The organism is Scytonema sp. PRP1, from assembly GCF_036697665.2.
GTDB classification, from domain to species: Bacteria; Cyanobacteriota; Cyanobacteriia; order Cyanobacteriales; family Nostocaceae; genus Kalymmatonema; species Kalymmatonema gypsitolerans.
Genome location: NZ_JBAHYJ020000132.1, coordinates 1 through 57,671 on the forward strand (window position 1 = coordinate 1; position 57,671 = coordinate 57,671).

The following is a 57,671-nucleotide window of genomic DNA, read 5'->3' on the forward strand; positions in this document are numbered from 1 at the left end:
GCTAAATTCCCCCCTTTTTAAGGGGGGTTAGGGGGGATCTAGCCTTATCTGAACCGCATTGCCTCTTAAAGAACAATGCAGAATTCCGCAGCTAGGAATAAGACATGCAATTAGTGGGGGATTTAAACCACAGACATAATTCTAGACCACCAAATTTTCAATTTTGGTGTGGTGTTTTCCCGCAGCAGTTACGAGAACTCTACAATTCATGACTTTCCCAAGCTGCTTCCCCATTCTGATTACTGAGTACTGAGTTCTGAGTACTGAGTTCTGAGTACTGAGTTCTGAGTACTTTTTGTTAATATTTTTTGAGAAACTCCAGGATTTGTTTCCCTTTAAAATCTTTAGCAAGTTGACGCAAATGAGCGGCAAACGGTAGCCACCGTTGATCCAACTCCTCTAACAATGTCGCTCGTTGTATAATTCCTCTTAAATCCCCCCTCATCGCGAAATCGATCAAAATCGTAAGTTCTTCTGCTGGTGGAGCCACAAGTAAGTCCTGAGTCCGTAAGGAAAGACCTTGCACCTCTACTTGTTGTCTGCTTTCCTGCTGCTCATAAACCCATTCCAACCCCAAGTAAACCCGTAATTTTTCTAAAAGCTCCGCTTTTTGGATTGGTTTTGGGAGAAAATCATCGCAACCGACTTCTCGACTTTGCTGGCGATCTAAGTCAAAAACGCTAGCTGAGACAGCAATCACGATCACGTCTTTAAAGTCTGGTATCATCCTCAGGCGACGGGTGGCTTCAAAGCCGTCCATCACGCTCATGACTAAGTCCATCAAAATCACATCTGGTTTAAATTCACGCGCTTTGTCAAGAGCGTCTAAACCATTTGTTGCTTCTGTGACTTCAAACCCCAAAGGTTCTAGTAGATTCATTAAAATAGAGCGATTTACCCATTTATCATCTACTACCAAAACTTTCCGCACAGGTCCTATAAAACCAATGATATTGCCTTCATCGATGCTCTTAACGTCACTTTGTTGAAAAACCTCAGGGACATCCAAATCGAACCAAAAAACGCTGCCTTTACCTAAAGTACTTTTCACCTTTAGTTCACCGCCCATCATTTGAACTAATTGACGGCTAATTGCTAATCCCAATCCTGTTCCTTCAGTCTTGCGACTCTCCTCACCCACTTGCTGGAATGGCAAAAATATTTCTTCTAATTGCTCCTGTGCAATGCCAATCCCTGTATCCTCTACTTGAAACCGAAGTTTTTCCTCTTGATAGCCCACTCTGAAAGTTATACTACCTTTTTCTGTAAATTTGACCGCATTACTAAGTAAATTAATCAAGACTTGACGCAACCGTTTTTCATCTGCTCGAATGAGTTTTGGTAGGGGAGAAGACGTTTGATAAATTAACGGAATTCCCTTTTGTTGGGCACGGATGCGGCAAATCTCAGCAATACTCTCAAGAAAGACCGGAAGATGAAATTCTGTTGGATAAAGTTCCATTTTCCGTGCTTCAATTTTGGAGAGATCTAAAATATCATTTATCAGTGTCAGTAGGTGTTCGCCACACTGATGAATGATGTTTATACCATTCTTTTGCTGAACAGTTAAAGTTTTATCTTTCTGAAAAATTTGAGTATAACCCAAAATACCATTGAGCGGTGTACGGAGTTCATGACTCATGTTTGCCAGGAATTCGCTCTTGGCACGGTTAGCTGTTTTGGCTACTTCTTCTGCTCGTTGGCGTTCTTTGATTTCCTGTTGAAGCTGCAAATTTTTATCTTGTAACTCCAGCGTGCGCTCTTCGACTTTAACTGCCAATGTCCGATTATATTCTTCTAAATCATTGTAAAGACGTGCATTCTCAATCGAAATTGCTGCTTGAGAAGATAAAAGTTGTAAAACTTCCAATCGCTCTGGTGTAAATGCTCCAATTGTCAAGTTATTTTCTAAATAAAGAATGCCAATTAGTTTACCTTGATTCACAATTGGCGCACATAAAATAGATTTTGGTCTGTGGTTGATTATATAGGCATCTGTTGCAAACACTGAATCAGAACTAGCATCGTACAGTACAACATGTCCTTGAGTACGATGCACATAATTAATGACAGATATGGGTAGCTGCTGACTTAATTCTACAGGTGTCGATGGTTGCACGATTATCTCATCTTGCCCGATACTTCCTGAAGCTTCTATGAGTAACTGTCCTGCTTTTTCTAAAATGAAAAATCCTGTTTCTGCACCAGCATTTTCAATAACAATTCGCATTAATTTAGCCAGCAACTTGTCCAAAACAATTTCACCAGAAAGAGCAAGAGATGCTTTCATGATTGCGGCGAAATCCAGAGATCGGGGAGTACCTGTAGTCGTAGAGATCATTGTCCGATTCATCTCTAGACCTCTGGTTTGTCGGTTTAGTGTCTGGGAGAAAATGTGAGGATATCTTGCTGCTAAATTTCTAACTTTTGCAGTTGCTCCCCAGCGAATATATCCATAGTAAGCATCAGTTAGATAAGTCTGAGCTACCTTTTCTCTGGCACACTCAAAATAAAATTTTGCTGCGAGTTCATTGAAGAGCGCTTCTTCCTGGATATATCCTTGCTCTTTAGCTCCAGCAATGGCTCGGTCATAATATTCCATTGCTTGCCAATATTGACCTAATACCCGCGCTTTTTCTGCCTCCACAAGCTCATACTTATGCAGAAAATTCATTGGGGCGTGGTCTGCCCATTTTCGCATCTTTTCCTGGTTCTTCGTCACCTTGCTCAAGAGGTGCTCTTGTTGTGATTGTGCCACTGATGGATAAATCGCTAGTTGTGCTAAAGAATCATAAAAATGAAACACTGGCACAATCAAGAATCCTTTTACCCCATCTAAGTACTGTTCGGCTTGAACTCCATTTTCCAATGCTTGATGGTGCTCTCCAAACAAATAACAGAGTATCAGTTTGTTTGAATAGAAGTAGTGAAGCCCAGTTCTGTCATTGGCTTTCTTAAGCAGCGGTAAAGATTTCTCCTCGTTGTATGCTTCACCCAATAAACAGCACGGTTTTTCAAAAGGTTCTAGCAAATTAAGAATTGACTGCTGAAATATTTGATTCCAACTCAAGGCGTTCTCTTGCTTGAGTTGAGCAAGGACATTACTGGTTGCTGCCATTTCTCGTTCAACTTTTGCCAGTTCTTGACCGATGAGATATGAATAGTAGCATTTTTGCATAGCGGCATAGCCACCATATTCAAAATGTCCATTCTCCAATCCACTAGAGTATGAATCCTGCAAAAGTGGCAACGTTTCCTTAGCATGAACCTTTCCATGAAACGCAGATGAACCTGCCACGAAAAAGACACTTGTCTTGAGTTCTACAGCGTTGAATCGTTCTACAAGACTTAAAGCCAACTTGCCAAATTGATAAGCCGCCTCAATGTCCTGAAACAACCCGTTTATCATGATGCTGTAAAGAACATAACTATAAGCTGAGAAAGGTGAATTTCCATGTTTGATTGACAAATTCAGCTGTTCACACGCAATTAACGGCAACAAGGCAGGTCCAGCTTGATAAGTCGGAGAACCTAGGCATGCTAACATCCGTACAGCTGCTAGCTTATCGACCTCCGTCATTAATGGTAGGTTAATCAGGTCTTCGATATTTCTGCCGCTCAAATTTCTTGCTGTTTGAGTCAGTGTTTGCTCAATATCCAAGGCGCTAGGCGACTCTGGGAAGCTTATCCCCAGTAGTTCTAGTGCTTGTAACCCAATCTTGATCGCTTCGAGCTGTTTCACTTGCGCCATGCAGGCCTGGATTTTGACCTCATAGACTTTCATTTTGTCAATAGGGGTTTTTGCCTGCTGCAAGACAACGGTTGCCCATTTCTCCATCTGCTCAAAATCGCCGTTCAGGTATGCTGTTTCTACCCCTGACTCATAAAGTGCTACTGTTAGCTCATACTGATTCTGCCAGCTATTGACTGCTAATAATTCCAAACCCACCTTTAGATAGCGCATAGCAGACTCATACGCCGCAGCTGCTTTCGCTTTCTGACCTGCTATAAGATTAAGTTCAGCCAGCTCATATTTTTCCGACTCTAAGGTGAGTAAGTCGGTACCATAATTCAGTTGGTTGACCAAAGCAAAGATATTTTCTTTTCGTTCTTCCGGCGTAATATTTTGTAGTAACAATTGACCAATTTTGAAATGAGTTTCTTTTTTTTGCGATTCTGGAATAAGAGCATAAGCTGCTTGCTGTACTCGGTCATGTAGAAACTTGTAGGCAATTGTCAGTTGTTCTACCCTGCGGGAAGCCTCTTGCGCATCTAGGTCATTTGTGAGTTGTTCATTTTGCTCAGTACTAATAACTAAAGGAATTTTGTAAGATTGGTCTAAGGGTAAAACTAGACCTGTCTGCAAAGATTCCCACAAATCTGCTGCTGTTTCAGATAAAGATTTTTGATTAACAATACCCAGAACATCTAAGGTAAATTTATCTCCAATACAGGCAGCCAATTTTAAAATATTTTGTGTATCAAGTGATAATTTATGAATCTGATTAATCATCAATTCAACGACATTATCAGTGATATCAATGTCTTTCAGTAGCTGAATATCCCATTGCCAGCAACCTTGATTGAAATTAAAAGACAATAGATTTTCGTTATATAGCGATTTGAGTAACTGAGTTAAGAAGAAAGGATTTCCCTGAGTTTTGTTAAACACTAACTCAGCCAGCGATATTGTCTTTAACGTGTCACTGCGGAAGGTATCACTGATTAATTGATTGACATGAGTGATATCTAAAGGCTGGAGCACAATATTGTTAACAACTGCACCCTTGTGTTGAATTTCTTCTAAAGTCAACATCAATGGATGAGTTGGACTGACTTCATTATCCCGATACGCTCCAATCAGTAGCAAATATTGACTATTTGGCTCACAGGCAAGCAACTGAATCAACTTCAAGGAAGCTAAATCTGCCCACTGTAAGTCATCCAAGAAGACAACCAATGGGTGTTCGGGTTTGGTAAATACATGAATGAATCGTTGAAACAACCGATTAAATCGGTTTTGGGATTCAGTTGGTCCCAATTGAGGAACATCTGGCTGAACACCAACAATTCTTTCAAGTTCAGGAATAACATCAATAATTACTTGACCATTATAACCCAATGCTTCTAAAATTTTTGCTTTCCAATCGGCTATTTTGTCAGTATTTTCTGTTAGTAACTGCCTGATTAATTCCTGAAACGCTTGAATCAACGAAGCATAAGGAATATTCCGCTTAAATTGGTCAAACTTACCAGAAATAAAGTAACCACGCTGGCGAACAATGGGTTTATGAACTTCATTCACTAAGGAAGATTTGCCAATACCTGAGTAACCACTTACTAACATTATCTCTACCCCCTATATCCCCCCTTGCTAAGGGGGGATATAGGGGGTTTGCCACTCGCTCAAAGGCATCCATTAGCGAGGCAACTTCTTTTTCACGACCATAAAGTTTTTGCGGAATAATAAATTGGCTGTATAAATCAAGTTGACCGACAATAAAATCTTCAATTTTTCCTGTTGCTTGTAGTCTTGTTAGGCACTCCTCTAAGTCCGCTTTTAGTCCCAACGCACTTTGATATCGTTCTTCAGCAGTCTTTGCTAATAATTTCATCACAATATCAGAAACTGCTTGAGGAATCTCTGGGTTGATTTCTTTAGGCGATGCTGGTGTTTTAGCAATATGGCAGTGAACTAATTCCAATGGATCAGTCGCTTGAAAGGGCAACTGTCCTGTGAGCATTTCATAGAAAGTGACACCTAAGGAGTAGAAATCAGTTCGGTAATCAATTGAGCGGTTCATCCTCCCTGTTTGCTCCGGTGACATATAGGCTAGAGTGCCTTCAAGCAAATTGGGAGTATTGACTGTCTGATTTTCACTCGATAGACGCGATGAAATGCTAAAATCTATAATTTCAACTTGACCTGTTTTCGTATTGATAAGAATATTTTGAGGTTTGATATCTTTATGAATAATATTATTTTTATGTATTTGAGCAAGCGTTGAAGATAATTGAATAGCAATTTGCAAAAACTGACTTAATTCAAATTTTTGAGCATTGATAAAATTTTTCAGAGGTTCTCCCCCAAAATCTGACAAAATTAGCGCCAGACCATTTTGATAGCTTTCCAAGGCTAACGGTTTAATAATTCCTTTTATCTGTAAAAGTTGGAGTATTTTATATTCATGTCTTAATCGAGTGATCTGTTCTATAGTGGGATACTCAGCTTTAAGGGTTTTAATAATCACCGAATTTTGCTCTGACTCTCTCACAGCATGGTAAACACGGGTAGTGGCACCGTCATAAATGAGCTTAATGAGGTTGTAACCGCCAATGGTGATACTCATTGTTGTCTTTTCACAGGTGTACTTAGTTCACGTATTTCGCAGGGGCAACCTAACGACAAAAGTTGTACCCCGACAGACCTCACTTTCAAAACTGATCGTGCCTCCATGCATCTCGACGCATTGCTTAACAATTGCCAGCCCCAATCCTGTACCTGGAATATTCGCAACGTTACGTGCGCGTTGGAAAGGTTCAAAAAGCTTTGCCTGAGATTCTTTTGGAATTCCAATTCCTTGATCTTGTACTAGGAAACAAATGTTTTTTTCCTCCCAAGACAGGGTTAAGGATATGATGCCACCTTCTAGCGAGTACTTCATGGCATTAGAAAGCAGATTATTCAGCAAATGCCAAAGGAGTTTTTCATCGAGGCAGGCAATACGTTGGTTACCAATAACTGAAAATTGTATCTCATGTTTCTCTCCTGCTGCCAATTGTAAAGTTTCAACTTGTTCTTCACAGAATGTAACAACATCTATTGGTGTAGGATTGTATTGAATTGCGCCGGATTCAGCTTGCCCTAGTGTTAGGATGTCATTCAATAGATCAATTAAACTATCTGTGGCAGATTGAATGCGATCAATGTGCTTTTGTATTTTCTCTTTTGGCAATTGATTGCTGTAGTGTTTGAGTATTTCAGAACCCAACCTAATTGTTGTCAGAGGATTGCGAAATTCATGAGCCGCCATGTAGAGGTATTGAGATTTTAGCTGAGATTGGGACTGGGCAATTTGCTTATCTGCTTGAGCTATAGACAACGCCTTTTGTACCTCAAACTCTGCCTGATAGCGTCCGAGAGCAATTTCAATTGTGGTAGAAAGTATCTTTTCATCAAAAGGCTTTAGAATATAGCCAAAAGGCTGCGTCGCTTTGACTCGTTCTAGAGTTGCTCGGTCAGCATTGGCAGTTAGGTAGACGACAGGTATGTTGAAACGAGATTGAATCTTAAATGAAGCTTCGACTCCGTCCATTTCACCCGCAAGTCTGATATCCATCAATACTAAATCCGGTTGGAGTGCTTCCACCATAACAATAGCGTCTTCTCCCGTTGCGACGAGAGCAGGAACAATATATCCTAGATATTCCAGTGTTTCCCTAAGGTCATCAGCAACGAGCTGTTCGTCTTCAACAACCAAGATTTTTATCGGAACCATAATTCATTTTCTGGTGCAAGGGGTGTTAAGCTTTTAGAGCTTTGGGAAAGGTGATATGGAACGTGGTACCGCGATCGCCCTCAAGGAGTATGTTACCTTTAAGTTGTTTTGTTAAGTTATGTACTATTCTTAAACCCAAAGAGTTGGTATTTTGCCAATCTAGAGTTTCTGGAATGCCAATACCACTATCGCCTACTGTTAGCGTAATGGTCTTATCAGTCTCTGGCATAAGACGAATAATGATTTCGCCACTTTTGTCGTTGGGAAAAGCGTACTTGAGAGAGTTGGAAACCAGTTCGTTGATAAGCAGCCCGCAAGGAATAGCAGTATCGAGACTAAGCTTAATTCCATTGGTTTCAATCTTCAGGGCAATCGTCTTTTGGCTCATCCCATAGCAGCGCAAAAGGTTGTTCGTCAAGCTGTGGATGTATTGACCAAAGTCTATTTGGGAGAGTTCGGGCGACTGATATAAATGTTCATGAATCAGTGCCATAGATTGCACTCTATTTTGAGACTCTTGAAATAAGATCATAGTACCTTGATCTTGAGCACGTCGGGACTGCATTCGTAATAAGCTGGAAATAATTTGCAGGTTATTTTTGACGCGATGGTGAATTTCCTTCAGCAGAGTCTCTTTTTCCTCTAATGAATGCTGAAGTTGTTCCACTGTCTGCTTGCGTTCGCTAATATCGCTTACCCGTACCAGCCTATGAACTTTACCAGCAACACTAATTTGTTTGGAAGCTAAATGACCCCAGAAGAAATTGCCTTTGCGGGTAACGTATTCAATTTCTTGACTCCAAAAGCCTTTGATTTTAATTTCTTCTAGGATTTTCTCTATCTCTTGGGGAGTGAACTGATATCTTTGTAATGTGCTGCTGCGAATATGAATCAGTTCCTCTTTGCTAGATGCTTCAAACAACTCAACAGCACGGCGATTACAATCAACGACCTCAAGAGTGTCAGCATCTACCAGGAAAATGGCGTCCGCCGATTCATTAAAAATAGCTTCTCGCAAATCCCGATTTTGAATAAGCTCTAATTCAGCCTGTTTGCGTTCGCTAATATCTTGAGTAATTCCAATACCACCAATCACTTTTCCTTGGGTATCCCGTACCAAAGCTGTTGAAAGGCTAATATCAACTATCGATCCATCTTTCCTTTGGCGACAAGTTTCCACTTGGCTTAATCCTTCGTCAGATAGAGTCTGACGTTTAATTTCAAGAAAATTTTCCTGTTCTTTTAGGGGAATAATTGGTAAAGGCTTGCCAAGGACTTCCTGAGTATCCCAACCAAAGAGACGCTCGCACATCGGGTTCCAGAGGACAACGTTGCCGTTAGGATCAATTAAATCAATCGCTACTGGCGCAGATTGAATAATTGCTTGGAGCAAAGCGTTAGTTTCTTGGAGTTCAGCTTCTGTTTTTTTGCGCTCAGTAATATCCTCAGCAAGACCGACGACACGTTGAACTTCAAGAGCGTCATCTCGAACATAAAAACTTCTGGTACAAATCCAACGAATCTCTCCATCAGCTCGAATGATGCGATATTCGTGTTTGAAACCTTCAATGTTGATACTTCTGTTGACATCCTGCAAGACATTGTTTTTATCATCAGGATGGACAAGATCAAACCAAGATGCAGGGTTTTGATACAGACTGGAGCTGGAACAACCCCAAATCTCTTCGTAAGCTGGGCTGATATAAATTAGTTCGCTCAAGTCATGGTTATAAACAAAGAAAACTTCGCGGATATTTTCTGCTAGTTGACGGAACTTCTGTTCACTATGACGCAGTTCATCTTCTATCTGTTGACGTTGAGCAATCTCGTTGCGTAAATTAGCATTTGCCTGCTCTAAATCACTGGTACGCTGTATGACTCTTGCTTCCAACTCTTGATTGAGTTGACACAAATCTTCTTCTGCTTGCTTGCGTTCTGTAATATCTCGTCCTTCTAAAAGCAGCCAGACAACTTGCCCTGTATTATTAAGGATAGGCTTGAAAGAAAAATCAACAGTTCTCAAAACACATTGTCCGTTAGGTACTCTCGCCTCACAGTAAGTACAAGAACCAAGAGCTGCTTGGGCAATAGCTCTTCGCAATCCTCTGTGCGCTTCTGGGACAACCCGACAACAAAACAAGTTCCAGAAGAATTTGCCAATCGCAGCATCGTGTTTCTTGCTAAAAAACTCTAAACATGCCTGGTTAAGTTCTAAAACTTTGCCATCTGGAGCTAATAAGCCAATAAATTGAAAAGTCTGTTCAAAAATGGCACGGTATTTGCGTTCGCTTTCCTGTAATTGAACTGTGCGCTCTTGGACTTTAACTTCTAGCTGTGTATTGAGGTTTTGCAAGTTTTGGTAAAGTTCTGCCTGTTGAATTGCAATCCCCAGTTGCACAGAAAGTTGCTCTAGCAAATTTATTTCCCATGACTGCCATTCCCGTGCAGCAGAACACTGGTGAGCCACTAGTAAACCCCAAACAGATTGCTCTTCTTGGGGTTGAGTACTGCAAAAAATCGGGACAAACAAAATTGCCTTGACTTGAAACTGTTCTAGCATTTGAACATAGCAGTCAGACAATTTAGCTGCATATATATCATTAACCGCACCTGAGCGACGGTGATGAGCGCTTGCTCTGATATTTTGAAAGCAGGTATCCTCAAATCTGGTATTGAGGCAGGAGTTCCACCCAGGCAAAACAGATTCTGCAACAATTGTGCCGCTCATATCTCGAGGACACTGGTAGACAAGCACCCGATCCGTTTTGAGAAAGTCACGGATTTCATCGACTGCTGTATTGAGAACAATTTCTAGGCTCAAGGATTGACGAATGCGCAGAGCAATTGTTGCAATCAAACGTTGCTGCTCTTGCTGGTGTTCTAGCTGCCGCATCAAGCGTACCCGTTCCATAACCGTATGGCAGGAACGATTGAGAGCTTGACTTGTCAGTTTTCCCTTGACTAGATAATCCTGCGCACCGCTTTTCATCGCCTCAACGGCAAGGCTTTCATCTCCGTATCCTGTTAGCATGACTACTGGCAACAGGCTTCTACCAGTAGAAAGCTTTAATTCTTCAATAAATTCTAGCCCGGTTGCATCTGGTAGCATGAAATCGAGCAGGATGAGATCTGGCATCGAATGTTGGCAACTCTCAATCGCTTCTGCTGCGGATTCAAATTCTACAATCTGACAAGTGTATTGGCGATGATCTGTGGTGCTGCGCTCTAAGTAGCGACGATATGCTGTGCGGTCTTCTACACAGTCATCGATAATAAAAATTGTGCGTTGGCTCTCCTTCATTACTATATAGAATTGGGAAGAACAGCTGTTTTAAACCAGTAATCTAAAAAAATTCGGATAGTTTTTCTCAAAGCTTCCACACCAATCGGTTTGAGCATATAGCAATTGACACCATATTCGTAACAAGTTTTAATATCTTTCGGGCTAGAGGAAGTGGTAAATACTACAATAGGAATACTTTTGAGTGCCTCATCCTGCTTGATCTGCTCAATGACTTCTCGCCCATCAGTTCCAGGCAGATTTAGGTCTATTAAAATGATGGCTGGACGAGGAGACGTGGCTGGATCGGCGTACTCGCCTTGGCGGTAGAGATAGTCTAAGGCATCGTCGCCATTGCAGGTACGGTACACTGGGTTGAAAAAAGCAGCTTCCCACAGCATGCGGCTAAATGCTGCAAAATCCTCGTCGCTGTCTTCCACCAACAAGATGGCTTTGTTGATATTGTGGGTATTGAGAACTGACTGAAGTAATGAGTCTTGCATACCTGTTTAACGTGGTAAGGTGAAATAGAAAGTACTGCCCTGACCGTAAGTAGACTCGACCCAGATTTTACCATCGTGTCGTTCGATGATTTTCTTCACAATGGTCAAACCCGCACCCGTACCACCGCCGTACTTGCCAGGAGCATGCAGCCGCTTAAAAATCCGAAAGATGGTTTCCAAATGTTTTTTACGAATGCCAATACCATTATCGCGGACGGAAAATGTCCAAAAAGGACTATCATCCTGAGGTTGGTTTTGGGATTCTAAACATTCTATTTCTACCCATTTTTCATGGCTGTCATTATATTTGAAGCCATTACCAATTAAATTTGTTAAGACTTCCTCAAGTAAAACGCGATCGCCCCGAATTGTTGGCAAAGGTTTGGGAATCCGGATATTAATATTGGCATCGCCTAAACTCATACGAAAGACTTCAGCAGCATTCTTCAGCAAATCGTTAAAGTCTATCAGCTGCATATTTAATTCCTGTCGTCCCAAACGGGAAAAATGCAGCAAGGAATTAATGATATCCTCCATGCGTTTTGTCAAACGCACTAAAGTTTCTAACTTCGAGATTCCTTCTCCATCCAGAATATTGGCATAGTCTTCTAGCAAAAATGTTGAGTAGTTGTGAATGCCGCGTAATGGCTCTTTCAAATCATGAGAAGCAATGTAAGAAAAAGCATCTAACTCGTTATTGCTGCGTTGTAACTCCAAATTGATAGCAGCCAGTTCATCAGCTTTGCGAAGAACAATCCCAACAATTGCACTTCTTAGTTCCATTGCTCCATCTATTTCGTACTGCTCCCAAGGTGAAGATGTACCGGATACAGTTTCTTGCCACAACTTAAACGACTGACGCGGGAAGATTGTTAGACTACCATCGGGTTCTATTTTTGTGGGCTTTTGAGGATTTCCTGCCCAACTCACCTGTTGCAATCTTTCTGGACGGAACCACAATACATAATTGTTGCTAATTCTGGTGATAGAAAGGGCTAACAAACCACTTGCAACTTCTTTAAAGTTTACTGCTTGAGGATATTGCTGAGGTAAGGAATCGCTAACAAAAAGGTAGTTTTGAAATTTGTCTTTTAACCAGGCAATTAAGTCATGAATATCTGATTCTTTCAGTGTTTTACCAATCAGCATCAAATTACCATCAAGACATACTGCCGCACCTTCAGCGTTGACTAGTTTGAGCAAACTTGCTCTGTCTTGCACTAAGGCATCAGTTAAATCTTGCGAGCGGGCAACTGCATCTATAAATTTTGTTTGAATCGACTTTAACTGCAATTTGGAATCTAAATTTTCATTTTCTTCCTTAGAAACGAGTTCTAAAGACATCACCTTTCCTAAAAACTCACAGATTGTTCTGATTTCATAAGGAACAAATCGAGGAGTATGATGATGGCAAGCAATTAAGCCCCAGAGTTGATTGTTCTTTATAAGTGAAATTGACATGGAAGCTTGAGCACCCATGTTTTTCAGATATTCAATGTGAATCGGAGAAACGCTCCTTAAGACACTAAAAGTTAAATCGAGGGGAGGTGTGGGGGATGAGGGAGATGAGGAAATAATTGCTACAGGTTGATAGTTGACATCGGGAATCAAGCGCAGTGGGTTGAGAATATACAGATGTCTTGCTTGTTTGGGAATGTCGGTATCTGGGTAGTGTAAACCTAGGTAAGGCTCTAATTCCTCTAATTTATCTTCGGCAATCACCTCACCTGAACCAGTGGTATCGAACCGGTAAACCATGACTCGGTCGAACCCTGTGATTTTTCTGACTTCTGTCACAATAATCGCACTTAATTCGCTCAAGTTTGAAACCTGTTGGAGTTTAGTAAGTGTGCCGCGTGTCAGAGTGTAAAAGTTGACAAAACTGCTGACTGTTTCAAGATCACAGGGTTCTAGTTCTAGTATGAGATAGTTCTGCGGCGAACGGTGAATAACGCCATTAAATTCAGTCGATTTCCCCTGAGCGCAAACCAAAAGTTTCAGGGGATTGAGATGTTCAAAATCTCCCTGAAGACAGCCAGCAATAGCAGTGAGATGATCTGGTTCAAGGAGAATAGATAAGTGCTGTCCTAATAAGTTTTCAGGTGGAATACCCAGTAAAGCTTGTGTATTATTGCTGATTTGAAGTATTGCCAAATCAGGTTGCGATAAAACCAAGAGAATACCGTGAGGTTGGATAGAGCCAGGAATGTGAATCGGCTCGCGATCGCAATTTGTCAAATTAACATTATGAGCAGTTATCACATCTTCTAAATTCATGGATACGCTTTGTGTAGAGAGCATGGGAATTTGGTTAAATGCACCTATAGCAATCCTATCGGATTTTTTTTAAAGGCTTTGATTGAATTAATCAATCCAAACCCCGAGGGTCCACAGTTGGATAAAAGAGAGTTTTACGAATGATTTAGGACTGTTATAATAACAATTATTTTTAAATATATTAAATAGAAAATTTTTACCTAGTTTAAACTTTTTTTATAGCTATTTTCTCAAAAAATTATCACTCTTAAGTTATAAATACTCCATTTTTTTGATTAATAATGAAGAAATTTTTCTTCATTATCATCTTAGTATTGTTATTTTTTACACCATGTAAACCATAGATATACCTGCGTTGACAACACTTGTTACTCATGAGTGTTGTAGTGATATTTTTAACGACTAGCAAATACATGTAGCGGTTCTCATCCGCATGAGGTACAGGTTGATCTGCCTGCGATGCTTTGTCCGTCTGCGGTTCCTTAATTCTTTAATGTATTGCACCCAATTGAAAACCGCTATAATATAACTTAAAAAAGTTGTAGCTATTTGTCAATAGTTAGTAGACCAAGTTTATTCATTATTAAAGACAACTAAGAAATTCACAATTAAAAATTCAAAATATTCTTTTTCCACAGCGATACAGTTGATAGGGAACACCAACGCGGTAGTGCTGCAAAGAATCTATGGTGCAAGTCATTTGCTGCGAAAGTGTGATCTGCTGTGGATAGTCTTTGCGTTTTCTACCTGGACCAACAACCCACAAATTAAGCTCAGTTGCAGTTGGCGTAGGAAGTTGCGAAAGTTTTTGCAAGACAGGAGCAAAGTCTGGTGACTGCTTGAAGAAAGCAATATTAGATGAGGGGGATGAGGGGGATGAGGAGATTAATTTGTCTTTCCCTACTTCCCGAAGTGGTTCGAGTGCTAAAGCGAAACTTAACCCTAACGCCACATCTTGGTAATCTCTGTATCCCACCACCATCATCAGGGGAAGTGAGGGTTCTTGATTCATATTTTGCGCGACTTGCTCAGGTTCAAAGGGTTTTTGGAACACTAAGTTGGAAATAACAAAAATACTACTGAGAATACCGACAAGGACAAGAATGAATATAGAAGAATGAAGATTGAAGATAGAACTTTTTCTTTTGTCTTTCTTGTTTCCCTGAGCAAAACTTGCACCGAGCAAGGCACAAAAGCTGGGATAATAAACAAAGTGATAACGGGGAATAGGAGTAATATCTTTGCCTAAAAAATAGGCAATAGCAAAAAATTCTAACAATACCCAAATCGAGAAACTTAAGAGAGTAAGTGTCGCTAAATGCGTTGATTGTGCATACCATAGCTGTCTTAACCCTTTGAAAGCTTGCCAACCCACCCATACACCAAACAACAGCATTAACAACCCAGATATGACTGCAATTGCCAAAGGCTGATTTTCTACAGGAAGAGAAATCAGCATCAGCAGCCAACTAATGAGAGTTTGATAGAGTGGAGAAATGTTTTGCGGAGGGTCCAGCCAAGCGGTTTCAGAACGGTTAAAGTTATTAAATACAACTGGTAACCAGGGCAGGAAGCTAATTGCAACAACACTTACACATACAATCAGTGCTAGCCAAATATGGCGTTTGTTAATGATATTTGCCCTGCGCCAACATATCAGCACCAGTAACGTACCAATTTGGGCAATGAAGGCAAGAATGCAAAAATAATGAACATAAAGACTGATACTGTTAATGATTGCCCATCCCAGCAAAACCCAAAGTCTAACTTTCTGTCGCTTTTCGATATCCTTGACAACTTGCACCAGCCCCAGTAAAGAGAAAGTGATCAGGAGCATGGGTAATGTGTAGTGTCGTGCTTCTTGTGAAAGGTAAACAGCTAGGGGAGAAACAGCCATAAAAGCTGCTGCGATTATCCCGGCAGAGCGAGAGAAGGCAATACGATTAACATAGTAAATTGCTACAATTGCACCGACACCAAACAACGCTGCAGGCGATCGCAATTTTACAACCCACTCACTTCCCAAAGGACTCAACCACCTCAACCAACTGTACATCCCACAAAAAAATAGCGGCGGATGAGTAGACTGGGTTGCAAGGTTTTTGGCAATTTGAGAACAACTCACTCCTGGTTGGATAGTAAAAATCTCTGGTACACGTTCCAGGGGTAACACAACATCCAAAGGCAAATCATTGTAGGTTTTACCCAAGCTGAAAATGGCAGTAATCACCTCATCCATCCACAGAGGTTTGAGATCCAAATTCCAAAAACGCAAGATTGCACCCAAGGCGATCGCCCCAGCCAAAGCGAGATAATGTAGATAGAGTTTGCGATTTGCCATTCCTTTCAATGGTTCGTCGTTAGTGGTTACTAGAACAACTAACAATTCCTAGTCCAAAATTGCAACCGCAGCCTGTAGCGGATAATTTTCAGATATTTATCAGCGTCCAGGGTACGGTTCAAAATTTAAAATTTTATTACATAAGACGCTAATTGTACAAATCAGTGCCTCAAGAATCTCAATCAATAGAAGTATCTTCATCGCCTGTGTCTTCAGTCCGAGAGATAGGTATAGCAAACATCCGTCATACCCTCCGTCTCGGACAGCAGCACATGGTTGACTGGCAGTCTGGTTCACTCGCTGTTTCGGCGGTTCCTGGTGCTGGTAAATCCACAGGAATGGCAGCAGCAGCGGCTATTGCGATCGCCCGTCAGTATGATCAATCTTCTGCATTACGCCGCAATAGCCGTCGTCAACTCATTGTTGTTACCTTTACTCGCTCAGCTGTTGCCAATATTAAAGTTAAAATCCGCGAATACTTAAAAAAATTATCTTTACCCCAGACTGGCTTTACTGTACACACGCTACATGGTCTTGCCTTGAATATAGCCAACCGCTATCCGGATTTGTCAGGCTTACAGTTAGAAAATGTCACATTAATTACCCCCAACCAAAGCCACCGGTTCATCCGAACTGGTGTAGAGCAATGGATTAACAGCCATCCAGGGCGTTATTCTCGGTTATTAGAAGGTATTCAATTTGACGGAGAAGAAACAGAAAGACTGCGGCGTCAGTCAGTGTTACGGACAGAAGTCTTGCCAGAACTGGCGACGACTGTAATTCATGAAGCAAAAAGTTCTGGTTTATTCCCCCAAGATTTGCGTGAGTTCAGCCAACAAACCACAGACGAATATCAAATCTTAAGCATCGCGGCTGGGTTGTACGAGCAATATCAAAGTTTAATGCGATCGCGTGACTTCATTGACTACGATGACATGATTTTAGCCGCCCTGCGCGTTTTGGAGAACGAAAACGCCCGGAGAATCGAGCAAAACCAAGTTTTCGCCGTTTTTGAAGACGAAGCACAAGATTCTAGCCCACTGCAAACGCGACTGTTAACAATTCTCGCCGCTGATGCCCACAACCCCAACCAACCGCCAAATATGATTCGCGTTGGTGATCCCAACCAAGCGATTAACTCCACCTTCACCCCAGCCGATCCAATTTATTTTCGGCAATTCTGCAAAGAGTGTGACGCGCAAGGGCGACTGGTGACAATGGATCAAGCCGGTCGTAGTACCAAAATTATTATCGACGCCGCCAACTTTGTCTTGGAATGGGTGAATAGTCTTTATGTGAAAACAGGACAACAAGGACAAGGGGGAATTTCTACCTCTCCCTCATCCCCCTCATCTCCTCACCTCCCCATCTCCCCATCACCCTTTCGTTTCCAAAGAATTCGCCCTGTTGAATTGAATCACCGTCAAGATGATGTCAATCCGCAAGCTGTGGGACGGGGACTGGAACTATATACGCCTCGTGATATTCATCACACAGTCGAGTTATTGTCCGAGAGGGTTGTAGAGTTATTTTCCCAGGATGCAGACAAAATCAGTGCAGCTATTTTGGTGCGGGAGAACCGTCAAGGACGGTGGTTGGCAGAAGCGCTGAGTTCAGTGTGTAAAAACCATGAAATTCCAATTTATGATGTCGGAGAACGCGATCGCCATTCTCATGTCCCGGAAGAGATTTTGGCAGTTCTGCAATTTTGCGATCGCCCTCATTCCCCCGACTACCTCAAACGGGCATTACAAGTTCTTGTACAGCGGCGATTGATTGAAACGCAAGACCTCAACGCCCTCGCCACTTTGCCCGAAGAATTTTTGTATCCAGGTCCTTTGGCTGCACCTCAGCCACAGCCAGTGCAAAAAGCTGCCCATCTGTGTCGGAGTTTACTTCGCGCCCGTTTAGAACTGCCCCTGTACCAGTTAATTTCATTCATCGCCCTAACACTCAATTACGAGCAAGCAGAACTAGCAACAGCCGACAAATTAGCAGAACGAGTCAATCAGCAAATAGCTGGCAATACTTCAATGGGGGCGATGCTGAATGTATTAACTGAAATCGTCAGTTCCGAACGGTTTGAACCCGTGGAAACAGAAGACTTAGAAGCACGATACACCCGTCCCGGTCAACTCACAATTATTACCATGCATAAAGCAAAAGGGCTGGATTGGGACTATGTTTTTATACCCTTTGTGCATGAAAACTTAATTCCTGGCAGATTTTGGGTTCCTCCCCAAAGCCAGTTTTTAGGTGACTTTACTTTATCAGAAGTTGCCCGCGCCCAAATTCGCGCTGCTCTCCACGCGAAATCTACCTTACCCAGCGTCACTGCTGCTTGGGAACAGGCAAAACACCTAAAAACAGCCGAAGAGTATCGCTTACTCTACGTTGCCATGACAAGGGCAAAGCGGCTGCTATGGATGTCTGCGGCTTCTAAAGCTCCATTTACCTGGAGTAAACCAGAGAATTTACAAGAGCAAACCCCTTGTCCGGTATTTCCTGCACTCAAACGCCAGTTTCCCCAATGCGTAGTTTCTCTAGCAACAATTCCCGGAGGAGACACAAACAAAAGCGGCACATAATCAGAAACTTTCGGACTTGAGTTTGTAGTCTCTAGGAGTAGAGCAAAATCAAAACGTGCAAAACCCAAGCTAAGGGCATAGCTCCTAGTGGCAATTTAACTTATTCAATTTTAAGGGTGTTCTATGAAAGACATAAACAAACTATATCCTGCACTTAACAAAACACTCAAGTCCTCTAAAGGTGCTTTGTTGACTCTAGCATTGACAATGCTATCAAGCGTACTAGGACTTGCTGGGAACAATACTGCTGCTTTTGCTAGCGATGAACAGATACAGAGCAGCCACAGCACCATTGAAATATCCCAAAACACAGACCAGTTTTCCAGCTACAGCCGCATTCAAATATCTCAAAACACAAACCAGCTCTCAAACGAACTGCCAAGACGGATAGCAAATGCAATTTTACGTGATGCTTCCAAGCGTTCTGGCGTAGCAATCCGTGAGTTGGAAATTGCCCAAGTCACTCCAAAAACCTTTGGAAATCCTTGCGAATTCAAATTTGGAGAAGTTTGCACCAGGGAATACAAGCCGATTAAAGGTTGGGAAGCCGTTGTTGAGGTGGGAGACGATTCTTGGACTTACCATGTCAACAAATCCGGCTCACAAATCCTTCTAGATCCCAAAATCAGCAGCACGAAAGGTTAACCTTTACTCAGGTTAATTTTCCCCAGATTGATCATGTCTGGCTTTTTCCATGACTGTTTAGATATCGTTCTTATTACCAACTTATAAAGTCTGGCTCGTATTAAGATGCGAGCGCGTCTTAATACCTAGCTAGTTTAGCCATCGGACTAGCTATACAGCAACAGGCGACTTTCCCTCATCAAATTTAGCCACTTCCTGCTCATCAGCTTTGGATTCTTACTTTATAATTATAGATTGTGTCGAATTAAAGCAGCCCCATGCCTAAACTCAAAACGCGTAAAGCAGCGTCAAAGAGATTCCGTGCCACCGGCACCGGGAAAATCGTACGTCGCAAAGCTTTCAAAAACCACCTGCTACAGCACAAATCTTCCAATAAGAAACGTAACCTGTCGAAAATGGCAGTAGTCAACGAGCGTGATGAAGAAAACGTGCGCCTCATGCTCCCCTATTTGTAATTTGTTAAGGAACTAAAACGATATGACACGGGTAAAACGCGGTAATGTTGCTCGCAAACGCCGCAAAAAAATTCTCAAACTTGCGAAAGGTTTTCGCGGTTCCCACTCAACTCTGTTTAGAACCGCTAATCAGAGAGTGATGAAGGCGTTGCGGAACGCCTATCGCGATCGCAAAAAACGCAAACGCGATTTCCGCCGCCTGTGGATCACCCGCATCAACGCTGCTGCACGCCTACATGGCTTGAGTTACAGCCAGTTGATCGGAAATCTCAAAAAAGCCGATGTGCAACTCAACCGCAAAATATTGGCACAATTGGCAGTCCTTGATCCCGCAAGCTTCGCTAAAGTTGCTGAATTAGCAAGCCAAGCAAAAGGATAAAGGTGGCAACGGATGGATAACGGATGTAACAGATGGAAAGCAGCTTATCGGTTACATCTGCTGATATCCGCTGCCATTTTTTTGCTTTTGAGTTTTTCCTGTGTGATAGCAGATACACAATTATCAGCATCTGCCGCAGAAATGCCCGAAATTCAGCGGCGGGGCTATTTAAATGTTGCCGTCAAAGATAACTTGCGTCCGCTAGGATTTAGAGATGCAAGCGGCAATTTGCAAGGCTTGGAAATCGACTTAGCAAAGGCATTGGCAGTTGACTTAGTAGGCAAACCAAATGCTGTGAAATTGCAACCTGTGGCAAATCGCGATCGCCTATCTGCAGTTTTAGATAATAAAGTGGATATGGCGATCGCCAGAGTCACAGCAACCTCCTCACGCTCTCGCTTGGTAAGTTTCAGTGTTCCTTACTACTTTGATGGTGCTGTTTTAGTCACAAAAGATACCTCGTTGCAACGGCTGAGCGATTTAGCAAAACGGAAAATTGGCGTCCTCAAAAATTCCAGCACCATTGCCAACGTGCGCTATTATTTACCAAATGCCGAGTTAGTCGGAGTCAATTCTTATCAAGAAGCTTTTGCGCTCTTAGAAAACAATGCAGCAAATGCTTTTGCCGCAGATGCTAGCGTTCTTAGCGGTTGGGTGCAACAATATCCCCAGTATCGCCTACTGCCAACCAAGCTATCAACCGAACCATTATCTGTGGTCATGCCCAAGGGATTACAGTACGATGAATTACGAAGGCGGGTAAACGAAGCCATTGCCCGTTATATTCATTCTGGTTGGCTCCAGCAACGCGCTACATATTGGGGATTACCCCTTCGATAATTTTTCGTTTGATAACCGCACTTACCAATCCCTAATCCCCAATTCCCAGCCCCCTTTACTAAGAAATTAATTTTTTATAAATCATAATTTTCAGTTTTCCATGTAAGTTCATAATAGAAAAAGAAGAAAGTTTAAATAAAGACAATGGATAACAACCTAGCGATTATTTATCTGTCAATTTTTGTGGGTCTGCTCTTAATTGCAAGTGTCAGCGTTTTTCGCCAGGTATTGAAAAGTCGTAAGCTGGAAAGCACCATGTCACGCTTACGAAAGAAGCTGACTAAAGAAAAAGGGACATCTCAAGAATATTACGAGTTAGCCAGTATTTATTCCGAGAAAAAACTATTTTCCCAGGCAATAACTACCTTTCAAAAAGCAATCAAAGCTGCCGAAGAAGAAGGAGAAGAAAATCTAGCCTATATCTATAATGGACTGGGCTACGCCTACTTCGGACAAGAACAGTATGACTTAGCGATTCGTAATTATAAAGAAGCCCTCAAATCTAAACCCGACTACGTGACAGCGCTGAACAATCTTGGTCATGCATACGAGCGGAAAAAATTAAATGCTCAAGCCCTGGAAGCTTATGAAGAAGCACTGAAACTTCAGCCAACTAACACCACAGCAAAACGCCGTTCTGACTCTTTGCGACGCTTAGTTTCAGCATAATTTTCGAGTATTTCTGGTTCTCGCGTGCTTGGTCATTTTAGAGAAGCTTTGCCTCTTTAAAATGACCAGAGGCGCTTAACTTGAAAGGCGATCGCTTCTTCGGCATTCAATCACAAAAGATTTCATTTCGCTTATCGGCTCTAATGAGTTAGTTAGATCGTAGCGTCTACGGAGATTTTAGCATAGATGACAAGTCAATTATATAAGCGTGTCGCATATAATACTTAAAGATATACCGAAAAATTCCATAGAATTTTCTTGGAAAAGGTGGTTATACGGAAAATACCTGTATAATTTTAAAGATATATTTTGTAAAGAAATTCTCCGTGTATATAGTGCATCGCCATATTTAGCAAAACTGCTCAAATTAACCACCAACAGGAAAGTAAGTAATGTTAGACACAATTGCAAAGGCTCCAGTTCAAGCTGTTTGGGGCTGGCTTTGTAGCTCTCTAACGGGAATAGCAAATGCACCAGGGCTGATAACCATGGGTCTGCAGGCAATCATGTCTGTGCTTGCAGCTGGCTTGGTTGCCGTAGCCGCAAGTTGGTTCATTGCTGTTAAGGCGACCGAGGTAACGGTGACAATCACTGCTACAGCCATCAAGGTAACTGCGTCCACTGTATCTGGTTCATCCTCTTGATTGAAACTCTGGTAAAGAGTCGTCAGATTAAGAATCAGCACGGAAAAAGGAATGTTGAGGGTAGGTAAAACCTACCCTTTTCATTTTTAGACCTCTTCAGGCTAAACTCTTCTTGTTGATTTGGAAGCCTTTTGACTTTGGCGTACCGAATAGAATACTCACCTGAATCGGAGGCACATTTGCGATACTTAAGTGCTCGACAGCAAGTGATCGTCTTGGATACTGTTGACGAGCAACTGATGTATCAGCCCACAGTTGAGACAAAAAATCGGAAACCTATGCGCCCTAATCCTCTTGCTCCATGGGAACTACGGATTGGTGATTTGCGAGTTTACTATGATGTAGAAGATGAGCCGGAACCAGTTGTGTATATCAACGCAGTTGGGGTCAAAGAGCGCAATCAAGTCCGCATCGCAGGAGAGGTTTATGACTTATGAAGATCGTTGAGCTTGCAGAGGCGACCGAAACACTAGCTGAATATACCTCCGGTCTTGCTGAGGAACCAGTTATCATCACCAGCAACGGTCAGCCGATCGCAGCATTAGTCACGCTCGAAAATGTTGACATCGAGACAATATCGCTGAGTACCAATCCGAAATTCATTGAACTCATTGAGCAATCGCGGGCACGGCGACGCTCTGAGGGTGGAATCTCCAGCACAGAAATGCGGCGTAGGCTAGGGTTGAGTGACGTCTAACAATCGCGTTGGAGCCAACCGTCGAGAGGCTATCTGTGAATGCCAAAGCTTGTCTGCGACGGCTCAATGTCATTACCTCATAGTTTCGATGAGACAGTATCATGGCTCACGGGTAACGTGTCCCTATGCCCTGTGAGCACGCACTCGCGGAGGCGCTGCGGCACGCACTCGCGTAAACAATATCAACACCACAAAGCCACTAATTATTAAGAACTTTGCCTAAAAATTAAGATTCATATCACTTTGACAACAGAGATGTTGTTTAAGTCGAAAGCCGAATCATAATCAGCAAGGAGGTTTGGGCGATTGCGCAAAGCGTAGTGCAATCATGCGATCGCACCTCTATTTGAACTTTCTTAACCCTCGCTTCTTCCAAGCTGCAAGTTCTGAGACAATCAGAAACGATTTAAAAAACAAGCACTCATTAATCCACCTCTCATCGGATACATTTTGTTTCACAAAAAGGGAGAACACAAACATGAAATTGGCTTACTGGATGTATGCAGGTCCCGCCCATATTGGCACTTTGCGAATCGCCAGTTCCTTTAAAAATGTTCATGCCATTATGCACGCGCCCTTGGGTGATGACTACTTCAACGTCATGCGCTCTATGCTAGAGCGGGAGAGGAACTTCACCCCCGTGACAACCAGTGTCGTTGACCGCAACGTTTTGGCACGCGGCTCCCAAGAGAAGGTGGTAGACAACATCACCCGCAAAGACGCCGAGGAACGCCCAGACCTGATTGTGTTAACTCCCACCTGCACCTCCAGCATTCTCCAAGAAGACCTGCACAACTTTGTGGAGCGGGCGCAGCTGGAAGCGAAAGGAGACGTGATGCTAGCGGACGTGAATCACTACCGTTTCAATGAACTGCAAGCTGCCGATCGCACTCTGCAACAAATCGTCCAATACTACATCGAGAAAGCCCGCAAGAAGGGCGAACTGCCCGAAGGTAAAACCGAAAAGCCCTCCGTTAACATTATTGGTAGTTCCACCCTTGGTTTCCACAACCAGCACGACTGCACCGAACTGAAGCGGCTGATGGCTGATTTGGGCATTGAGGTGAATACCGTAATTCCTGAAGGTGCTTCGGTTCACCAGTTGAAGAAGATGCCCAGAGCCTGGTTTAACTTGGTGCCTTACCGTGAACTCGGTTTAATGGCAGCTCGTTACCTGGAAGAACAATTTGGAACCCCCTACGTAGACATCACCCCGATGGGTGTTGTGGAAACTGCTCGTTGCATCCGCAAAATTCAGCAGGTGATTAACGGTCAAGGTGCAGATGCTGATTGCGGACTACATCAATGAGCAAACCCTGTATGTATCCCAGGCTGCTTGGTTCTCCCGTTCCATTGACTGTCGAAACTTGACCGGCAAAAAGCTGTGGTGTTTGGTCGACACTCATGCTGCTGCTATGACCAAGATTCTGGCACGGGAAATGGGGATTCACGTTGTTTCGGCTGGCACCTACTGCGAAATACGATGCAGACTGGTTCGCGAACAGGTCAGCGAGTACTGCGATGAAGTGCTAATCACCGAAGATCATCGTGCGGATGGGGGATGCGATCGCCGCGTTGAACCTTCTGCTATCTTCGGTACCCAAATGGAACGCCACGTTGGTAAGCGCCTGGATATCCCCTGCGGTGTGATTGCTGCACCAAACGGCATCCAGAACTTCACCATTGGTTACAAGCCATTTATGGGTTACGAAGGGACAAATGGAATTGCAGATACGGTTTACAATTTCTTCAGCCCCTAGATGGAAGACCACCTCTTGGAAATCTTCGGCGGCCACGATACCAGGAATCATTACCAAGGGCATTTCTGCTGATTCTGATTTGGCGTGGGCGAAGGATGCTCAAGCAGAATTGAACAAGATCCTGGCTTTGTGCGCGGTAAAGTCAAGCGCAAAAGAAATTTGCTCGTGAGCGGAATGTGAGTGTCATCACGGTGGAAGTGATGTACGCTGCTAAGGATTCTTGGGCGCGTAGTTTATGTGTAGGGAGTTGTTCTCACAAATTTCTCCCAGCACAAGCAAGAACTGTTCGAGTGTTAAAGGTGAAAACTTTTGTAAAAGTCAAAATTGGAGAAATTTAAACCACAGATGGACAATAATATTTATTGTCCATCTGTGGTTCTAAATATCCTTAAATTATAACTTTTGCAAGATGTCTATTGGAAAGGAACACTTCGGGGGCTAGAAGCTGTTAATTAATTCCTCTTCATACTTAGTCATGTCTGATCATTTTTCTGAGTATTTTCTGCAATGAGTTGATTAATGTACTGCCGTAACCGTTCCTGCCAATTGGGAACAGACTTAAGCTTCTCTCTTACTCCCGGCAACACTTTTATTTGTACCGGGACTTTATCGTATGGCACTTGATTATCTGGTTTAAACTTTATTCTCGGCATACTCCTTGTTGTATATCTAGTATACTAGATATGATAACCATTAGACAACTACCGTGTTATTGGGTTTCAAAACAGAATTAAAACTAAATAACCAACAGCGCACAGCAGTCCGGAAGCATTGTGGTGTAGCCCGTCATGCCTGGAACTGGGGACTCGCGTTAACAAAACAGATATTGGATCACAACAATGCCTTACCCGATTCTAAGATTAAGTTTCCTAGTGCTATTGACCTACACAAATGGCTCGTAGCACTAGTGAAATCTGAAAATGAATGGTACTACGAGTGCAGTAAGTCTACACCACAACAAGCATTAATGGCTCTGCGGGAATCTTGGAAACGTTGCTTTAACAAAACTGCTGGCGTTCCCAAATTCAAGAAGAAAGGCAAGCGTGACTCTTTCACGCTGGAGGGAACAGTCAAAATCTTAGGCAGTAACAAAATTCAAGTACCATGTATTGGTGTTCTCAAAACTTATGAACGACTACCGCAGGTACTAACCAAATCAGTTACAATCAGCCGACAAGCTGATAGATGGTTTATCAGTTTTAGATTTGATGTAGAAGCTCAAAAATCCAAATACACAGACGTTGTAGGCGTTGATCTTGGTGTTAAAACCCTGGCTACACTCTCAACAGGTGAAGTCATTCCGGGTGCTAAATCCTACAAAAGATACGAGGCAAAGTTATCAAGAATGCAGTGGTTGAACCGCCATAAAGTCATCGGTTCAAACAACTGGAGAAAAGCGAGTGTGGAGATTGCCAGATTGCATAGAAAGATAGCTAACATCCGAAAAGATACGTTGCACCAAACTACTACACTGCTTGCTAAGAACCACGGCACGATAGTGATAGAAGACCTCAATGTGTCTGGCATGATGGCTAATCAACGCTTGTCTAAGGCAATCGCTGATATGAGTTTTTTCGAGTTCCGTAGACAGTTGACCTACAAGTGCAAACTGTATGGCTCAAACTTAGTTGTGGTTGACCGTTGGTTTCCTAGTTCCAAGACCTGTTCTAACTGTGGAACCAAAAAAGAAACACTGACTTTAGATGAGCGAGTATTTCATTGTAACAGGTGCGGATTTGTCATCGACAGAGACTTGAACGCTGCAATTAATTTGAGTAAAGCTGTTAGTTAGACAGTGTTAGCCTGTGGACTGGCTGAAGCCGACTTCTCCAGGTTGAAGCAGGAATTAAACGAACCTCAAAGTGATAAGCAATGGATATTGTTGAGTAGCTTTGAGTAGGCTTTATATAACGGTAGAAGGATGATGAACTCACACGAACGTGACTCGAGGGTACAGCCACAAGAACAATCGATGCATTCTTTCACCGATCCGAGAGATTGGTCGTGGTCGTTTTGGCCTGCTGTACCACTTTACCCCTACAACAAGCGGCGGACAGTTCGCAGGGAAATAGTTAAGGACACTATCTGGACATTCGATCAGCTTCAAGGCATCCTCTACACCATCGTGCCAATTCGTATGACCGTGGTAAAGCTCGTTGCAGGCGGTCTCCTCGTCTATGCACCCGTTGCTGCGACGACCGAGTGTATCCGCCTGGTTAACGAGTTGGTGGCAAAGCATGGTGAGGTTAAGTACATTATCCTGCCAACCAGTTCTGGACTGGAGCATAAGGTCTTCGTTGGTCCTTTCGCCAGACGGTTTCCACAAGCGCAGGTTTTTGTTGCTCCGCACCAGTGGAGCTTCCCATTCAACCTACCGCTGAGTTGGCTTGGCTTTCCTCAAAAACGGACTCAGGTGCTTCCAGAGGACAGCAGACAAGCTCCTTTTGCTGATGAGTTTGACTACGCGGTGCTGGACATCAACTTGGGACGGGGTTCTTTTGCAGAAGTAGCAGTCTTGCATAAGCGATCGCGCACTTTACTTGTGACTGATTCTGTGCTAAGTGTGCCAGAAGAACCACCCGCGATCATCCAATTAGATCCGTACCCCTTGCTGTTTCATGCCAGGGAGAATGCCGTGGAAGTCATCGAGGACAACGAGGCAAACCGTCGCAAGGGATGGCAACGCATCTGTTTGTTTGCGATTTACTTGCGTCCAAGTGTGTTGGAGACAGCTGGAGTGGGGCAGACGTTACGCGATGCTCTCAAAGCACCGAATAAGTCTCCAAAAGCATACTTTGGTTTATTTCCGTTTCGATGGAAAGAAAATTGGCACCAGTCATTTGATGCCCTACGAGGAAATGGGCGTCCATTTGTGGCACCGATTCTGCAAACCCTTATTCTTCCCCAGGCACCAACACAAGTGCTCAACTGGGCTGATAAGGTTGCAACTTGGGATTTTGGGCGGATTATTTCCTGTCACTTTGACTCGCCAATTCCGACGAGTCCACATGAATTCCGGCAAGCATTTGCTTTCCTTGAGAAGAACTCGGGAACTGAGAATCTATCTAGAAGCTTAAACCAGCCCCTGCTTGAGGAAGATTTAAGATTCATCAGGGAACTTGAGGCAAATCTGATCCAGCGGGGTATCGCGACACCACCTAGAGAGAAGCTTTGAGGTGTCCGGGCGAAAATAGGTTCTTCAAGGGCAGATACCATCACATTATTTCAATATCTATCTAAAGATATATTTTTCTTATTTTTATCTGATGAGATTATAATCTCAAGTTTGCCATATTTCGTCAGTTTTCAGTTAACCTAACAATACCGATTGAAAAGTGACTCACTATAAAATTTTCAACCATGACATCATGGTCTGCACCCATGAGTCTGTGATAGGTAATCATCTTTATTCTGGTAGGGTGCTAGGTTTGACTGACCCAGAGGATATTATTCAGTTGCACCCAGATTTAAAATCACAATGGAATATTATTACCGAACACTATGGACGGATAGGTTTAAGCCATAGCAAAAATGTCATCTGGGATGTCTCGCTGAGAGTCTTGGAAGACTATCCTAACCATAACGTTTCCCTTTTTTCTTCGGCAATACTGCAAGCAAAGCCGATTGTGATGAAGATTGGTTTTCCCAGCTAGATTCCGACTGGTTGAACGCGGTTAAGTTTATGAACTGCAAGAACAACTTTATAAAGCTTGCACAAGAGCTGGGAGTTAGCGTTCCTCTAACGTTTTGTTTTCAAAACAAGGCTGCTATCAAAGATTTATCTGAGTTTCCCTATCCGTGTTATTTCAAGCCTACCATTTCCGTTGATGGTGCCGGGATTAGCCGATGTGAAAACCAACAAGAGCTTTCCAAAATTCTGAAAACGTTTCCCGATGAAATACCTTTGCAAATCCAGGAGGAAGTCACAGCTTCCTCCTTTTTAAATTTGCAATACTGTGTTGAAGCTTCAAAGCTTCAACGTCTCGCCGTAACTTCTCAAATACTTGATGGCTACGCCCATATAGGCAATCGCTATCCCAGTACGCATCAACCTTGGGAAACTGTTGAACCAATAGCCGAATGGATGGCGCAACGTGGAATGAAAGAGGTCTTTGCTTTTGATGTTGCTGTCGTGGAAGATGCAACACAAACGCGTTATCTGGCGATCGAGTGCAATCCACGCTTTAATGGCGCATCATATCCCACAGGTATTGCTAAGAAGCTTAATATGCTCAGCTGGACCTGCGAAACCTTCAAGACGCGATATTGCTCACTCGAAAACCTTGATTTGAGTGAAATTGAGTTTAATCCTGAAAGCAATACGGGTGTTGTGCTGGTCAACTGGGGGACTATTCTGGTTGGAAAAATTAGTATCTTGCTTGCTGGAACTGTCCAAAAGCAGAATGAACTGAGAGCCTATTTGAAACAGCGATTTTGAGCAGGCGAGATACTCCCTGTACTGCTTATAGGATAGGGCGGGTAGTGAGAGCGATCGCCCAAGGGGCAGTGCGCTCCGCGCAATCGCTACTGGTATTTATCTGGGCTTGATATTAGATGTTGCTTCGATTGAGAAACAATACGAGTCTCTTGCCATGCTGATTTTAATAAAAATTTAAGCTTTTTTGGAGCAAAAGCCATTATTGTCTTTAGGGACTCTAATCACATCAAATACAGGGGCAGTGATGATAACTCGTAAAACTTTCACGGTGTTGACAATTTGTGCTTTGTCAGCGCTCACCATTGCGGATGCCCTTTTCCCACGTTTCGCAGAGGCTCAACTCGTGACGGATGCAAGTCATAACCAAACCGATTGTCCTAAATCAATCGTCGGTACATACTCTGTGAGAACCTTTCTTAATGGCGATTTTGTAGGACGTAGGGTGATAACGCTAACCCAAGACGGCAACTTTTTTGCCATTGACTCGAACCAAGGCGGTAATCAGGGCGTACCCAGCGCCGCTCAGTCCTTCCCCAACAATCGTTTCACCAGTGGACAAGGCGTTTGGAAGTGTACTGAAAAGGGAGAAATTACCGCCACGGCACTCAACTTCAATTTTCCTTCTCCGGAAAGCGCACAGCCCGTCACGACTGGTCGAGCCGATTATCGTGCGACGTTTAATCCAAAGACTCAGACATTGCAAGGGACATTTGAAATTCGTACCTTCGACCTAAGCCAAAATCCCCTAGACGATAATGTTCCGGTGGGCGAGGGTGAGCCGTTCAGGTTCACTTTCACTGGGGAACGCCTCACTATCCGCAAGTAGCAACTAGCAGCACCCCATCAACTACATCACTTTCTGCTGACAAGTGGTGAAATTCTTTATCTGAGATCATATAAACAACAGTGTAACTCTTGCTTTATGCCACCAAACTCCCTGAACCTCAAACCTTGAAAAACCATCGTCGCTGATACATTCCATAAGCAACTGCTACCAACACTAATACAGTGACTATGGCGAACAATAAAGAACCATTCACCGCACCAGCCCAAGATGCAAACAGATTTTGGTAAATCCAATTGTAGGTGCTGGGAGCATTCTCCCCAGATCCAACTTTGGTTCTCACCAAGATTTTAATCAGCAGTGCAGAAGCAACGAAAAGGGAGATAGCATTTAATCCCATCACTTCAAAGGGTTTACTCCAGCGCCGCACCCGTCGCACTTCAATAAGTTCGTAACAAGCTGCAAGTAACAATAATGCCCAACCACTAACGAAAACTACATAAGAACTCGTCCACAGCTTTTTGTTGATCGGGAACGCCCAGCCCCATGCCCAACCAATAATTAAGCAACCAATACCAAATAATACTAAACCTATGCTTGTACGAGATTTGACTGGCTGAGCGCGTATCCATTGTCCGGCAAAATACCCAGCTAGCACACTAACAATAGCGGGAATCGTGCTAAAAAGTCCCTCTGGATCTCCCAAATTATTGAACCCATCACCCTTATAAAGATGTGCTTGAGGAATGATCAAGCGGTCTACATAAGCACCTAAATTCCCCTCCCGCGTCAGCACTCCAGCACCATAACCGGGAACTGGCACATACATCATTGCTAACCAGTAACCGATGAGTAACATTCCCGCCAGTATCCATTGTCCTTTACGCGGAAGGTTGAGAACTGCAACAGAAGCAAGTAAGTATGTCAGGCTGATGCGTTGCAACACTCCCATAAAGCGGATAGTACTCAAATCAAAAGTCCAAGGACCTTTATTCCAAAAGCCATTGAGTAATAACCCCAAAGCAAATAAAATCGCGGCGCGGCGCAAGATACGCCAGTAAACAGGTGCTGTGGGTTTGTTGTCGTCGGTGTACTTTGACAGTGAGAAAGTCATCGCCACACCGATAATAAACAAAAAGAAAGGAAAAACTAAATCAGTTGGTGTGCAGCCGTGCCATTGTGCATGGAGTAGTGGAGGGTAGACATTAGGTTCAGCGATACTCGCCATGTTGACAAGAATCATCGCAGCAATAGTCATGCCGCGAAAAACATCAAGTGAAGTGAGACGACCCATAAGCGGAATTTTGGAGGAAATACTCTAAAGTACTCCACCCTATGCAGGTCATCAAGATAAATTTGTAAAGCAACACACAAGTTAAAATTTTGTTAAGACCAATATTGCATCACGCACTCCACCCACCTGCGATTTTTTTGAATTTAAATTTGGAATTTTAAATCTATGCCAGTCAAAGTAGGAGACACAGCCCCCGATTTCACTTTACCCTCCCAGAACGGTACACCAGTAAGCCTTAATAATTTTCGCGGCAAACCAGTCATCCTGTACTTTTACCCTAAAGATGACACACCAGGATGTACGGCTCAATCGTGTGCCTTTCGCGACCAATATGAGGTATTCCAAACAGCAGGCGCAGAAGTCATCGGTGTGAGTGGCGACTCACCCGAATCTCACCAAAAGTTTGCTGCCAAGTACCAGTTGCCTTTTACGCTTTTAAGCGACAAAGGCGACCAAGTGCGGAAGCAATACGGTGCAACCGCAGCTTTTGGTTTAATCCCTGGTCGTGTGACTTATGTCATTGACCCACAAGGGACTGTGCGATATGTCTTCGACTCAATGTTTAACTTTAAAGGTCACGTTGAGGAAGCACTCAAAACGTTGCAACAACTGCAAACAGTCTAAGTACAGCTAGTCAGAAATTCGTAGCGTTTTAGTTTGTAGTAAGCGCTTTAGCGTTCGCCGTTAGGCGTGTTGCAGGCAAGACAGCGCTTACTACGAACTTTTCGTTCTCAAAATTGATAGACTACTACATCCTATTCTGGAAAGACTTCTCCGGCATAGGAACATAACCATTAGCTGTCTTCCCGTTCTTGCCGTTCTTGCCGTTGGTATGAATATTACGGGGTTGAATCACACCATAACCGCCGTGATTACGTTCGTAAATGACATTGATTTCGCCAGTTTCAGCATTGAGGAACATATAAAAGTCGTGTCCCACCAATTGCAGATGTTCTAGAGCTTCTGCCATAGTCATAGGTGGCATGGCAAAATATTTGCACCGGACAACTTCTTCAGGCAGTTCGGGAGTGCGATCGCCTATTAAATCTGTGACGATTGTCGGTTGGACAATTCCTTCGATTGTCTCTTGGGCGTGTGTTTTCTTCTCTTGACGCCGTTCTTTGTATTTACGCAGCCGACGGGCTATTTTATCTGCCACCAAATCTATGCTGGCGTATAGATTCTCGCTACTCTCTTCCGCACGAATGACACTGCCATTGGCATAAATAGTGACTTCAGCCGCCTGTCTGGGATTAATTCGAGGATTACGAGCTACGCTTAGATGCACATCCACTTCATTTGTGATGTTTTGATAATGATTGACCGCTTTTTCAATCTTTTGATGCACGTAATCCCTAATTGCCTCGGTGATTTCAATATTTTTGCCGTGGATGACAAGCTTCATGTAAACTCTCCCGCTCAATGTATGTAAATTTGGTGTGGATGAAAAGGAAATGCGGTAAGGTCTATCACTGCCGCCACAACCAATCTTGGACAGATTTAGATTAGACTTACTGCTGGTATGACGCCTATGTCAACATTGATTTGACGGTTTCGTAGTCAACGCTTTAGCGCTAAAGCGTTGACTACAAACACATACACATCAACTTTATGTTGACAACCTACTACCTTAAGCCCACCAATGCCGAGCTTTTTCGACGTGTAGCCTGTGTTTATCTACGACGAACTTCTGCTGTGATTCCAATTGGTTGAAAAGCAATTGGATGTCCACGCAGACATCGTAGGTCTTCTCCTTGCTGGAGGCTTAATTGTTTTTCCCAAAATACACAACTCTTTTTGCACTTCTTAATCTTGTATTTTATGTCAACCATTGTTTAGGCGTCATCAGCCAGTCCATCTGTTACTATTTTCTTGGCGTGACGGTTATTGCAGAGAATTCCTCCCAACACCATTGAGGTTATATATTCAAAACTAGCACCTTGTATTTTGCAAAACCGATTCCCTTGACTTTCCTTTAAAATCCTTTGCAAAGCTTGACATTCTTTGACTCATATTAGTCATATGCGATACACTTTGCTCTCTATTCTGATTCAGTTTTTCCTTAATTCGTAATATGTCTTTGCACAATCGCCGATGTTTGTTATATAACCAGGGAGTGATACCATACTCAGATGCACTCTTGTGGCAGCGCACTCTCCTAGCTGAGCGCATCAAAAACCCCAGCCTAGAGGACGTGCTAATATTGTTAGAACATCCGCCCGTATATACTTTGGGACAAGGAGCCAGTTCAGAATTTCTCAAATTTGACTCCACGAAAACTATGTATGAAGTCCATCGAGTTGAACGTGGCGGCGAAGTTACATACCACTGTCCCGGTCAACTGGTGGGATATCCAATTTTAAATTTGCAACGTTACCGTAAAGACCTCCACTGGTACTTGCGCCAACTAGAAGAAGTATTAATTTGTACACTTAAAATCTATGGATTACAGGGAGAGCGCAATCCCGGTTTCACGGGTGTTTGGTTAGAAGGGCATAAAGTCGCTGCTATTGGGATTAAAGTCAGCCGTTGGATTACGATGCACGGCTTTGCATTAAATGTCTGCCCTGACATGACAGGATTTGAGCACATTGTACCCTGCGGTATTGCTGATAAGCCAGTAGGCAGTTTAGCGCAATGGATTCCTGACATTTCCTTGTTAGAGGTACGCTCTCACGTAGCGCAGTGCTTTGCAGAAGTTTTTGATGTGGAACTAGTCGCTGGGTGAAACTATAGAGTAAACGCTGCCTGTCATCCTACTGGAGAGGGAGTTTATTTAGGGAATAAAAAAGATATCCAGCAGGTAGAAGCTGTTGCCAAAGAATTCCCTATGACAGAAGAAGAGAGAAGAGAATTCGGCATTTTTTAGAAGATGAGAAAGCCATTGGTAATATCATGTCCGAATGAACACTTATAAAAAACGAAGAACCTCACCCGCCTTCGGCACCCTCTCCTTATTAAGGAGAGGGTTATGGATATAAATTAATATTGCTCCCAAATAGTGAAGACAATGTTGACTTACTTTACTGGGAAATGTTCACTCCTTATCAGATGGTTCTCAAGGTTGATCCTGGTGCAAGATGGTCTTATATTAGTTCCAACAGTAGAGCGAATGTTTACTCGTAGGTTGGGTGGCACTTTTCTAGAAAAGCTTAATAGCGGTTCTCACTTTTTTATAGTAGGAGAAAAGCAGACTTTCAAGACAAGTCTTTTCCTCTCCTCCTCTGCGTCCTTGGCGTCTTGGCGGTTCGTTAGTTAATCCTGCAACATCTCCAACAACTGTTCTTCACTCAACTGCGAAACACCTAACTCTTGCGCCTTTACCAACTTAGAACCAGCATCTTCGCCTGTAACCAAATAATCTGTTTTCTTACTCACAGAATCCGTCACCTTACCACCAGCTTTTTGAATCAACGCCTTTGCTTCATCCCGCCTCAACGTAGGAAGTGTACCAGTAATCACAAAAGTTTTACCAGCCAACTTTTGCTGACTCTGACTCACCGATGTTTCTTCCACTGCACTCGCAAATTGCAACCCAGCATCTTGCAAGCGAGAAATCAAAGTTTGATTCGCACTAATACGGAACCACTGGTGTACAGATTGGGCAATTTCCTCACCGATACCGTGAACAGTTTCAATATCCGCTTGCGTTGCTTGCGCCAACTGTTCCACCATAGGAAACTTCTGTGTCAACAATTGAGCATTCACGCTACCAACGTGACGAATACCCAAACCATACAACACCCGTGACCACGGTTGGTTTTTCGATTGGGCGATCGCCTCCACCAACTTCTGTGCCGACTTTTTCCCCATTCGTTCCAATGCATACAACTTGTCTTCTGTCAAATCGTATAAATCGGCAACAGAATGCACCACTCCTCTATCTACAAGTTGATGCACCAGCTTTTCGCCCATACCCTTGATATCCAAAGCATCGCGACTCACCCAATGCTCGATCGCTCCCTTAAGAATAGCTGGACAAGAAGCATTGACGCAGCGAGTCACCGCCTCCCCCATCTCCCTAACCACAGGTTGACCGCAAACCGGACACTGGGAGGGCATGACAAAGGGGTTGGTATGATCAGGACGGAGTTCTTTAAGTACCTGCACCACTTCCGGAATAATTTCCCCAGCTTTGCGAACAATAACTGTATCGCCAATGCGGATATCTAATTGAGCAACGCGGTCAGCATTATGTAAAGTAGCACGGGAAACCGTTGTTCCTGCAAGTTGCACCGGACGCATTTCTGCAAGTGGAGTCAGCGCCCCGGTTCTTCCCACATTCACAGCAATATTTTCCACGCGCGTGGGTGCTTCTTCTGCTGCATACTTCAGCGCGATCGCCCAACGAGGAAACTTTTGCGTAAACCCCAGCTGTTCCTGAAGCTTAAAAGAATTCAGCTTCACTACCACCCCATCTGTCATGTAGGGCAAATTCAATCTTTCCGTGTCCCAGTATTCGTAATACTCGGCAACCTCTTGTAGAGAAGGACACAGTTTGTGGTTAGGGTTGACGCGAAATCCCATCTTTTGTAACAGTTCCAGCGCTTCCCACTGAGTATTAGCAATACTAGCATCATCCAACCCTGGAATGTGCAGCGTGTAAGCAAAGAAATCTAAGCGCCGTCGGGCGACAATTTTGGAGTCCAGTTGTCTAAGGGTTCCCGCTGCAGCGTTTCGAGGATTGGCAAAAACTGCTTCACCTGCTTTTTGCCTTTCCTCATTAATTTGTTTAAACACTTCCAAGGGCAAAAACGCCTCACCCCGCACCTCTACCCTGTCTGGGAGAGAGTTTGCATCCAACGTCTCTACATTTAACCGCAAGGGAATTGAGCGAATTGTCCGCACATTTTGGGTGATGTCTTCACCCATAACTCCATCACCTCTGGTTGCACCTCTTACGAGAACACCGTTTTCATATGTCAGTGCTAAGGCAGAACCATCAATTTTCAACTCGCAGACATACTCCACTTCACCAACGTTCGGTGCTTGTCGCCGCCAACGTTGCTCCCATGCTTTTAATTCTTCAATGTTAAACGCATTTTCTAAACTATATAGTGGAATATTATGACGTACCGAGATAAATTGGGTTGCTGGTCTTTCTCCGACTCGTTGAGTCGGGCTATCAGGTGTTACCAATTCTGGATACTGATTTTCCAGCTGTTGCAATTCTCGATACAGCTGGTCGTACACTGCGTCCTCCATGATGGGTGAATCGAGGACGTAGTAGGCGTAGCTAGCTTTTTGTAGTAGTTGTCTCAGTTCTTGAACACGCTGTTTGGCTTCTGTGTTTGTCGCTTGCACCAAATTCATCTCCATTAATCAATAGCGACTAGATATCAGCCGTCTGCCTTTTTAGGGATTGATATCATGTTCGCTTAATTACCCATAATAAAACTTGTTTGTAGTAAGGACTTCGGTCCTTGCTTTGTCGGTAAAGAGGACTAAAGCCCCACTACGAATTTATTAGGGTTATATCACCGCACATGATATGAGTTACTCCTGTCACGCTCGAAGATTACCTATTAACGAACCGCCAAGACGCCAAGAACGCCAAGGAAAAGATAAGTAATCTTGTACCGGGAAGGGAGTAGTTGGCAAGTCACCCCAACACCCAAAAAGCTGACAGCTGGTAGCTAGTAGCTAATAGCTTAATCAAATTTAACAAGCATCGTCCTCTACTTCCTAGCAGAAGCACGTTCTACCTTTGAGAATTCTTGTAGGGTGGGGTGGACAGTCCGCGCATCAACAGTTATCAGTCAACAGTTAATAACTGATAACTGCTTGAAAAGCGCTAGAAATGTGCTGAATAAGTCTGTTTCAGTACCTGTTCTATCACACCTACTCTCTTGTAAACCTCAATCAATTCATGCGCCGGGGTTCTTCGCTTTTGCAGAAGAATTTTAAGCGGCGCTAACAAATGAACATCTGGATCGTCCGCAAGCGCAACTTCAGCTGCTTGCAAAACTTGGGTGGCGATCGCAAAAATATCTTCGTTGTCAAATCCTTCTTGCGCCGAGAGTTGGTGCAAAGCGACATCGGGTGTCGTTGCTCTACCCATCAGGGATTGGTCTAAAATAAGACCTTTCAACAAGGTTAATAAACTAGCATAAATAGAAAAATCAGCACAACTATCAAACGCCTTAAATTCGATACGACCTACTTCTGCTGGGAGACGTGCTATTTTCGTCAATGAAGGAACACTCTTAATCAGTTGTTCTTGTTTCTCCACAAAAACCAGCGTTGCTGGTCTTTTTCCAGTTCTAATAAACGTTCGTACTGACAGTCCTTGCCACAACTTGCCTTTATAAAAAGGAGAACTATAACTGAAAGGAACGATGTAGGGACTGTAATAAGTCAGCTTTCTGCCAATATCAATTAGATGTTCAACAGGCAAGTCAGCTACTGAAATATTTAAATCTGGTCCATATGTCACCATGTGAATGTTGGCAGTTTGCTCTTCCGGATCACCCTGTAATTGTCTTATTTCATAATCATTTAATGGTGGATCAGGCTGATAAACAGTACGGTACGGATTAAAACTAACTAAAATCGGCGAAAAACCAAATTGTGCAGCAACCTCACACAGCAGATGAAAGCTTTCTGATAATTCAGCAATAGTGCTTTGAATGTTAGAGTGTATAGTTGTTCTGATTTCGATGCCTTTAGGAACACAATCAATAACTTGTTCGGAATCTGCAAAACGTTCAAATCCCTCAATATACCATCTTTTTTTCCTAATTCCCGCATCTCCAAGACGCAGTTGAAGATAGTCATTGGGATACATGGGAAGTTGTTTAACAATTTGATGGAAATCATCAAATTTTGTACAGGAAAAATCAGCAAATTTCCCTTCTTGATTTAGGAAAGCCACTTCATGCTCGATACCGAAATAGAACATTATGATGTATGCCCCTGTGTAAAGTTTAAATGACTTGAATTCAACCTAATTTCACTAAAGCCAAGCGATAGGAATTTCGTAGGGGAGGGATATACGAAAATAGCAAGCGACTTATCAGGGAAAAACGTTGCAGATATTTAGCTGGCAAATCTCCAAACGTACACGTTTCCATCACTTGATATCGAAAGTCCCACTTTTTAATCTGGCGAATATCTGAGATACTCCAAACCAACTTTGCTGAGGTGTGTTTGAGTGTTCCATGTCTTTTTTGATTCTTTACAAATAATCGAGATACAGAATCAAAGGCAAACCAAGAACCTGGAAAATGCTCCAAAAGATTGGCGAACAACTGCTTGACCTGTTGTTCGTTAAAATACATTAATACCCCTTCTGCGACAAACAGACAAGGTTCTGCACTCACGGCTTTTACATTCGCTATCCAGTCTGTTTCTAAAGCAGAAGCAGTGATAAACTTACGCCGTTCGGTTTCTTCAAAAAACTGCTTTCTCAGTCTCATTGAATCTGGCAAGTCTAAATCAAACCAGCGGACTTCGCCGTTATCCACTCGTTCAAAGCGCGTGTTCAGTCCTGCACCAATCTCGACAACTGAACCTTGGGGATGCTGTTTGAGGTAGGTGCCTACCCAGTTGTCAATAATCATCCCTCGCAAACAGCAGCCTACTTGAGACCCTTTTGCAGTAGCCAATTTATCAAAATCGTAATCAATTGCCTCAAGTATCTCAGCTGATTTGGAGTCGCAGATAATGGGGTCAGGTTGCTGTAGTTCAGCAGCTCTTGCCCAAAGGGTAAGGAGTAGTGTTTCTTGTACGATGCCTAAGTCAACTTTGGTTTTTGTCATCAACACCTCGACAGAATTGTTTGATTTGCTGTTTGTTGTTATAAGTAGAAAAAATTTTCAATACTCCCTTCAGACGGATTGTACCGCAAGTCAGTACTGAGTGCTAAGTAGGGTACGCAAAACAGTGCAGAGTGTTGAGTACTAAGTGCTAAGTTATGGAAAAAATGGCTCAAAACTTATTGCTCATTACTTAGGAATCTTAAAGGCTTTGGCAATAAGCACCACAGTTTGTCATCTAACCGCAGGTTAATATAGACATGAGAGTTGCTTGAGGCATGAGTTTATGACAAGTGCTGTGAAATCTCCTTATACCAGCGAACAAATTGCCGCTTGGCTACGTGGACTACTCACCATTGCTTGGGCTGATGGTGACTTCGATGCCCAAGAACAGGAATTAATTGCCACCATCACCGAAGATGACCTGGCTCCTGGCATCAAAATAGAGTCATTAGACCCAATAGAACCAGAGGAATTAGCCGCTGTTTTGGGGAAAGGGACAAAAACAGCAGAAAATTTCTTACGCACAGCAGTTATGGTCGCGATCGCAGACGGTACATATTCTTCTAGCGAGGACTATCTGCTGCACCAGTTGTGCCAAGCCCTAGAACAGCCAGAGGATCTCTTAGAAGCCCTCCGTCACACCGTCGAACACCCACAGCCGCAGGTTTCCGGAACGACCACTCCAATTCCCTTACAACCTACACCAACAAAGCGTCAAATTGATGCACTGCGCCCTATGCGCGACTGGCTTGACAAGCTAGACATCCAAGACCCCAGAGTTGCTCGTTTTTTATGTAAGATGATACCTAATCAGTGTCCCTTCGAGCGTGATGTCACCCTGTTCAAACGCAAAATTGTTCACATCCCCCCGTTGTGCAAACTCAACCCACTGTATGAACAACTTGTGGGCTTACGTTTCCGCGCCCTATCCTATCTTGCAGATGACTGTGGTGAGGATGTTTCGCCATATATTTAGTTAGTAGTCATTAGTCATTAGTCATTGGTAAAGATGGAAAATGTGAAGTAGGAGGTTTCAAGAATTACGGGTTTATCAATTGGCAGAACGATTAGCTGATGACATCTGGAAAATTGTTGGTGAATGGCAGTCATTGCCTAAAGATACAGTAGGCAGACAAATGATCCGTGCAGCAGATAGCATCGGGGCAAACATAGCAGAGGGTGTGGGAAGAGGATCCTATCAAGACAATCGACGATTCGTAAAAATTGCGAGAGGATCTTTATATGAAACTCAGCACTGGCTGAGACGAGCATATAGCCGTAATCTGTTAACAGATGAACAAGTGGATGCACTAAAGCTAATCATCAATGACTTAGCACCTGAATTAAATTCGTACCTTAAGTCAATAGGTAGTATTCCAGAAGACTGATGACTAATGACTAATGACTAATGACTAATGACTAATGACTAATGACTAATGACTAATTATGCAATTTATTGACCAAGCAAAAATTGAAGTTGAAGCAGGAAAGGGAGGCGATGGTATTGTCGCCTTCCGCAGAGAAAAGTACGTACCAGCAGGTGGTCCGGCTGGGGGGAATGGGGGAAAAGGCGGTTCAGTATTGTTAGTTGCTGCACAAAACCTGCAAACGTTGCTTGACTTTAGATATAACCACCGCTTTCAGGCAGAAAACGGTTCTCGTGGGGGACCAAATAATTGCACAGGGGCAAATGGCAAGGATTTGATCATCGAAGTTCCCTGCGGAACCGTTGTTTATAATGCGGAAACTGATGAAATACTAGGTGATTTGGTCGAACCTGGGCAAACTTTGGTGGTTGCTCTTGGCGGTAAAGGTGGACTGGGAAACAAGTATTTCTTAAGTAACCGCAACCGCGCCCCTGAGTACGCCCTCCCAGGACTACCAGGGGAAATCAAGTCACTCCGTTTGGAATTGAAACTCTTAGCGGAGGTAGGGATTATTGGGTTACCAAATGCCGGAAAATCAACTTTGATTTCAGCTTTATCCGCCGCACGTCCCAAAATTGCTGACTACCCGTTTACCACGCTCATTCCAAATTTGGGTGTCGTGCGCAAACCCAGTGGAGATGGCACGGTTTTTGCTGATATTCCTGGACTCATCGAGGGTGCTTCCCAAGGAGCAGGGCTCGGACACGATTTTTTGCGTCACATTGAGCGCACACGCGTACTGCTACATCTGATTGATGCAACTAGTGATGATGTAGTCGCAGATTATAACACAATTCAAGAAGAATTGCAAGCATACGGTCGCGGTTTAGTAGAGCGTCCGCAACTTTTGGCACTGAGTAAAATTGATGCTGTTGATAGGGAAACAAAGGATTTGGAAGCGCTAGCGACACAGCTCAATCACCTCTCCTACTCCCCTGTTTTCCTGATCTCGGCAGTTACGGGTGCTGGTTTGGAACCAATGTTACAGCACGTTTGGTCAATTCTTGAGCAACTTAATGCTCCTGAAGTTAGCGAGAGGATGTTGTAAAGATTCTCTTTTAGTAGAAACACTCTTGACAATACATCTGAGAGAATTACATAACTACTATTACTAATTCTCCATGACTAGGAGCTTTATCCGACACTGCTGTAGTTTCCCCTTATCAAGGCAAGGGGAAACGCCGAAACGGAGATAATTATTAAGCTTATTGTTACAAACAATTGGTATACCTGTGATGGGAAATCACAAAATTAACTTTATACGTGAAATTACGTATTTATTACCGAAATAAAATAGATTTCCTCATCGTTTTATTACTGAAACATCATTGATAAATATAGAGTTTTTACATAATGCAGATGATGTGGAGGATAGGATTTATCTGAGATTGCAGCTGGAAACAAGCATAAATCGAGAAAATAATGTTATTAAATGCTTTCATAAATTCAACAAAATGCCCACTAGGGTATATTGTTGCATGCCTAAAAAATATAAGTATGACACTTCCTAAAAATACCCAGAGCAAATTTCAGTCATCGGTTAGGTGCATAAAAAAATATGTATAGCGAAATGACAGGCACGTATAAATTAGAATTAGTGATACTTTCCTTGGCGATCGCAGTTATTTCCTCGTATACAGCCTTAGACTTATCACGACGAGTGCAGCTTTCTAGCAAATGGAGGCGTTTGTTCTGGCTATTAGGGGGATCTGTAGCTATGGGAACAGGCATTTGGTCAATGCACTTTGTTGCCATGCTCGCTTTTGAATTGCCTCAGCCTGTAAGTTACGATGTATGGATCACTGTGCTTTCTCTGTTATGTGCAGTCCTAGCTTCTGGCATCGGTTTATTCCTACTCTCGCATTTTATTTCAACACCGCTTGTCATTGGTGGTGGCGTTTGTATGGGAGTTGCCATTGCTGGGATGCACTACACAGGCATGGCAGCTATGCGCCTGCAAGCGAAGATTGAGTATGACTTAATTTTAGTCAGTTTGTCAGTTGCCATTGCAATTATTGCCTCTTTTGCAGCTCTTTGGCTAGCGTTTCGACTGCAAAAAAATCAAGACTTGAAAGGGGTAATATGGCAGAAAGTTGGCAGCGCCTTTCTCATGGGAATTGCTATCAGTGGAATGCACTACACTGGAATGTGGGCAACTCACTTTATCGCCTACAAGAATTTATCAAAAGTGGAATCTCCTGTCATAAGTCAGCCCTGGTTGGCTATTGCCATTAGCATTTCGACATTATTCGTCTTAACTTTAGCTTTATTAACTTCTCTATTCGACCAGCATTTAACAGCTCAGTTATTACAACAACAAGCTTTAGAGGAAAGTGAAAAACGCTTTCGGATGCTGATTCGAGAGATGCAAGTGGGAGTCTTGTTGCTCAATTGCGATGGCGAAATTCTGATCAGCAATCAAGCTGCAGAAAATCTCCTCAATCTCGATCCTAAGAATAAACAGCGCCAGGTCTTTGGTGCAGGTTGGTTATTGTTGCGTGAAGATGGTACGCCTCTCCCAGAAAAAGAACGACCTGTGCACAAAGCAATAACCCTACAAAAACCGATTCACAATATAGTCATCGGGATTGAAGATCGCAAAAGCCAACAGCAACGCTGGTTGTTAGTGAATGCAGATCCTCTGATGGCAAATGATGGTAGCGTAGACAGAGTCGTCTGCACTTTTAGCGATATCACTCAAAGAAAGCAAGTTGAAGCGACACTGCAATTGATTGTTGAAGGAACAGCTTATACAACTGGTAATGAATTTTTTCGCTCGTGCGTATGCTATATTGCCCAAGTTTTACAAGTTCGTTACGCTTTTGTCAGTGAGTTTACTAATGAGCTGAAAAGTCAGCTACGTACCCTGGCATTCTGGAATGATGTTGACTTCGGTCAAAATTTCGAGTATAATATAGCCGCTATTACTGATGAACACTGCAAACCAGTCTTTGGCGGAGTTGACGACAACGTTTCAGTGGTTCTACGTAGAGACAAAGATGTCGGCAAATCGAATCTTTACAGTTATTTGCTGCCCCTAGTTGACTCGAACGGGGAGGTTATCGGTTACTTGGTGGTGATGGATGTCAAACCATTAGAGATTGATTTGGGCAAAGAGTCAATTTTACAAATTTTTGCGGCTCGTGCAGGAGCGGAACTAGAACGAAAACTCGCAGAAGAGTTGCTCGCTTCAAGTGCAGAACGAGAAAGAGCAATTGCCTTTGTGATTCAACGGATGCGTCAAACTCTGGAAATCGAGCAAATTTTCAGTGCGACAACGCAAGAGTTGCGACAAGCTTTAAAGTGCGATCGCGTCCTTGTTTATCGCTTTCATCCTGATTGGAGTGGAGAATTTGTCTCCGAGTCAGTAGCAGAAGGTTGGAAAGCACTGATAGGGGAACAAAAAAATCAACCCCAATTGACAGAGGTTGCTGTCAACCAAGACAATTGCGCTATTAAAGGTTTTGGGGATGTAGATAAGATCATACAAGACACCTATCTGTACAACACCCAAGGCGGTATTTACCGTTCTGGCATAAACTATCGCTGCGTTTCGGATATTTACGAGGCTGGTTTTGACTCTTGTTACCTTGAATTATTAGAACAATTTCAAGCAAGGGCTTATCTCACAGTTCCTATCTTTTGTAGCAATGAACTGTGGGGTTTGCTAGGAGTGTATCAAAATTTTGCTCCTCGTTATTGGAAAGAAGCAGAAATAAAAATGGTGGTTCAGATTGGGGCACAGTTGGGAGTGGCAATCCAACAGGCAGAATTGTTAGCACAAACGCAGCAGCAGTCAACCGAACTCAAACAAGCTAAGGAAATCGCTGATAAAGCTAACCGCGCTAAAAGCGAATTTTTAGCAAATATGAGCCACGAACTGAGAACCCCACTCAATGCAATCCTTGGCTTTAGCCAACTGATGAACCGCGACTCCTCGATAAAAGGAGAGCATCAGCAATTCCTGAAAATCATTAATCGTAGTGGCGAACATCTGTTGGAGTTAATTAACGACATTTTACAGATGTCTAAAATTGAAGCAGGACGGATCACACTTAATGAAAATAACTTTGATTTACATCGCTTGCTTGATAGTTTAGAGGGCATGCTCAAACTCAAGGCTCAATCCAAAAGTTTAAACTTAGTCTTTGAGCGTACCCCCGAAGTGCCGCAATATATCAGAACTGATGAAAGTAAACTGCGTCAAGTATTGATTAACTTACTGGATAATGCCATCAAATTTACAGAAATTGGGAGTGTAATTTTGCGGGTGTCGCTCACAGATGGGGCAACAGGGGATATAGACGAAGATACGGAAGAAGGAGGAGTTTTTTCTCCCCCTTACACCTTACAGTTCGAGGTAATAGACACTGGTCCTGGCATTGATCCTGATGAGTTCAATAAATTATTTCAAGCCTTTGGACAAACCACAACTGGGTTAAAATCTGGTCAAGGTACTGGGTTGGGTTTATCCATCACTCAAAAGTTCGTGGAAATCATGGGTGGGCAAATTCAGGTTAGCAGTACCTTGGGGGTTGGAACTCAGTTTACCTTTTTTATTCCAGCGCGTCAGGCAACAGAACCGAAAACACAAACTCTTGAATTCACGAGTCACAAAGTCATAGGTTTAGCTCCCCAGCAACCAAGTTATCGGATTTTAGTTGTCGAGGACAAGCAAACCAACCGTATGCTATTAGTCAAGCTGCTGGACAGCTTAGGCTTTCAAGTACAGCAAGCCACCAACGGTCAAGATGCTCTGACTCTTTGGGAAATATGGCAACCTCACTTGATTTTTATGGATATGCGGATGCCGGTGATGGATGGCTATGAGGCAACTAGATTGATTAAGGCAAGGGAGAAGCAGATGAAACAAATAGTTCCTCATCCTCACCAAACCATCATCATAGCCCTCACGGCAAGCGCCTTTGAAGAAGAAAAACACAAAATATTGACCGCCGGTTGTGACAATGTTTTAAGTAAACCGTTTCAAGAACAAGATTTGCTAGCAGAAATAAGCAAATACTTGGGTGTGCGATATCTTTACCAAAAAGACGCTCCAAATGCAGATATCACTTCACCGATTCATCAGGTTGTTACCAATTCTACTAACTTGGCTGCTGAGATAGCAAGTATGCCTGCTGAGTGGATACAACAGCTTGACAATGCTGCTAGCCAAGGCAATGATTTGCTGATTGTTCAACTTATGGAACAAATTCCAGCAGACAAAGTAGATTTGATCGAGGCTTTGAAAGTTTTGGTTGAAAATTTCGACTTTGAGCAAGTCATAGCACTGACTCAATCAAAAAAATGATCAGCATTTTTGAATCGGCTGAGAACCAATTCAGGGCGGCAGAGGACAGCATTGGTGTCAACTTATATCAGGTTCGGTTGATTACTTATCATTCCTGAAGAACCCCTCCCCCAACCCCAGAGGGAACCCCTAGCCCCCGTAAAGCTACGCTTCACGTCCCCTCCCCGCTTGCGGGGAGGGGATAAAGGCAGGGCTGTTTCATTCCCTAAAAGACCTAAATTTACAAGCGTATCAACAAAAAAAATCAGGTAGTTCAAAAATTTTATTTGCTTATCAGTCTGGCGATGCCTTCGGCAAAGCTGCGCTAACGCACTTAAATTTACAAAGTCGAAGTAGTAATTTTTCGATTCCGGACTCCCTAAAATTTCTGGCTGATACTCTTGACAAAATCCTTAATTGAGCGAATGAAACAGCCCTGCCTTAAAAAGGGGGGAAATTAAATCTTATATCATGTTCGGTTAAAGACTTATAGCGGTAAGAACCCGGAGTAAGGTACACAAAGAAATAATGAACCACAGATGGACACAGATGGACACAGATAAATAATTACTTCATTCAATATTAGCCCCCTTTTTAAGGGGGTGGGGGAGCTAAACGACGGTAAATTGGATATTTGAGCTTGAAGTTGACACGTATGGCAGGGCAGGGCAGCCCACAAAAACTGTATTCAAGGCAAATGAGAACCGCTACAAGTACAGTTGCCTTGATTTTCAAAATCTATCTAAAGTCTTTGGTATAAATTACGCCTTTTTGCTAAAATGCGTCATGTTAACTTTTTTGTCCTTAGAAAAACCAATTAAAAATTAAATAAAATGCCGAAACGGCGTAAATCTCAAATTCTCTCTAACCAATTCTCAAAGCTCAGCTTGGCTAGTATAGTCAATCATGTGACAATTAGATTCACAATTGTAAGTGTATTGATAGCAATTGTGATAACTAAGTATATGGCAGAACAATTTGTAAAACCATCTGCCCAATATTCATTGAAACTATCAAGATCGGCTTCACGTTCTAGTGTCCAAGTTGCTGTTAAATCACCAACTGCACCTTTGCCAACTCCTGCTGTCAAGGTTGCAGCGAAATCACCCGCCCGACAAAAGTTCAAATCACTGACTCCACCTCCACCAGTTCCTGACTGGGCGATCGCCAAGCCACTGCCTATTCCCTCTCGTCAACCAGAAAAACAAGATTCAGAAGTCGTCTACAATCTCAAAAAGCCTCCAAATTTTAAACATTCTCAAGAGTTGCAAGCCATTGTTAACGATGTTGTAGAGCTTGCTACTGATCAAAGTCTGCCTACAAAGCCTTTATCTATTACCCTGATAGATGCTAAAACGAACGAAACAGCCGGATATCAGCAAGATATATCGAGATATCCAGCCAGTGTCATTAAGATGTTTTGGATGGTTGTTTTGTATGCCCAAATAGAAAACGGTATTTGGAAAAATGAAAAAGATTTTGCTCCTTATCTGGCAAAAATGATAAAGGAGTCTGATAATGAGGCTGCTAGCTTTATTCTTGACGAAGTCACAGGGACACGTTCTGAACCAGAACTAAAAAGTGAAAAGTTTAAACTGTGGAAAAACAAACGTCAGCAAGTGAACCGATTTTTCCGACAAGCAGGTTACAAAAATATTAGTATTATTCAAAAAACATTTCCCATTGACTACATTAATCTTCCAGAACCTGAGGGAAGTGAATCGCAACTGCTAGAGGACTCACAAAACTGGAATAGGATAACAACTCAACACGCAGCCAGACTACTATACGAAATTTGTTATGCCGGGCAGGCTGTTTCTGTGCAAGCTAGCAAAAAAATGTGTGAATGGCTAAAAAGAGATTTAAATCCGAAAGTTTGGCGATCGCCAGACTTTTATGATTTCAACCCTGTACGCACCTTTTTTGGTGAGTCTTTACCCCATACTCGTGTTCGTTTACATTCTAAAGCTGGCTGGACTTCTTCTTCTCGCGCAGAAGCGGCTATGGTTGCAACAGAAAATAACAAAGCTACTTATATTTTGGCGATTTTTGCTCAAGACTCGGCATATGCTGATGAGGTAGATATTTTTCCCAAGATGTCTCGTCTTGTCTATAACCGCATGAATTCTCGCAGATCCAAATAACTATGTATATTTTGAAACAAAGCAACAAGTCTCACAAAAGTTTGACAATCGCTGATCTCAAAACCAGCAAATGCATGATAAGGTGTTAAGTCCCTTGTCATCCTTTGCCGCCAGAGCCAATGCATTTGTACTATTTAAACCCCCAACACCTTGAGGAATTAGTTAAAGGTAGCGGTATAGACTTAGACCTTGCCAAACTCAATTTTCTGTCTCTACAAGGCAGAACCTGTTACGACTACTTATTAATTTCTGAACATCTTCCCCGTACAAATACTGGAATGGTAAGAAGTGGGTGGTTGCAGCGTTACGCCCATATTGCTGAAGGTGGTTGGTGGTGTTCTGGACTTGATCCCCTAAATGATTGGGAAGCAATGGAGTGGGGGTGCTTTAAGCCCAACCAACCTCGATTAAATGAAAATAACAAGTTGATTAAGTACGAACATCCCCCCAGCACACCAACGCGGGTGTTTTGTCTGCGGGTATCACTACGTATTTGGCAGCAAGTCGCCCAACGTTACAATGTCGCCATACCTGACAATATCAACATTGCCTGTAATGGTGAAGCCGAAGGCTTTTGGCAATGGGTTATGGAACAGAACATCCCCGTTATGATTTGCGAAGGTGTAAAAAAAGCAGCAGCACTGTTGACACAAGGATATGCAGCTTTAGCCATCCCTGGAATTACCAGTGGTTACCGCGTCATCAAAGATCGCTTTGGCAAAGTGATTACTCGCCAGCTTATCCCCGACTTAGTAGCATTTGCCAATACTCGGCGCATCTTTTACATTTGCTTTGATTTTGAAACTCAACCCAAGACAATCGCAGCGGTAAATAATGCCATTTCCCAGCTAGGATTTCTCTTCCAAGAAAAAAATTGCCTTGTTCAAGTCATTCAACTTCCAGGAATAGAAAAAGGGGTTGATGATTTTATCGTCGCCAAAGGTGCAAGTGCTTTCGAGGCGATGTATCGCCAAAGCATTGATTTAGAAGTTTACCTTGCCCAAATCAAACCCCACACCGAGTTAACCATTCCTGCTGCACTTACCCTTAACCGTCGCTATTTAGGGGAAATACCGTTCCCTACATCTGGATTAGTGGGAGTGAAGTCTGCAAAAGGAACAGGGAAAACCACAACACTGGAAACTGTTGTTAATCAAGCCAACAGCAGAAATCAACCCGTTTTGTTAATCACTCACAGAATCCAACTGGGGCGTTTTTTATGCGACAAAATCGGCATTCAATGGGGAATGGATAATCGGGAATGTTTTGGTAATAAACGCTTAAGCAGTGACTACAAACATCATAACCAATCGCTTGGATTATGCATCGATTCCATTTGGAAGCTGAATCCCGAGGACTGGCGAGGGGCGATAATAATTTTGGATGAAGTAGAACAGTCTTTATGGCATCTCCTGAATAGCAATACTTGTAAAGATAAGCGTGTAAAAATTTTAAAATTATTCCAACAGCTTATTTCTACAGTACTAATAAGTGGAGGATTAATTATTGCCCAAGATGCTGATTTGTCAGATATTTCCTTAGAATATTTACAAGAATTGTCAGGAATTGAAATAACGCCTTGGGTGGTTGTGAATCAGTGGAAACCACAGCAAGGTTGGGACGTCACTTTCTATGATTCTCCAAACCCAACTCCCTTAATTCATCAACTGGAACTCGATTTAATTCTAGGACATAAATGTTATGTGACAACAGATAGCCGCACTGGACGTTACAGTTGTGAAACAATAGAACGTTACCTTAAAGAGCGTTTAGAAAGATTGCAAAAGCAATTTCCCAAAACTTTGGTTATCAGTAGTCACACGACAAACACACCTGGTCATGAAGCTGTTGATTTTGTTGCAAATCTCAATCAAAAAGTGACTGAATACAGCACTGTTTTTGTCACTCCTAGCCTTGGTACGGGAATTAGCATTGATGTCCAACATTTCGACCGCGTTTATGGTATTTTTCAAGGAGTCATTCCTGACTCGGAAGCACGACAAGCACTCTTCAGAGTACGCGATGATATACCGCGCATAGTCTGGTGTGCAAAGCGAGGAATTGGCTTCATCGGCACTGGAAGCACAAATTATCGTTCGTTGTCTTCTTGGTATCAGGAAAATCAAAAAGAAAACTTAGCTTTATTAAGTCCGCTGCATAAAGTTGATGTAGATTTGCCGTTAGTGTATGATCCAATGCATTTACGAACTTGGGCAAAGTTGGCTGCAAGGGTGAATGCTTCTGTTACCCTCTACCGTCAATCTATGAAAGATGGTTTGATTGCTGACGGGCATCAAATTCATGTACGCAGTAATGATGTACAAAAAAATATTATCCGAGATTTACGCCTTGCCTTTCTAGCAACTGACACCAACGATTTGCCAACTCGTAAAAGGTTGATTTTAGAAATCTTCAAAGTCCAGAAAGATTGGTCTCATAGCCGCAAAAAATCAAAAGAAATTGACATTAAAATCACAGAAATCAAGCGGCGAAATCAATTAGCGGCTGCAAATGCTGTAGCTCATGCTCAGGATATTGATTACGTGGAATATGAGCAGCTTTTGGTGAAACATTCGCTGACGGATGAGGAACGCAATCAAATTAATAAATATCTTCTCAGACAAAAGTATGGTATTGAAGTCACTTCCCTACTGAAATTGCGGGATGACAAAGGATATTATAGCCAATTATTAACACACTATTATCTAACTCACGAAAGCGAGTTTCTTCGCCTGAGAGATAAGCAAGAATGGCATCAGCAATTGTCATGGGGTGAAGGTAAAGTTTTTCTGCCAGATTTAAAGACTAATACGCTTAAAGTTGAGGCTTTGACGGCGTTAGGAGTGCTACAGTTCCTCGAACCAGAAAGAGAATTTACCGAAAATGAAGCTGATTTGTTGTTACTGAAAAATATTACTTATCAATGTAGTAAACATATCAAAAGGGCAGTTGGTATTAATTTATTGAATGAGAAAAAGTCTATTTCACCAATAAAAATCCTCAATCGGTTGTTGAATTTGTTGGGTTTGAAGCTGAAGCGGGTAAGTCATGCAATCTATAAAATTGACACTGAAACGCTTTATGATGGCAGAGAAGAAATATTTGCAGTTTGGCAGCAACGGGATGAGTTGATGTTGGCAAATATCAAGGGTGTGGTTGATTATTCTTCACCTTGGATGGGTGAGCCTATTAAAACCAAGGCTGCCTACGCAGGCTATTTATAAGACAATACGGTTCAGTTAAGGCTCAAAGTCATGTAAATTAGGCATTGTTCAGCATAGTAGAAATACAACAAGCCGAACGCGTAGACGCGTATGCTTAGCGGTACGCTTTGCGCTCAGCGGCTTGTCGTTATATCAAGTTCGCTTAATCACTTATAAATGCCGAAACACCCCACCCGCGCACATCAAGCACCCTCCCCAACCCTCCCCAAGGCATCGGGGAGGGGTAACGCGAGGACTGCAATGATAACTAATCATCCGAACTTGATATTAGACATCGCTCTTTAGAAAACACCATTCAAATCGTCGGCGTTGGCTTAGATGCAGGTGCGATCGTCTCTGGGGTTGTCTCACAATATATCGACAAACCCTTTTCAGTTCCATATCTCAAGCACCCAGTTCCTCCGATGTTGTTATCATTCTTTTGGAGTCTTTTGGCTACCTTGTTTTTTGGCTGGCTGGCTTGGCGTTGGACTAAACGAAAGAATTAGGTTTGGTAATGGTAAAAAAACCACAGATGGACACAGATAATTTATCTGCGTGGATCTGCAGTTCTAAATATCCATATACTTTTGCAAGAAGTCTATTGTTTGTTGAGTTTCGCTATCGTTGAACCCAACCTACGGCTGATTTGTGAGAGGATTAGTAAACTGTACACCCTCTATGATTGCACCAGTGTTGAAATCCTCACTGTAAACCTCTGAAATTTGATTGAGCCTCGCAGTTGCCCAAATTTGAGCATCCCAAAATCCAAACTTATGAGCTTCAACGCCGCGAATTGCTTCTAAAGTAATGAGCCTGGTTACATCAACTACAGAACAAGCACTCATATAATTACGTATCCGGGCGATCGCCTCTGCTGGACTCAGAAGCTGTCTTTTTGCACGAGTTGTCGCCATGAAAAACTCACCCATGACTTGGGTACTAATTACAGCACGGTTTGTTTGAATAAGTCTGTCAACAATTGCAATTGCTCGTTCCTGTTTTGTAGAGTCGAAAGGATCGTAAATGTAAACCAGGATATTAGTATCCAGTAAAATCCTACCGTTCATATAGGTCTTCTCTTTCCCAGTCTCGTCCTCCAGGTAGGGAAGGTCGATTTTTGATGCTGTTGATAAAGGCTTTTTCAGCTTCCCAAGCAGCAATATCTGTTTGAGGAGTGGTAATAGAACCAATGTGTAAATCGATGGCTTGGCGAATAATTTCAGCTTCGCTGACGCCTGTTTGTTGGGCGATCGCCTTTAACAGATGTTCTTGATGAGGTTCTATATATATTTGCTTACGAATTTTACTTGGCACAATTTTTTCATATATAATGTATACATTACAATATACATTATATATGAACCTATGTTAGTTTCCAAACACAAGGATGCTATATCCGTCCCCCAAATCCGTTCTTTAGAAGACTTTATGGCAAATCCCCCTGAGGGTATGGAGTGGGTGGACGATCAGCTTGTAGAGAAAGCTGGAATGACATTAAAACATAGTGAAATTCAAGGAAATATATACTTTTACTGGAGAAATTACATCAGTTCCAGTCAACTGGGTGGAAAAGTTTATACTGAAGTCCCTTGTCGTACCAATAAGCAGGGACGGGTTCCCGATGTAGCTTATCTGACGCCAGAGTTAGTAGCTCAATTTGGCGATGCTCCCACTTTGCCACAGAGTTTCCCACTGATTGCTGAGATAGTTTCACCCACTGATTTAGCAGAGGACTTATTTGTCAAAGCACAAGAGTATTTGCAGTCTGCTAGCGAGGAAGTTTGGCTAGTATTTCCTGAAAGCCGCTTAATTCTTGTCATGACTGAGAATCAAATTTTGGGCTTTAAATCTGGTGATGTCGTTAGTACTCAAAAAGTCTTGCTAGGTTTTAGTATGCGGCTAGACGAGTTGTTAGGCTTGGCAAGTGCTTTATGAAAATTATTGAGATTTTTCATACTCTGGATAGATTTGTAGTATCTATCTTTATCAAGGTGTTTTAAATTCGTTATAGTTTATACTGCATCTCTTGCACAGCTAGCTGTCGAATCGCAAAGTTTCTTCTTGCGAAATATATTGGTGGCTTGTGTCAAACAACGCAATTGGAACTGATAGCAAGCGGTAGCAGAGATAATTAATTGATAATAATTGATATAGATTTTAAAGCCCCGCCGCCATGCCGACTGAACAGTTAACGAGAGAAAGCGATAATCTGGATTTAGGACAGCTATTGAAAACGCTGGCCGCCGTCAAAAAAGGAGATTTTCTGCCGTATTCCGAATAGCAAACAGGCATGGCGGGAAAAATCGCTGATACGCTCAACGATATTATTGAACAAAATGAGCGGTTGACAGCAGAGCTACAGAGAATTAGTAATGTTGTTGGGAAGGACGGGAAAATTAGCGAACGCGCCTCTAGGAAATGTTCGTGGTTCTTGGTCAAGAATGTGTTGAATCTGTCAATACCCTTGTGACTGATTCAGTTCAGCCGACAGCGGAAACAGCGCGCGTGATCGGGCTGTGGCGAATGGTGACTTATCTCAAATCATTGCCCCAGAAATTGAAGGTAGACCCCGAAAGGGTAGTTTCGCAAACTGCCGAAATGGTCAATACGATGGTGGGGCAGTTGAACTCGTTTGCATCTGAGGTGACACGAGTGGCGCGAGAGGTGGGAACCGAAGGCAAACTGGGCGTACAAGCGGAAGTTCGGGGTGTTGCAGGAACTTGGAAGGATTTGACCGACAACGTCAACTTGATGGCGGGGAATTTGACGGCACAAGTTCGCAATATTGCTGAAGTGACGACAGCAGTGGCAAACGGCGACCTTTCCAAAAAAATTACTGTTAATGTCAATGGTGAAATTCTGGAGTTGAAAAATACCATCAACACAATGGTGGATCAACTTAATTCCTTTGCATCTGAGGTGACGCGGGTGGCGCGTGGGTGGGAACCGAAGGCAAACTGGGCGTACAAGCAGAAGTCAATGGTGTTGCAGGCACTTGGAAGGACTTGACCGATAGCGTCAATTTGATGGCGGGGAACTTGACGGCACAATTACGCAACATTGCCGAAGTGACGACAGCAGTGGCAAATGGCGACCTTTCCAAGAAAATTACTGTTGATGTCAAAGGCGAAATTCTGGAGTTGAAGAACACCGTTAACATCATGGTGGATCAGCTCAATTCCTTCGCATCGGAAGTGACGCGGGTCGCCCGTGAGGTGGGTGCAGATGGTAAACTTGGCGGTCAAGCGGAAGTCCGGGGTGTTGCGGGGACTTGGAAGGACTTGACGGACAGTGTGAACTTCATGGCGGGTTCTTTGACGGCGCAAGTGCGGAACATCGCGGAAGTAACAACGGCGGTGGCAAACGGTGACCTCTCGAAGAAAATTACCGTTGATGTGAAAGGCGAAATTTTGGAGTTGAAAAACACTATTAATACGATGGTGGATCAACTCAACTCCTTTGCCTCGGAGGTGACGCGGGTAGCCCGTGAAGTGGGAACCGAAGGTAAATTGGGCGTACAAGCAGAAGTGCGAGGCGTTGCGGGAACTTGGAAGGATTTGACGGATAACGTGAACTTGATGGCGGGTTCCTTGACGGCGCAGGTACGGAATATTGCCGAAGTTACGACAGCGATCGCCAATGGTGACCTCTCTAAGAAAATTACTGTTGATGTCAGAGGCGAAATTTGGGAGTTGAAGAACACCGTTAACATCATGGTGGATCAGCTTAATTCCTTCGCATCGGAAGTGACGCGGGTCGCCCGTGAGGTGGGTGCAGATGGTAAACTTGGCGGTCAAGCGGAAGTCCGGGGTGTTGCGGGAACTTGGAAGGACTTGACGGACAGTGTAAATTTCATGGCGGGTTCCTTGACAGCGCAGGTACGTAATATTGCGGAAGTGACGACGGCGGTGGCAACAGGTGACCTCTCGAAGAAAATCACTGTTGATGTCAAAGGCGAAATTCTGGAGTTGAAGAACACTATTAATACGATGGTGGATCAACTCAATTCCTTCGCATCGGAAGTGACGCGGGTAGCCCGTGAAGTTGGCACCGAAGGGAAACTGGGGGTACAAGCAGAAGTACGAGGCGTTGCGGGGACTTGGAAGGACTTGACGGATAACGTCAACTTGATGGCGGGTTCGTTGACTTCACAAGTGCGGAACATCGCGGAAGTGACGACGGCTGTGGCAAATGGTGACCTCTCGAAGAAAATTACTGTTGATGTCAAAGGCGAAATTTTGGAGTTGAAAAACACCATCAACACGATGGTGGATCAACTGAGTTCCTTCGCCAGCGAGGTAACACGAGTCGCCCGTGAGGTGGGTTCTGAGGGCAAGCTGGGTGTACAAGCCGATGTGAAAGGTGTTGCTGGTACGTGGAAGGACTTGACTGACAGCGTCAACTTCATGGCGGGTTCCTTGACGGCGCAGGTGCGAAACATTGCCGACGTGACGACAGCGATCGCCAACGGCGACCTTTCTAAGAAAATCACTGTGCAAGTCAAAGGCGAAATTTTGGAGTTGAAAAACACCATTAATATCATGGTGGATCAACTCAACTCCTTTGCATCGGAGGTGACGCGGGTTGCCCGTGAGGTGGGTTCTGAAGGTAAGCTGGGCGTGCAAGCGGATGTGCGCGGAGTTGCTGGAACTTGGAAAGATTTGACCGACAGTGTGAACTTCATGGCGGGTTCCTTGACGGCGCAGGTGCGGAACATTGCCACAGTCACCACGGCGGTAGCGACTGGAGACCTTTCTAAGAAAATCACCGTTGATGTTAAAGGCGAAATTCTGGAGTTGAAAAACACTATCAACACGATGGTGGATCAGCTCAATTCCTTTGCTTCTGAGGTAACGCGAGTTGCCCGTGAGGTGGGAACCGAAGGTAAGCTGGGCGTGCAAGCGGAAGTTCGGGGAGTTGCCGGAACTTGGAAGGACTTAACCGACAGTGTGAATTCGATGGCGGGTTCCTTAACGGCACAGGTGCGCAACATTGCCGAAGTGACGACGGCTGTGGCAAACGGCGACCTTTCTAAGAAAATTACTGTTGACGTAAAAGGTGAAATTCTGGAGTTGAAGAACACCATCAACACGATGGTGGATCAACTCAACTCCTTCGCATCCGAAGTAACACGAGTTGCCCGTGAGGTGGGAACCGAAGGTAAGTTAGGTGTGCAAGCTTATGTTAGAGGTGTTGCCGGTACGTGGAAAGATTTGACCGACAACTTCAACTTGATGGCAGGTAACTTGACGGCACAACTGCGAAATATTGCCGAAGTCACAAAGGCGGTGGCAACAGGTGATCTGTCGAAGAAAATTACAGTTGATGTCAAAGGCGAAATTTTTGAGTTGAAGAACACCATCAATACAATGGTGGATCAACTGAGTTCTTTTGCATCTGAGGTGACGCGAGTTGCCCGTGAAGTGGGAACCGAAGGTAAATTGGGCGGACAAGCCGAGGTGAAAGGCGTTGCCGGTACTTGGAAAGATTTGACCGACAACGTGAACTCGATGGCGAGTAACTTGACGGCACAAGTGCGAGGCATTGCTAAAGTGGTGACGGCGGTTGCTAACGGTGACTTGAAGCGGAAATTGATGCTGGATGCCAAAGGAGAAATTGAAACTTTGGCAGAAACAATCAACGAAATGATTGACACTCTGGCGACGTTTGCCAACCAAGTCACCACTGTGGCGCGTGAGGTGGGCATTGAAGGTAAGTTGGGCGGACAAGCCAAAGTGCCAGGGGCGGCGGGAACTTGGAAAGATTTGACCGACAACGTTAACGAACTGGCTGCTACCCTCACCACTCAGTTGCGGGCGATCGCCGAAGTGGCAACTGCTGTAACTAAAGGCGACTTAACGCGTTCAATTGCCGTGGAAGCAGAAGGTGAGGTTGCCATCCTGAAAGACAACATCAACCAGATGATTGCCAACCTGCGAGAGACAACGCAGAAAAACACTGAACAAGACTGGTTGAAAACCAACCTCGCCAAGTTTACCCGGATGCTTCAAGGTCAGCGCGACCTAGAAACCGTATCTAAACTTATTCTCTCAGAGTTAGCACCCTTGGTGGGAGCTTCTCACGGCGTTTTCTACATCATCGAAACCACAGAAGAAGTTCCGTACTTGAAGCTACTAAGTAGTTACGCTTACCGCGAACGCAGGCATCTTGCTAACCGCTTTTACTTGGGTGAAGGCTTGGTGGGACAATCCGCTTTGGAAAAAGAACGTATTCTGCTGACAGAAGTACCGCACGACTATATCAAGATTAGTTCTGGTTTGGGTGAATTTACGCCGCTGAATGTCGTTGTCTTACCTGTACTCTTTGAAGGACAAGTCACAGCAGTTATTGAACTTGCTTCATTCCGACGCTTTAACGAAATTCACCTGACATTCTTCGACCAACTTACCGAAAGTATCGCGATTGTGTTGAACACCATCGCCGCTAGTATGCGTACTGAAGAGTTACTCAAACAGTCGCAGTCTTTGGCACACGAGTTACAAAGTCAACAAAACGAACTGCGGGAAACCAACCAGCGCTTAGAACAACAAGCTCAATCGCTCAAAGCCTCCGAGGATTTACTGAAGAAACAGCAAGAAGAGTTACAAGAAACTAACGCCGAACTCGAAGAAAGGTCCGAGTTATTAGCTTTACAAAACAAAGAAGTCGAGCGTAAAAATCAAGAAATTGAAAAGGCAAGCCGAGAATTAGAAGAGAAAGCAGAACAACTCGCCCTCTCGTCAAAATACAA

The 57,671-nt window shown here is 43.3% G+C and carries 41 protein-coding genes and 2 pseudogenes (1 of these 43 running past the window's edge); 28 read left to right on the forward strand and 15 right to left on the reverse strand.

What is annotated here, in order from left to right; translation table 11 throughout:
* Nucleotides 1-298: 298 nt before the first annotated feature.
* The 6 genes and pseudogenes from V5G28_RS34225 to V5G28_RS34255 all read right to left on the reverse strand — a co-directional run bounded on the left by V5G28_RS34225 (nt 299) and on the right by V5G28_RS34255 (nt 15,900).
* Nucleotides 299-6,350 (reverse strand): annotated as a pseudogene (locus V5G28_RS34225) (AAA family ATPase).
* A 27-nt stretch (nt 6,351-6,377) separates the two neighbouring features.
* Complete coding sequence (locus V5G28_RS34235) at nt 6,378-7,499, reverse strand: hybrid sensor histidine kinase/response regulator (RefSeq protein ID WP_332995943.1); 1,122 nt, start codon at nt 7,497-7,499, stop codon at nt 6,378-6,380.
* A 25-nt stretch (nt 7,500-7,524) separates the two neighbouring features.
* On the reverse strand, nt 7,525-10,800 hold the full coding sequence (locus V5G28_RS34240; RefSeq protein WP_332995946.1) for a PAS domain S-box protein: 3,276 nt from the start codon (nt 10,798-10,800) through the stop codon (nt 7,525-7,527).
* A 2-nt stretch (nt 10,801-10,802) separates the two neighbouring features.
* Nucleotides 10,803-11,282: a response regulator gene (locus V5G28_RS34245; RefSeq protein WP_096561267.1), complete on the reverse strand. Its 480-nt coding sequence runs from the start codon at nt 11,280-11,282 to the stop codon at nt 10,803-10,805.
* A 6-nt stretch (nt 11,283-11,288) separates the two neighbouring features.
* The gene (locus V5G28_RS34250; protein ID WP_336231535.1) at nt 11,289-13,583 is read right to left on the reverse strand and encodes an ATP-binding protein; all 2,295 of its coding nucleotides are present in this window, start codon (nt 13,581-13,583) and stop codon (nt 11,289-11,291) included.
* A 592-nt stretch (nt 13,584-14,175) separates the two neighbouring features.
* On the reverse strand, nt 14,176-15,900 hold the full coding sequence (locus V5G28_RS34255) for a glycosyltransferase family 39 protein (RefSeq protein WP_332995951.1): 1,725 nt from the start codon (nt 15,898-15,900) through the stop codon (nt 14,176-14,178).
* Between the two features lie 164 nt (nt 15,901-16,064).
* Between V5G28_RS34255 and V5G28_RS34260 the strand changes: the two genes are divergently transcribed.
* From V5G28_RS34260 to V5G28_RS36975, 12 genes are all read left to right on the forward strand, one after another.
* Nucleotides 16,065-18,488: an ATP-dependent helicase gene (locus V5G28_RS34260; protein ID WP_332995953.1), complete on the forward strand. Its 2,424-nt coding sequence runs from the start codon at nt 16,065-16,067 to the stop codon at nt 18,486-18,488.
* Between the two features lie 123 nt (nt 18,489-18,611).
* Nucleotides 18,612-19,133, forward strand: coding sequence for a hypothetical protein (locus tag V5G28_RS34265; protein WP_332995955.1), 522 nt, complete (start codon nt 18,612-18,614; stop codon nt 19,131-19,133).
* Between the two features lie 257 nt (nt 19,134-19,390).
* Nucleotides 19,391-19,588, forward strand: coding sequence for a 50S ribosomal protein L35 (gene rpmI / locus V5G28_RS34270; RefSeq protein ID WP_096561262.1), 198 nt, complete (start codon nt 19,391-19,393; stop codon nt 19,586-19,588).
* A gap of 22 nt (nt 19,589-19,610) precedes the next feature.
* On the forward strand, nt 19,611-19,967 hold the full coding sequence (rplT, locus tag V5G28_RS34275) for a 50S ribosomal protein L20 (RefSeq protein ID WP_096561261.1): 357 nt from the start codon (nt 19,611-19,613) through the stop codon (nt 19,965-19,967).
* A gap of 12 nt (nt 19,968-19,979) precedes the next feature.
* Nucleotides 19,980-20,807: a transporter substrate-binding domain-containing protein gene (locus V5G28_RS34280; RefSeq protein ID WP_096561260.1), complete on the forward strand. Its 828-nt coding sequence runs from the start codon at nt 19,980-19,982 to the stop codon at nt 20,805-20,807.
* 144 nt (nt 20,808-20,951) lie between these two features.
* Nucleotides 20,952-21,476 (forward strand): tetratricopeptide repeat protein, encoded by a 525-nt coding sequence (locus tag V5G28_RS34285; RefSeq protein ID WP_096561259.1) that lies wholly within the window; start codon nt 20,952-20,954, stop codon nt 21,474-21,476.
* Between the two features lie 392 nt (nt 21,477-21,868).
* Nucleotides 21,869-22,120 (forward strand): hypothetical protein, encoded by a 252-nt coding sequence (locus V5G28_RS34290; protein ID WP_332995962.1) that lies wholly within the window; start codon nt 21,869-21,871, stop codon nt 22,118-22,120.
* Between the two features lie 179 nt (nt 22,121-22,299).
* Nucleotides 22,300-22,557: a type II toxin-antitoxin system RelE/ParE family toxin gene (locus V5G28_RS34295; protein WP_332995964.1), complete on the forward strand. Its 258-nt coding sequence runs from the start codon at nt 22,300-22,302 to the stop codon at nt 22,555-22,557.
* Nucleotides 22,554-22,817 (forward strand): hypothetical protein, encoded by a 264-nt coding sequence (locus V5G28_RS34300; protein WP_332995966.1) that lies wholly within the window; start codon nt 22,554-22,556, stop codon nt 22,815-22,817. The genes V5G28_RS34295 and V5G28_RS34300 overlap by 4 nt, the downstream gene beginning before the upstream one ends.
* Before the next feature lie 478 nt (nt 22,818-23,295).
* The gene (locus V5G28_RS36965; protein WP_442994316.1) at nt 23,296-24,126 is read left to right on the forward strand and encodes a nitrogenase component 1; all 831 of its coding nucleotides are present in this window, start codon (nt 23,296-23,298) and stop codon (nt 24,124-24,126) included.
* The gene (locus tag V5G28_RS36970) at nt 24,101-24,577 is read left to right on the forward strand and encodes a nitrogenase component 1 (RefSeq protein WP_442994317.1); all 477 of its coding nucleotides are present in this window, start codon (nt 24,101-24,103) and stop codon (nt 24,575-24,577) included. Before V5G28_RS36965 ends, V5G28_RS36970 begins: the two co-directional genes overlap by 26 nt.
* A 176-nt stretch (nt 24,578-24,753) precedes the next feature.
* Nucleotides 24,754-24,915 (forward strand): hypothetical protein, encoded by a 162-nt coding sequence (locus V5G28_RS36975; protein ID WP_442994318.1) that lies wholly within the window; start codon nt 24,754-24,756, stop codon nt 24,913-24,915.
* 135 nt (nt 24,916-25,050) lie between these two features.
* Here V5G28_RS36975 and V5G28_RS34310 read toward each other — a convergent pair whose 3' ends face one another.
* On the reverse strand, nt 25,051-25,230 hold the full coding sequence (locus V5G28_RS34310; RefSeq protein WP_332995968.1) for a hypothetical protein: 180 nt from the start codon (nt 25,228-25,230) through the stop codon (nt 25,051-25,053).
* 53 nt (nt 25,231-25,283) lie between these two features.
* On the opposite strand from V5G28_RS34310, the gene V5G28_RS34315 reads away from it, so the two are divergent.
* From V5G28_RS34315 to V5G28_RS34335, 5 genes are all read left to right on the forward strand, one after another.
* Nucleotides 25,284-26,369: an RNA-guided endonuclease InsQ/TnpB family protein gene (locus tag V5G28_RS34315; protein WP_332995970.1), complete on the forward strand. Its 1,086-nt coding sequence runs from the start codon at nt 25,284-25,286 to the stop codon at nt 26,367-26,369.
* A gap of 132 nt (nt 26,370-26,501) precedes the next feature.
* The gene (locus V5G28_RS34320) at nt 26,502-27,752 is read left to right on the forward strand and encodes a DUF4336 domain-containing protein (RefSeq protein ID WP_332996281.1); all 1,251 of its coding nucleotides are present in this window, start codon (nt 26,502-26,504) and stop codon (nt 27,750-27,752) included.
* 160 nt (nt 27,753-27,912) lie between these two features.
* The gene (locus tag V5G28_RS34325; RefSeq protein WP_332995972.1) at nt 27,913-28,230 is read left to right on the forward strand and encodes a hypothetical protein; all 318 of its coding nucleotides are present in this window, start codon (nt 27,913-27,915) and stop codon (nt 28,228-28,230) included.
* Between the two features lie 29 nt (nt 28,231-28,259).
* Nucleotides 28,260-29,015 carry an ATP-grasp domain-containing protein gene (locus V5G28_RS34330; RefSeq protein ID WP_332995974.1) on the forward strand — a complete coding sequence of 252 codons (756 nt, stop codon included), beginning with the start codon at nt 28,260-28,262 and terminating at the stop codon, nt 29,013-29,015.
* A 244-nt stretch (nt 29,016-29,259) separates the two neighbouring features.
* Complete coding sequence (locus V5G28_RS34335) at nt 29,260-29,841, forward strand: hypothetical protein (protein WP_096561254.1); 582 nt, start codon at nt 29,260-29,262, stop codon at nt 29,839-29,841.
* Nucleotides 29,842-29,959: 118 nt separating this feature from the next.
* Here the strand turns inward: V5G28_RS34335 and V5G28_RS34340 are convergent, their stop codons facing one another.
* Nucleotides 29,960-31,093, reverse strand: a complete 1,134-nt coding sequence (locus V5G28_RS34340; RefSeq protein WP_332995977.1) for an acyltransferase family protein — start codon at nt 31,091-31,093, stop codon at nt 29,960-29,962.
* Nucleotides 31,094-31,258: 165 nt separating this feature from the next.
* On the opposite strand from V5G28_RS34340, the gene V5G28_RS34345 reads away from it, so the two are divergent.
* Entirely contained in the window at nt 31,259-31,717 is a 459-nt protein-coding gene (locus V5G28_RS34345; RefSeq protein WP_096561252.1) for a peroxiredoxin, read from the forward strand.
* A 124-nt stretch (nt 31,718-31,841) separates the two neighbouring features.
* On the opposite strand, the gene hpf is transcribed toward V5G28_RS34345, so the two are convergent.
* On the reverse strand, nt 31,842-32,498 hold the full coding sequence (hpf, locus tag V5G28_RS34350; protein WP_096561251.1) for a ribosome hibernation-promoting factor, HPF/YfiA family: 657 nt from the start codon (nt 32,496-32,498) through the stop codon (nt 31,842-31,844).
* A 268-nt stretch (nt 32,499-32,766) separates the two neighbouring features.
* Entirely contained in the window at nt 32,767-32,925 is a 159-nt protein-coding gene (locus V5G28_RS34355) for a hypothetical protein (protein ID WP_336231536.1), read from the reverse strand.
* 242 nt (nt 32,926-33,167) lie between these two features.
* On the opposite strand from V5G28_RS34355, the gene lipB reads away from it, so the two are divergent.
* Nucleotides 33,168-33,821 carry a lipoyl(octanoyl) transferase LipB gene (gene lipB, locus V5G28_RS34360; protein WP_332995982.1) on the forward strand — a complete coding sequence of 218 codons (654 nt, stop codon included), beginning with the start codon at nt 33,168-33,170 and terminating at the stop codon, nt 33,819-33,821.
* Nucleotides 33,822-34,348: 527 nt separating this feature from the next.
* Here lipB and ligA read toward each other — a convergent pair.
* The 3 genes from ligA to V5G28_RS34375 all read right to left on the reverse strand — a co-directional run bounded on the left by ligA (nt 34,349) and on the right by V5G28_RS34375 (nt 38,853).
* Nucleotides 34,349-36,406 (reverse strand): NAD-dependent DNA ligase LigA, encoded by a 2,058-nt coding sequence (gene ligA, locus V5G28_RS34365; RefSeq protein WP_332996283.1) that lies wholly within the window; start codon nt 36,404-36,406, stop codon nt 34,349-34,351.
* Between the two features lie 481 nt (nt 36,407-36,887).
* Nucleotides 36,888-37,994 (reverse strand): glutamate--cysteine ligase, encoded by a 1,107-nt coding sequence (locus V5G28_RS34370; protein WP_332995984.1) that lies wholly within the window; start codon nt 37,992-37,994, stop codon nt 36,888-36,890.
* Between the two features lie 40 nt (nt 37,995-38,034).
* A complete protein-coding gene (locus tag V5G28_RS34375; RefSeq protein ID WP_096561248.1) occupies nt 38,035-38,853 on the reverse strand; it encodes a class I SAM-dependent methyltransferase in 819 nt (272 codons plus the stop codon).
* Between the two features lie 283 nt (nt 38,854-39,136).
* Here V5G28_RS34375 and V5G28_RS34380 point away from each other — a divergent pair, with 283 nt between their 5' ends.
* From V5G28_RS34380 to V5G28_RS34405, 6 genes and pseudogenes are all read left to right on the forward strand, one after another.
* On the forward strand, nt 39,137-39,829 hold the full coding sequence (locus V5G28_RS34380) for a Mo-dependent nitrogenase C-terminal domain-containing protein (protein ID WP_332995988.1): 693 nt from the start codon (nt 39,137-39,139) through the stop codon (nt 39,827-39,829).
* Nucleotides 39,830-39,875: 46 nt separating this feature from the next.
* A pseudogene (locus V5G28_RS34385) lies at nt 39,876-40,241 on the forward strand (four helix bundle protein); the annotation flags it as partial.
* A gap of 58 nt (nt 40,242-40,299) precedes the next feature.
* Nucleotides 40,300-41,328 carry a GTPase ObgE gene (obgE, locus tag V5G28_RS34390; RefSeq protein WP_332995990.1) on the forward strand — a complete coding sequence of 343 codons (1,029 nt, stop codon included), beginning with the start codon at nt 40,300-40,302 and terminating at the stop codon, nt 41,326-41,328.
* A 510-nt stretch (nt 41,329-41,838) separates the two neighbouring features.
* Nucleotides 41,839-45,591 carry an MHYT domain-containing protein gene (locus V5G28_RS34395; protein WP_332995992.1) on the forward strand — a complete coding sequence of 1,251 codons (3,753 nt, stop codon included), beginning with the start codon at nt 41,839-41,841 and terminating at the stop codon, nt 45,589-45,591.
* 812 nt (nt 45,592-46,403) lie between these two features.
* Nucleotides 46,404-47,714: a serine hydrolase gene (locus tag V5G28_RS34400; RefSeq protein WP_332995995.1), complete on the forward strand. Its 1,311-nt coding sequence runs from the start codon at nt 46,404-46,406 to the stop codon at nt 47,712-47,714.
* A 119-nt stretch (nt 47,715-47,833) separates the two neighbouring features.
* Nucleotides 47,834-50,938, forward strand: a complete 3,105-nt coding sequence (locus V5G28_RS34405) for a plasmid replication protein, CyRepA1 family (RefSeq protein WP_332995997.1) — start codon at nt 47,834-47,836, stop codon at nt 50,936-50,938.
* Nucleotides 50,939-51,555: 617 nt separating this feature from the next.
* Here V5G28_RS34405 and V5G28_RS34410 read toward each other — a convergent pair.
* Together V5G28_RS34410 and V5G28_RS34415 are read right to left on the reverse strand one after the other, a co-directional pair.
* Nucleotides 51,556-51,987 (reverse strand): PIN domain-containing protein, encoded by a 432-nt coding sequence (locus V5G28_RS34410; protein ID WP_332995999.1) that lies wholly within the window; start codon nt 51,985-51,987, stop codon nt 51,556-51,558.
* Nucleotides 51,977-52,234, reverse strand: a complete 258-nt coding sequence (locus V5G28_RS34415; protein WP_332996001.1) for a ribbon-helix-helix domain-containing protein — start codon at nt 52,232-52,234, stop codon at nt 51,977-51,979. Before V5G28_RS34415 ends, V5G28_RS34410 begins: the two co-directional genes overlap by 11 nt.
* 51 nt (nt 52,235-52,285) lie before the next feature.
* Here V5G28_RS34415 and V5G28_RS34420 point away from each other — a divergent pair, with 51 nt between their 5' ends.
* From V5G28_RS34420 to V5G28_RS34430, 3 genes are all read left to right on the forward strand, one after another.
* Nucleotides 52,286-52,855: a Uma2 family endonuclease gene (locus V5G28_RS34420; protein WP_332996004.1), complete on the forward strand. Its 570-nt coding sequence runs from the start codon at nt 52,286-52,288 to the stop codon at nt 52,853-52,855.
* Between the two features lie 489 nt (nt 52,856-53,344).
* The gene (locus V5G28_RS34425) at nt 53,345-53,929 is read left to right on the forward strand and encodes a HAMP domain-containing protein (protein WP_336231537.1); all 585 of its coding nucleotides are present in this window, start codon (nt 53,345-53,347) and stop codon (nt 53,927-53,929) included.
* Nucleotides 53,860-57,671: the 5' portion of a HAMP domain-containing protein gene (locus tag V5G28_RS34430; RefSeq protein WP_332996011.1), read on the forward strand. Its footprint extends 2,245 nt past the window's final position; 3,812 of the gene's 6,057 nt are visible here — the first part of the coding sequence; the start codon lies at nt 53,860-53,862; its stop codon lies beyond the right edge, outside the window. The genes V5G28_RS34425 and V5G28_RS34430 overlap by 70 nt, the downstream gene beginning before the upstream one ends.

Excerpts from the sequence above, each read along its gene's own strand:
- V5G28_RS34235 (WP_332995943.1), bottom strand. The coding sequence starts at position 7,499 with ATGGTTCCGATAAAAATCTTGGTTGTTGAAGACGAACAGCTCGTTGCT.
- V5G28_RS34240 (WP_332995946.1), bottom strand. The coding sequence starts at position 10,800 with ATGAAGGAGAGCCAACGCACAATTTTTATTATCGATGACTGTGTAGAA.
- V5G28_RS34245 (WP_096561267.1), bottom strand. The coding sequence starts at position 11,282 with ATGCAAGACTCATTACTTCAGTCAGTTCTCAATACCCACAATATCAAC.
- V5G28_RS34250 (WP_336231535.1), bottom strand. The coding sequence starts at position 13,583 with ATGCTCTCTACACAAAGCGTATCCATGAATTTAGAAGATGTGATAACT.
- V5G28_RS34255 (WP_332995951.1), bottom strand. The coding sequence starts at position 15,900 with ATGGCAAATCGCAAACTCTATCTACATTATCTCGCTTTGGCTGGGGCG.
- V5G28_RS34265 (WP_332995955.1), top strand. The coding sequence starts at position 18,612 with ATGAAAGACATAAACAAACTATATCCTGCACTTAACAAAACACTCAAG.
- rpmI (WP_096561262.1), top strand. The coding sequence starts at position 19,391 with ATGCCTAAACTCAAAACGCGTAAAGCAGCGTCAAAGAGATTCCGTGCC.
- rplT (WP_096561261.1), top strand. The coding sequence starts at position 19,611 with ATGACACGGGTAAAACGCGGTAATGTTGCTCGCAAACGCCGCAAAAAA.
- V5G28_RS34280 (WP_096561260.1), top strand. The coding sequence starts at position 19,980 with ATGGATAACGGATGTAACAGATGGAAAGCAGCTTATCGGTTACATCTG.
- V5G28_RS34285 (WP_096561259.1), top strand. The coding sequence starts at position 20,952 with ATGGATAACAACCTAGCGATTATTTATCTGTCAATTTTTGTGGGTCTG.
- V5G28_RS34290 (WP_332995962.1), top strand. The coding sequence starts at position 21,869 with ATGTTAGACACAATTGCAAAGGCTCCAGTTCAAGCTGTTTGGGGCTGG.
- V5G28_RS34300 (WP_332995966.1), top strand. The coding sequence starts at position 22,554 with ATGAAGATCGTTGAGCTTGCAGAGGCGACCGAAACACTAGCTGAATAT.
- V5G28_RS36965 (WP_442994316.1), top strand. The coding sequence starts at position 23,296 with ATGAAATTGGCTTACTGGATGTATGCAGGTCCCGCCCATATTGGCACT.
- V5G28_RS36970 (WP_442994317.1), top strand. The coding sequence starts at position 24,101 with ATGCTGATTGCGGACTACATCAATGAGCAAACCCTGTATGTATCCCAG.
- V5G28_RS34310 (WP_332995968.1), bottom strand. The coding sequence starts at position 25,230 with ATGCCGAGAATAAAGTTTAAACCAGATAATCAAGTGCCATACGATAAA.
- V5G28_RS34320 (WP_332996281.1), top strand. The coding sequence starts at position 26,502 with ATGAACTCACACGAACGTGACTCGAGGGTACAGCCACAAGAACAATCG.
- V5G28_RS34330 (WP_332995974.1), top strand. The coding sequence starts at position 28,260 with ATGAACTGCAAGAACAACTTTATAAAGCTTGCACAAGAGCTGGGAGTT.
- V5G28_RS34335 (WP_096561254.1), top strand. The coding sequence starts at position 29,260 with ATGATAACTCGTAAAACTTTCACGGTGTTGACAATTTGTGCTTTGTCA.
- V5G28_RS34340 (WP_332995977.1), bottom strand. The coding sequence starts at position 31,093 with ATGGGTCGTCTCACTTCACTTGATGTTTTTCGCGGCATGACTATTGCT.
- V5G28_RS34345 (WP_096561252.1), top strand. The coding sequence starts at position 31,259 with ATGCCAGTCAAAGTAGGAGACACAGCCCCCGATTTCACTTTACCCTCC.
- hpf (WP_096561251.1), bottom strand. The coding sequence starts at position 32,498 with ATGAAGCTTGTCATCCACGGCAAAAATATTGAAATCACCGAGGCAATT.
- V5G28_RS34355 (WP_336231536.1), bottom strand. The coding sequence starts at position 32,925 with ATGGTTGACATAAAATACAAGATTAAGAAGTGCAAAAAGAGTTGTGTA.
- lipB (WP_332995982.1), top strand. The coding sequence starts at position 33,168 with ATGTCTTTGCACAATCGCCGATGTTTGTTATATAACCAGGGAGTGATA.
- ligA (WP_332996283.1), bottom strand. The coding sequence starts at position 36,406 with ATGAATTTGGTGCAAGCGACAAACACAGAAGCCAAACAGCGTGTTCAA.
- V5G28_RS34370 (WP_332995984.1), bottom strand. The coding sequence starts at position 37,994 with ATGTTCTATTTCGGTATCGAGCATGAAGTGGCTTTCCTAAATCAAGAA.
- V5G28_RS34375 (WP_096561248.1), bottom strand. The coding sequence starts at position 38,853 with ATGACAAAAACCAAAGTTGACTTAGGCATCGTACAAGAAACACTACTC.
- V5G28_RS34380 (WP_332995988.1), top strand. The coding sequence starts at position 39,137 with ATGACAAGTGCTGTGAAATCTCCTTATACCAGCGAACAAATTGCCGCT.
- obgE (WP_332995990.1), top strand. The coding sequence starts at position 40,300 with ATGCAATTTATTGACCAAGCAAAAATTGAAGTTGAAGCAGGAAAGGGA.
- V5G28_RS34395 (WP_332995992.1), top strand. The coding sequence starts at position 41,839 with ATGTATAGCGAAATGACAGGCACGTATAAATTAGAATTAGTGATACTT.
- V5G28_RS34400 (WP_332995995.1), top strand. The coding sequence starts at position 46,404 with ATGCCGAAACGGCGTAAATCTCAAATTCTCTCTAACCAATTCTCAAAG.
- V5G28_RS34405 (WP_332995997.1), top strand. The coding sequence starts at position 47,834 with ATGCATTTGTACTATTTAAACCCCCAACACCTTGAGGAATTAGTTAAA.
- V5G28_RS34410 (WP_332995999.1), bottom strand. The coding sequence starts at position 51,987 with ATGAACGGTAGGATTTTACTGGATACTAATATCCTGGTTTACATTTAC.
- V5G28_RS34420 (WP_332996004.1), top strand. The coding sequence starts at position 52,286 with ATGTTAGTTTCCAAACACAAGGATGCTATATCCGTCCCCCAAATCCGT.